Source organism: Pseudomonas sp. 2995-1, assembly GCF_002742505.1.
In the GTDB taxonomy this organism is placed as follows: Bacteria; Pseudomonadota; Gammaproteobacteria; order Pseudomonadales; family Pseudomonadaceae; genus Aquipseudomonas; species Aquipseudomonas sivasensis.
The window spans coordinates 1-48,121 of the sequence record NZ_LJSA01000530.1 but is presented as its reverse complement, the minus strand read 5'-3'; the positions used below and the strand labels follow the sequence as shown (position 1 = coordinate 48,121).

The following is a 48,121-nucleotide window of genomic DNA, read 5'->3' as shown; positions in this document are numbered from 1 at the left end:
CGGTAGTTCAGTCGGTTAGAATACCGGCCTGTCACGCCGGGGGTCGCGGGTTCGAGTCCCGTCCGCTGCGCCATATTTGCTTCCACTAAGGCCCACTGAGCGCCTGGAAGCCACGGAAATAGCGGCCTTGTGCCGCTTTTTTCGTTTCTGGAATCCACTGGATTCCACCTCCAGCCACTTGAAAATTGACCCACGGCCGATTGCTGATCGTTGTCCCAATAATTGTGGATGACCTTAGCAGCAGTGTCTTCGCTGAAAACTCATCTGGCCCCACCGCATGCAGGCCTGCTGAACGCGGTCTACGGTGCAGTTCAAACGGCTCATCGCCCTCGATACTCTCTTCGTCCTTGCGCTTTCGTTCACACGATTTGATCTTTCTCTGGGCGGCCAAGGTGCTGTGTTGCAGGCGGTAGGACTCGTTGTCCATTTCGACGATAGGACAGCTGTGTGTCAGCCGATCCACTTGGTAAGTGGCGATATCGGGCAATGAGCCCAGCGCTTGCAACGTTGCAACCTGAACAAACCGACGTCCCGGTTAAATCTTGAATTGCCTCAACAGGCCTTCAAGGCGATGACCGATGGCGTACAGTTCATCGACTGTGTGTACGCCGCTTTGCGTCTGGTCTGCGACGTTTTCAATCGCGTGGGCTATCTGATGGACGCTCCGATTGATTTCTTCGGCGACCGACGTCTGCTCTTGCGCGGCGCTGGCGATGTGCGCGTTCATCGTATTGATAGTGACGATCAACTCGACCGCTTTGCCCAGCGATTGCCCGGCTTGTTCCGCGTGCAGGCTGGCACCATGACCTGCTGCGCCTGAATGGCTCATCGCAGTGACGACCTTGGTTGTGGCCAGGTTAAGGCGCTCGATCATCGCTTGAATTTCCTGGGTACTAAGTTGCGTCCGGCTTGCCAGCGCGCGTACTTCATCGGCAACCACTGCAAATCCGCGCCCCGCGTCCCCGGCTCGTGCCGCTTCGATCGCGGCATTAAGTGCCAGAAGGTTGGTTTGCTCTGCGATCGAGCGGATGACATCAAGCACCGTGACAATGCCTTCTACATCGCCTTGCAGGCTTTTCAACGAGACGCCTCCCGCGGACAAGTCCTCGGTCAGGGTGCCCAGTCGGGCGATGCTTTCATTGACGACCTGCCTGGCGTGCTGGGCCTGCAAATCGGTTTCGCCTGCTGCATCTGACGCGCTCTGAGCACTGATGGCTACCTCTTGCGCCGCGGATGACATTTGATTAATTGCTGCGGCGACCTGATCGGTTTCCTGGCGTTGCTGTTCCATGACCTGATCGATGCATTTGCTCTGTTCGGCCACTTGGGTGACCGATGTATTCAGCTCTCGGGCCATGCCGACGATCTGGCTGACCAGCCCATGAATCTTATCCGCGAAGGCGTTGAACGACACGGCCACCTGGCCGAACTCGTCGCGGCTGATGGGTAAGCGCCGCGTCAGATCGCCTTCGCCCGCTGCGATCTCATCAAGGTGCTCACGAATCCGTGACAGGGGGCGCAGGCTGCTTTTAACCAATAACAAGGCGAGCACGCCGGTGATTCCGAGCGCAACCAAGGCGATGACGGTTATCCCATAGACAAGGCTGCGCACGCGCTGATGGATTTCCCCTCGTACTTTGGCAACCTGGCTTTCGATACTGTCCAGGTTAATCGCGGTGACCACGACCATGTCCCAAGCAGGCAGGTAAAAGCTGTAAGCAAGCTTGGGAACGACTTTATCCGTATTGATCAGGGCGCCTGAATAATTGACGAAGTGGGTGTCGTTCTTCGCTGCGGCCACCATTTCCCGGTTCAGGTAAATTCCATTCTTGTCTTTGCGGTCGCTCATGTTAGTGCCGACGCCTTCGCGGCTGTCGCCCCGAAACATGCGTACGACCTGACTGTCGTAACCGATGAAATAGCCGTCGTCCCCATACTTCATTTGGGACAGTCGCGCGATCGCCAGCGCACGCGTTGCTTTGTCCCCCGTCTCTGCCTGCGCATACAGTTCCGCTACTGAGGTTCGGGCAAGGTTGGCGTAGTCTTTCAAGCGCTCCCGGCTTTCATCAAGCAGGCGTTCCCGAGTCACCGTGACTTCTTGCTCGGCGCTCGACAGCAGAGTGGTGCTCGTTGTCAGCGCCAGCACCGTGGACAACAGCACCACCGGGGCCAGCACCAGCATCAGTACTTTGTTTTTAAACAGCATGCTTGGGGTTCCTCACCTGAATCTGTATGAACGCGGCCGCAAGGGCCGCGATCGTCGACTTACTAAAGGGCGATGTCATAGGTGAGGTAGAGGCGATTGCTGTCGCGGCCGCGGGAGAACTCAGAACGGTAGACATAGTTGCGCATGCGCACGCCCAGCCCCTTGAACGTGCCGGCTTGCACAACGTAAGCCAGCTCGGTATCACGCTCCCATTCCTTGACCGTGGTCGTGGACTTGCCGTCATTGCCGCTCAGGTAGCGCGTTGAAAAGGTCAAGCCGGGCACGCCGACGGCGGCGAAGTTGTAGCCGTAGTTGAGCATCCAGGTCTTCTCATCCTCCTCAATGAATTTGCCGATGCCGGCATTACTGAACGAGTAGACAGTTGCGCCGCTGATGTAGGGTAAACCGGCATCACCGCGAAGGGTTTGGTAGCCGCCTCCGACGGTATGGCCTGCGATCACGTAGGACAACTGGCCGCTGAGCATGTCATTGTCGATTTTGCCTGCGTAGGCAGAGCCGCTATCAACGCTGTTGAAGTAGCGCAGGTCGCTGGTCAACACGCCACCGGCAAGCGGAAGGTCGTGCTGGATGCCGGCAAAGTTCTGTCGGTAAAAGTTCTCCAGCTCCCCGTAGAAATAGCTCAGGCGAACATTCTTACCCCATTTGTACTCGGCCCCGGCGTAATTGAAATCTCCCGATTTTTCCCCGCTGTAGCCATCAGGCACGATCGGCACGCTGTCGGTGGAGTCCCGTAATTTGAAACGGTCCAGATGCCCTCCGGTGACGGTCAGGTTCTCAATGTCGGTGCTACTGACCTGGGTGCCCTGGTAGGTCTGGGACAATAAGCGTGCATCGTTGTAAATCAGCACCGGTGTCTTGGGCAGCAAGGTGCCGTACTTGACGGTGGTTTTGGCGAACCTGACTTTTGCGGTAGCGCCGGCGCTGGCAAACTCGTCGGCCGCTCGCCCGTCATCATGCACCGGCATAAGCCCGGTACCACTGCGACCGCGCCCTGAATCAAGCTTTACGCCATACAGCCCCAGGGCATCCACGCCGAAGCCGAGGGTGCCGGCGGTAAATCCGGACTGATAGTCCAGCAGAAATCCCTGGGCCCACTCGGTGCGTTCGCTTTTTGCGGTGCGCGCAGCCCGTGCGCTCAAGCCGTGCTCGTCGCGAAAGTTCTCGTTGAAATACACGTTACGCAGTTGCAGCTTGAGTTTGCTGTCATCAATAAAACCTTCGGCGTTGGCCCCTGCGACGGGTACCAGGCCTAACGCGCAAAACAAAGCCCGACGGGTATACACATGGTTCATGGCAAATGACTCGTTGTTGTTATTTGGGGTACAGGGCGACACGCGCCTCGTGAGTGAGGCGCGATGGAAGGCAGCAGAGGTTGTGGGTGAATCAGGTGAACAGGCTGATGGCCCCGGTCAACAAGGCCAGCGCGGTGACGACCAGAGAGGTCAGCACTGCCCATTTGACGGTGGCCTTCTGGAAGTCGCCAATATCGCGATCGACCATGCCCACCAGCAACAGGGTCGAGGCCACCAGCGGACTCATGAGGTGAACGGGCTGCCCCAGGATCGAGGCGCGCGCGATTTCCACCGGGTCGATGCCATAAGCGGCGGCGGCATTGGCCAGGATCGGCACCACACCAAAATAGTAAGCGTCATTGGACAGTACAAAGGTCAGCGGCATGCTGGTGATGGCAACCACCAATGGAAACAGGTGACCCCAGGACGGCGGGATCCAGTCGACGAGGGTCTGTGCCAGGGCATCCACCATCTTTGTGCCGGAGAAGATCCCGGCAAAGATCCCGGCGGCAAATACCAGCAACACCACAGTCATGGCATTGCCCGAGTGCGCCAGGATGCGTTCTTTCTGAATGTCCAATTGCGGGTAGTTGATCATCAGCGCGAGCACGAAGCCGATCAGGAACAGGATCGCGGAATGCATCAGCCCCATCACCAGGGCCGCCATCACCGCTATAACCAGCACCAGATTGACATACGCCAGCTTCGGACGTTTGTGGGGCGTGTCCTCAAGAATCGCGTTGATGTAGCAATCGCCGCCGCCGCTTTGCAGTTGCACGTTGCCGATACGCTTGCGCTCTGCGCGACCCAGTATGAAGGCCGTGAAGATCACCCACAGGGCACCGCCGATCATGGTCGGCAGCAACGGCACGAAGTATTCACCCGCATCCAGGCCCAGCGCGGCAATAGCCCGTGTCGCGGGGCCGCCCCAGGGCGTCATGCCACTCATGATGCTCAGCGACAGCATGGAGATGGTCGCGAGGATCATCGGGTTCATGCCGATACGTTTATACAGCGGCAGCATCGCTGCGCAGGTGATCATGTAGGTCGTTGTGCCGTCGCCATCGAGAGCCACCAACAACGACAGTAAGGCAGTGCCTACCGCGATCTTCATCGGGTCGCCATTGACCCGCTTCAGGATTTTGCGGATCAGCGGGTCGAACAAGCCTGCGTCGATCATCAGGCCGAAGAACAGGATGGCAAACAACAGCAGTGCGGCAGACGGTGCGACCATTTTCAGGCCGTCTAGCATCATCTTGCCGGTGGTGCCGCCAAAGCCACCTATGACCGCGAAGACAATAGGCACCACAGTGAGTGCGACGATCGGCGACAAGCGTTTCGTCATGATGAGGAAGGTGAATACGACCACCATGGCCAAGCCAAGGAAAGCGAGCATAGAACGATTCTCTTGTTGTTATCGTAAAAATGGCTGACGCCGAGGCGCACGAGCCCTGACCCGCCGGGCGGCACAACGGCGCCTGGCGGGGAGGGGGGTCAGTCAAGTCAGGGGGGAGGTGTTATCCGGTTTTCTCTAGGCGCGTTTAGCGACCTTCAAATCTTTCCAGGCGTTTCCTGGTGCCTCGGAAGATTTTGCGTCGAGCATCCGGTTCAGCGTTTCGCGGTGGCAGGCATTTTCAGACATCGAAATCACTACCGTTGCTACAGCGTTACTGGCCAAGCTGGTCAGGGCGCGCGCTTCAGACATGAAGCGGTCAACGCCGATCAGCAATGCCAGGCCGGCCAAGGGGATGTCGTGAATGACCGTCAGGGTCGAGGCAAGCGCCACGAACCCGCTGCCAGTAACGCCGGCGGCACCTTTGGAGGACAACAGCATGATCGCCAGCATGGTGATGATTTGCGTCAGGCTCAGGTCGATGTTGCAGGCCTGGGCAATGAAAATCGCCGCCAACGACAGGTAGATGGCCGTGCCGTCCAGGTTGAATGAGTAGCCGGTGGGCAGTACCAGGCCCACGACGCCTTTTTTGCAACCCAGTGCTTCGAGTTTCTCCAGCATGCGCGGCATCACAGGTTCCGTGGAAGAGGTGCCGAGTACCACCAGGAACTCTTCCCGAAAGTAGCGCAGCAGTTTCCACAGACTGAAGCCGTTGGCTCGGCAAATGCTACCCAGTACCACGAAGACGAAAAAGCCGCAGGCGATGTACAAGGTCATGATCAACTTCGCCAGCGAACCCAGCGAGGTGATGCCGTACTGGCCGACAGTGAACGCCAAGGCTCCAAAAGCGCCGACCGGTGCAAAACGCATCAGGTAAGAAAAGATCTTGAAGACCATTTGCGAGGCGGATTCGAGCACGTCGAGTACCGGTTTGCCACGCTCGCCCAGCGACGACAAGGCAAAGCCGGACAACACCGCAATAAACAGCACCGGCAACACCTCACCTTTACTGAAGGCGCCGATAAAAGTCTCGGGAATGATGTGCATGAAAAACTCCACAACCCCAAGCTTTGCGGCCGACTCCGTGTATTGGGCCAATCCTTTAGTGCTCAACTGGGTGGGATCAATGTTCATGCCGGCGCCCGGCTGGAACACGTACACCGCGACCAGGCCAATCAATAGGCTGATCACCGTCAGGACGAAGAACAGCAGCATGGTTTTGCCGAGCAGGCGTCCGAGCGAGCGTTTGTCGCTCATCCCGGCGATACCGGTGACGATGGTGCAGAACACCACGGGGGCAATCATCATCTTGATAAGTTTGATGAACGCGTCACCCAGCGGTTTGAGTGCAATGGCCTGCTGGGCCCAGAAATGCCCGACCACGATGCCGAGCACCACGGCGCAGAGAATCTGGAAGTAGAGCGATTTAACAACTTTCATGGCATCACCCATTTTTAGAATTGTGCGGATGCAAAAATGCCAACGACCGCCGGAATTATCCGGCGAGGCGCTGAGAGTCAGTGGCGTAGACGTAACCGGAAAAAAGCCTGCGCGCGGTGCGTACGACGGACGCTTGAATTGTCTCACCGTTGACGCCGGTGTAGGACAATACGACATCAATTCCGCCGCTCGGGTGTTCGATACGCACCGCTTCAAGGCGCGGCGTACTGATCCCGCCGAGCATCTGCGCGACGATGCTGCCCTCTATCACGCACGCGGTCGCTAAACCAATCGAGCCCGTAATGGCCAGCGCGCGGTGGCAGCTGTGTGGCATGAAATAGCGAACCTGAATCGTACCGCCGGCTTTCGCAGGCGACACCAGGACCGGCTTGGGAATTACCTTGTTGCTGACATCGCCTAAGCCCATGGCCAAGCCGGCCTGAAGCCGCAGTGTCTCAAGGCGTCGCAGGAAGTCTTTATCAGCGTCCAGTTCCGAAGGGGTCTCATCGCCACGCTTGCCCAGTTGGCTGGCCTCGACGAGCACCATGGGCATCGCCATGTCGATACAGGTCACCGCAATGCCGTCGATGACGTCTTGCGTGTTGCCGGTGGGAAAGAGTTTGCCAGTCTTGCTGCCGGCTGCATCCAGGAAGGTCAATTGCACCGGCGCCGCGGTACCGGGCACGCCATCAATGGCGGTATCACCCTCATAACTGACTTTGCCATTCGGTGTGTACACCTCGGAATGGATGAACGTGCCGGTGTTTACGTTGCGAATACGCACACGAGTGCGCTCTTGGGTAGCTTTGACCAGACCCTGTTCGATGGCGAACGGGCCAACCGCGCACAGCATGTTGCCGCAGTTGGGTGCGCTGTCGACCCGGCGTTGTGAAACCATCACTTGAACGAACAAGTAATCAACGTCCGCATCCGGGTGCAGCGAAGGGCTGACAATCGCAACCTTGCTGGTTTGCGGATTGCCACCGCCAATTCCGTCGATCTCCAGTTCATGGCCGGAGCCCATCAGGTTGAGTAGCAGTTCGTCACGGGCCTCAACGGCTGCGGGCAAGTCCCAGTCGAGAAAAACCGGACCTTTTGAGGTACCACCACGCATCAGCACACAGGGAATTCTTTGCATGACACTGACTCTTGTTGATCAATCGGTGTAATTGATGTTCTTGGAGCAAGAGTCTCAAGCTTTAAAAAATGTTTCAAATGCAAAAATTGAAGCGATTATTGCGTTTTGCGAATGATAAATTTACGCTGAATTTCTTTTTGACGCCTTCTGCTGACGAGATAAGACATGGAATATGAGCTAAACGATATCCGATCATTCGTGAAAATCGCCGAACTTGGGAGCTTTCACGAAGCAGCTGATGCCTTGCACCTGTCTCAACCCGCACTCAGTCGGCGGATAAAAAAGCTGGAAGAGGGGTTGGGCACCGCATTGCTTGATCGCACCACGCGCAAGGTCAGCCTCACGAGCGTCGGCCGTGACTTTCTTCCAAAGGCACGTCGGTTGCTGGACGACTTCGATGAGTCGATTCTCAATATCCGTGAATTGGCCGAACGCCAGATTGGCCGTGTCACCCTGGCGTGCATCCCTACTGCCGCATTCTATTTTTTGCCCTCAGTGATCCGCCTGTATAACGAGCGCTATCCAAAAATACGCATCCGTCTGCTGGATTTGAGTGCCAATGAGGGGCTTGAAGCAGTACTGCGCGGGGAAGCCGACTTCGGTATCAATATGATGAGTGGGCAGCATCCGGACATTGAGTTCGTCCCATTGGTCAGCGAACCTTTTGTATTGGCGTGCCGGCGTGATCATGAATTGGCCGGACGCAGTTCGGTCACCTGGTCTGAATTGAGCGATTACCGTCTTATCGGGGTAGGGCGCCTGAGCGGTAACCGGATGCTGCTCGATCACGCGCTGTCTGGCTTGAGTTGGCGGCCGCAATGGTTCTACGAAGTCCAGCACCTCTCTACTTCGCTGGGGCTGGTGGAGGCTGGACTGGGGGTTTCGGCGATGCCGAGCCTAGCCATGCCGGCGGAAGATCATCCCACTTTGGTCAGCGTCCCGTTGATTGAGCCAGTGGTAAACCGCTCATTGGGCCTGGTCTACCGCCGCGGGGCATCGCTCTCGCCGGCAGCGGAAAAATTCGTCTCGATACTGCTTGAGCAGTGGCCGCAATGAGCCATACGGCGAGTATTTTTTCTCAAACACGACGCGGCTCGCCCTCGGCAATCTTGCGCATCAGGCTCAGGTAGCGACTCGCTGCCAGCCCCAGGGGGCGGTTCTTTACCCAGATGATATCGACCCATAACCGCATCTGACTTGGCATGTAGTCAAACACCACCTCCGTCAATGCACCCGAAGTGATCAAGGGTTGTACCAGCGGCTGTGGAAGATAAGCCCAGCCCAATCCTTGCTGCACCAGGTCCAGCGTTGCCAGGTAATTGTCGCTGTGCCAAATGCGCCGTGACAGCACAACACGTGGATCAGAGTCGGTAGGTCCTCCAGTAGCCACGATGATCTGCCGAACGTTGACCAGTTGCTCTTCACTTAAGGGGCTTTTCTTACCGGCGGCGGCAGGATGATCAGGAGAGGCAACGGCCACCAGCAACTGGCTTCCCGCCTCAAGAAACGTCTCCCGCTCGTCGAGCCCTGGTCGTTCAAATCCAAGCGCCAATTGCACACGTCCCTCATGGAGCATGCGCATCGCCTCCGGATGGGACGCGGAGCGAATCTCGATTTCAAGCGTGGGGAACTCGCTGGCGATAATGGACAGCGGACGATTCCATACGCCTGTTTGCAACTCCGGCGCCATCGCAAGGACCAGGCGCTCCTCCAACCCTTGATGAAGCTGGAGAGCATGGGCGTCCAGCAGGTTTAGCTGGCTGGCGACCTGTCGTGCCTGGGGCTCAAGTGCTTTGGCGGCGGCCGTAGGAATGGCTTTGCGGGTTGATCGGTCAAAAAGCAATAAATCCAGCTCTGCTTCAAGCTGCGACACCGCCATGTTGATGGCCGAGGGTACCCGGCCCAATTTGCGTGCGGCGGCAGAAAAGGAGCCGCTGTCGACAACCGCAAGGAAAACTTTCAGTGACTCACTGGTAAACGCCATGGTGGTTGTCAGATTTTCTGATGATGATCGTCTTTATTTATCAGATTTATTAGCCTAATTTCCACTTCTATTACAAGTTAAGTACGTGGGGAACACCATGTTAAATACTGATTTGAGGGGGCAAGTGGCACTTATCAGTGGTGCCGGAAGTGAAGCGGGTATTGGTATGGCGATCGCACGCAGGCTGGGTGCAGCGGGCGCGAGATTGATCATCACCGCTAGCAGCAACCGCATCGAGGATCGAGTTCAAGAGTTACTCGCAGAAGGGTTTGAAGTTGAAGGCCGGGCAACTGACCTCACCGATGAACGTCAGGTGCGTGAATTCGGCCTATGGGCCGCGTCAGTCTGGGGGCGGGTCGATATTCTGGTGAACAATGCCGGTATGGCCATGCAAGGAAGCCCTGAAGTTTTCTCGGAATTGGCAACGATGGAACTGCATGAGTGGAATCTTTCACTGGCCAGAAACTTAACGACCGCTTTTCTTCTGACACGGGCCGTTTTGCCCGGTATGAGGGCGAGAAGTTACGGGCGCATTGTCAATATCAGTTCCACCACGGGCACCCGAGGGAGCAATCCGGGGGAAGCCGCTTATAGCGCCGCCAAGGCAGCGATGGTGGGCATGAACATGGGGCTTGCGCTTGAAGTCGCCAAGCAGGGGATTACCGTCAACAGCGTGGCCCCCGGCTGGATCACCACGGGCTCAACCACGCCCGCTGAAGCCGAGGCGGGGCGCTTCACCCCGATTGGGCGCGCAGGCAGCCCCCGCGAAGTGGCGGCGGCGGTTGCATTTCTGGCATCGCCTGACGCCAGTTACATCACTGGGGAAGTCCTCGTGGTGGATGGCGGTAACTGTCTGGTCGAGAACAAAGCCCCTCACGGCGATTATTAAGTTTGAATACGCTCCAGCGCGCTCAATCCACGATATTGGGCGGGGGGCTATAACCGAGATTTATAAAAGCGCGATGTATCAAAGAACCGTTGAGTTCTTTGAGCCGTATCCGGCTGTCATTCAGCAACGGACTTTTAATTAAGTTGATAATTAACATAGGGTATTGATCATGTCGAAAAGTGGAATTAGTGAATCAGCGATTGCTGCTTTTACCGCCTCCGAGCGTGCCCGGTTTATAGAAAACAACCCAACTTCACTGGCGCTGGCCGAGCGCGCCAAGGCGAATCTGTTCAACGGTGTGCCCATGCACTGGATGAGCGACTGGTCGATGCCTTCGCCGCTCTTCGTACAGCGTGCAAAAGGTGCGCGCTTCACCGACGTTGACGGGCATGAATACGTAGACTTTTGCCTTGGCGACACCGGCACGATGTTTGGCCATTCACCTGATCCTATTGTCCGCGCCATAACCGAGCAGGCGAATAATGGCTTGACCACGATGCTGCCGGGCGAAGACGCGGTGGTCTGCGGCGAGTTGCTGGCTCGGCGATTCGAGCTGCCTTACTGGCAAGTGACCGCCAATGCGACTGACGCCAACCGGTATGTGCTGCGCTGGGCGCGCGCGATCACCCAGCGCAACGTCTTGCTGGTGTTCGATGGCTGCTACCACGGCACCGTGGATGACGTGATGGTGCGCTACCGCGACGGCAAAACAGTGCACCGTTCAGGTCTTGTCGGCCAAGCCTACGACTTGAGCCAATACAGTCGATCCATCCCCTTCAACGATGTCGCCGCACTGGAGGCGGCGTTAGCCCAGGGCGATGTGTGCGCGCTGATGTGCGAGCCGGCGATGACGAACATTGGCATGGTCCTGCCGGATCCGGGGTTCATGCAAAAGTGCCGTGAGCTGACCCTTAAATATGGCAGCCTGTTGGTCATTGATGAGACCCACACTATTTCCACCGGCCTCGGTGGATGCACTCGCCAGTGGGATTTGAAACCCGACTTTTTCGTGGTGGGTAAACCCATTGCAGGTGGGGTGCCTTGCGCGGTGTTTGGCGTTAGCGAGCCAGTCGCCTCGGCTATGCGCGACGTCCAGAAGACCATCAGCGAGGAGAGCGGCGGGCATGGCCACAGTGGCATGGGAACGACGCTGTCCGCCAATGCCCTGGCGATGCGTTGCATGCGCGTCAGTCTTGAAGAGGTCATGACAGAGTCTGCATACGAGCACATGTTGCCCCTGGCCTCAAGGCTGGCCCAGGGATTTCGAGGGTTGTTCAAGCGGCACCAACTGAACTGGTCTGTCACAGAGTTGGGCGCGCGTTGTGAGTTTCAATTCTGTGCTACCTCGCCAAGAACAGGCGCGCAAGCCGAGGCGGCTTTTCATGACAGCCTTCAAATGGCGCTGCATCTTTATCTCATCAACCGCGGAATCCTGATCACGCCTTTTCACAACATGACCCTGTGCTGTCCGCAAACAAGTGATGCGGATATCGACAGGCTGATCGCTGAGTTGGATAACGCGCTGACCACCCTGCTTGCCCTACCTGGCGCGCGGGTTATCGCTTCATAACTGCACGTCTGAAAACGCCATTGTTCTTAAATACTGCCAGTCGCTTGAATAAGCGCTAAGAGGTTTGACATGCAATTCGCGGATAAAAAAGAGGCCGTAGATTATCTGGCCGCCCACCCTGAAGTGCTGAGCATCGAGTTGTTCCTTATCGACGCGAATGGCGTTCCACGGGGCAAACTGTTGCATCGCGACGAACTGCTGGCGATCTACGAAAATGGTCGGCCATTGCCAAGTTCCATTCTCGCCTTGACCGTGCAGGGTGAAGACGTAGAAGACACAGGCTTGGTCTGGGATGTTGCTGACGCCGATTGTTGGACGTACCCCTTGGCGGGAAGCCTGACCTTGCAACCCTGGCGCACCAACCCCACCGGTCAAGTGCAGGTGAGCATGCACCCGACCCAAGGTATTCCCGCCGCACCAGCGGACCCGCGCCACATACTGGTGAACACCATCGAGCGGCTGAAAGCCGATGGATTCCATCCGGTCATGGCCGTTGAGTTGGAGTTCTACCTGCTGGACCGACAACGCGACGTCAACGGTCGGCCGCAGCCGGCGTTGCAGACCAATGGCGTACGCCCTGTTGCTCCACAGGTCTATGGCGTATACGAGCTGGAGCAGCTTCAACCGTTTCTTGATGACCTCTACGCGGCGTGCGCGCTGCAGGGGTTGCCGGTACGTACGGCGATATCCGAGTACGCGCCAGGCCAGGTCGAGTTGACGCTGGAGCATCGTTTCGACGCACTCCAGGCCATTGATGAAGGCGTACGTTACAAACGCCTGGTCAAGGGGGTGGCCAACAAACATGGGCTGCAAGCGTGCTTCATGGCCAAGCCATTCAGCGATCAGGCCGGCAGCGGTATGCACCTGCACGTCAGCCTGGCCGACGAGCACGGGAATAACCTGTATGCGAGTGAAGACCCACAGGGTACGCCACTGTTGCGGCACTCCATCGGCGGGATGATGGAGACCTTGTTTGACTCGCTGGCGATATTTTGCCCCCATGCCAATTCCTATCGACGCTTCCAGACCGGTAGTTACGCGCCGCTGGCTAAAAGTTGGGGCGTCAACAACCGTACGGTGTCGTTCCGCGTGCCCGGCGGCCCTGCCATCAGTCGGCACATCGAACACCGCATTTGCGGTGCCGATGCCAACCCCTATCTCGCCGCTGCCGCGTTACTGGCGGGTATTCACCACGGCATCACTCATCAAAGCGATCCCGGCGCGGCGATTGTGGGGAATGGCTATGAACAGGCGACCGATTTTCTACCCACCGACTGGCTGACAGCGTTGCAGGCACTGCAACGCTCAACCTGGGCACGTGAGGCGCTGGGCGCTGAATTCCTGAAGGTGTTCCTGGCGATCAAGTGGCGCGAGTTCCGTCAATTCAATGCTGAAGTCGGAGAGCAGGACTGGCGCTGGTACCTCACTCACGCATGAATGTCGACCCGTCGGGACGCCTTGGAACGGACCGCTGAGGCTACCTGACCTTTTTCTTGCGTGGCTGGCGCGTGGCCAAGTGTTCGAAGCAAAAAGAGGCAGTGCCGAACACAGCGATTATGGTCAGCACGATCATGCCTAGGGTTGAGTTTTCCACGATGGGCGTCCTACGTGATGGAGTAGGCGTCCACGGTAGAGTTACGGCGAAAGCGCCTCAATAGACCCGACGCAATCCTTACGACGCCGGGCCCATTATTACGCACTCTTTACGGGGCGTTGCGGCTGTGGCGGTAATCGCTGACGGCCTCGTACACCGCCTTGCGCAAGCGGTTGATACCACCGATAGGGCGGTGTTCTTCCACGCCGAACCACGGGTTGAACGACTGGTTGTCACACGCCAGGTTCTGTTCGGGTGTATCGAAGTCCTGAGCCGGGATTCGCACCTTGGCCACGCTCTCGTAGGGCGCATCGCTTTCTTTCCACTCGATGCTGGTGTCTTCGATCGGCATGAATTTCTGCGGGTTCTGCCGCTGGATCTGCAACACGAAACACGCCGGGACGCGGTCCGTGGACAACTGCTGGCTCAGGGCGCTGCGCAGGAAGTTCGGCAGGTCCTGGTTCTGTTTGGGCAGGACGTATTCCGGGCAGCTCTGCGGGTCTGGCGCCACGCGGAACTTGGCATTCGCCGCGCCGAACTTGTAGGGCGATACCGAGAAATACGTAGTTTGCGTCGGGCTTGCCGGGGCCGGTGCCAGGGTTGCCAGGGCGATAAATAGATGACGCACCTGCCAAGTGCGTGGGTCAGCCTTGGGGAAGAACGCCAAGACTTTTTTGCCATCGGCCTGGGCGCCGATGTTCTGCGCGTATTCCGCCACATCGCTGACAAAGAAGTTCGGATGGCTAAACATCACGAAGTCCTGTTCCGTGCGGGTCTGCTGGTCGGCCAGCAGTTGTTTGCCCGGCACGTCCAACAGCTTGAGCGCCATGCCCCGTGCATCGCGAATGCTGTCGAACTGCGGGTAGGCGTTGCCGTTGGATAACCGCATCATGGCCTGCCAGGTCTTGCCCGGTTCGGCGAATACACCCTGGCGTAATGCCGGGTCGAGATCCGCCAGTACGCTGACTTCGGCCTTCACGCAGCCGTGGGCCTTGGCATGGGCATCGCGCAGGTAGCGCGTGCCTTCGCGGTGCTGGTCAACGATGCGCACTGCCGTCTGGATGATGCCCTGAGTCATCGCGGCTTCACCTGCCGGGACGTGTTCATCCGGCGACACCGGCCCGCTGTGCTGCCAGGCATACCAGGCGGTAGCGGCCAGCCAGCCGAGCAAGCCCAGTCCGACCAGCCACAACAGGGTCTTGCCGAGAAACCTACCAATGCGCAGCCACAGGCGGGCGAGCAGGGACGGTTGGTCGTATCGAGATCGAATCATCATGGCAATTGTTGCTCCAGCGGGCCGCCCAGCACTTTGAGGTATTCCAGCAGCGCCCAGCGTTCCTGCGGCTGCAGGCCACGGCCGATGACGCCTTTGCCACGAGCGCCTGCACGGAATTCGTGGCCGCTGTTGTGGTTGCCGGTAATTTTGGTATCGAACAGAAAAGCATTCTTGAACGCCGCAGTCTCGAAGCCGAGATGGCGAGGGTCGTAGTCGAAGGTGCCTTTATAGAACGTGGTGCTGCGCTCGTCCTGAGGCGAGAGCAATTGGTAGATCGTCGGCACCGAACCGTTATGCAGGAATGGCGGGGTGGCCCACACGCCCGCCAGTGGACGGGCCTTGTAGGCACGCAGCTCGCGCACGCCAATCGGAAGGCCAAAACCATCCAGGCGCGGGCGTTCGGCCGGTGTGACACCGGCGGCGCGGTAAGCGTGGTCTTCGACGAAGGCGGTGACGTACGCCAGGCCCTTGGCCACGGACATTTTTTTCAGGTCCAGGGGTTCGGTTGGCGTCGGGTGTAATTGGACATTCAGCTTGGACAGCTCCGCAGGGTCCCATTGCAGGGCGCTGAGGTCATAGCGCTGGTCTGCGATGTTGGTGGCGGTGCCGGGGTCGGTACCGATGTAGTCCACCGGCAGCATTTTCAGTGTCTGCACAGGGCGGCCACCTTCCTGGCTGACGGTGGGCACGTGGCAGCCGGCGCAGTTCTCGGCGAACAGCGCGCGGCCCTGAGCGGCGAGGGGCTTGTCGATAGGCCCGAACAATTCTTCGGGCCAGGTGGGCGGTTTGAGGCGTTGCAGGGTTTCTTCGATCAGGTGGAGGTCGCGCACTCGTACGCTGGACGGGTAACGCGCATCGCCTTGAAGCGGTTGGCCTGCGCCATCGAAAAACGTCAGGGTCGCCCCCACACCGAGGGCTTCGCCGATATTCCGTGCCATCGGTTGCTGGGCCGAGCCGTTCCATTGCACCCAGTCGAAGGTCCAGATATCCCACAGCTGTGGGTAGTCCACAGGTGCGTTGGCGACGCGATAATTTTCCGGGGATATGGCATCGCCGAAGCTGGCATTGGCAATGCGGCCAAACGCGTCGGTACGGCCCGGCCCTTCTTCGGTGGGGTAGAGGCCGCGGTGTGTATCGTTCCAGGCGACTTTTAGGAACTTGTTCAGCGACTGCTTGAAGTCCTGGCGCAGTTGGCTGTGTTCGGCGTCGTAACGATCACCCAGCACCTGACGGGCGAAGCGTTCGAATTTCCATGGGTTGTAATAAGTCGCTGCAAGGCTGGCGACCAAGGCCTGGCCAAAGCTGCCGCCGCGTAGTGTCGGCACGCTTGAAGGCAGCACATGCTGTGCCGAGCCGCCGTCAATCCGCAGGGCCTGACCCTTGAAGTGCAGCTCGCCGGTGTGGCAGGCGGCGCAGGTGATGTCCAAGTACTCAACGTTGCTGCCCGCGTTTTTATGTCGGGCAAAACCTACCGGCAGGTTGCCGGGGTTTTGCGCGGTGGGCACTTGCTTGGGATCCACAAGGAAACCGAAGCGCGCCAGGTACTCTGGCGTGGCAAAACGTCCCTCGGAGAACGGCAGCTCCAGGGCGGTGAACCAGTCGTAATGCAGGCCTTTTACCTGGGTGCCTTGGGGCGTGAAGTAATAGGTCTGGCGGTCGGCGGCGCTCCATTGATCCTGATAGTGCACCTGCTCCACGGGCACGTAGTTCGGTAGCTTGGGGTTAACGGTGTAATAGAGCACCACGGCCAGTGATAGGACCAGAATGGCGAATATCAGGAGTAAAACACGGGAAAAAATGCGCAAGATAACTATCCTTGTCGAGTTGTAGCGTTGTTATGCCACTACGCCATAAGTGCGGCAAGTGGCCATGAGCCTTATGAGAGGCGGTCCCGCGATCCGTCGCGGACGCCCATCATGAATGAAAATGCTTTTAAACACGTGAACTTATCGGAAGTTTCCTGCTCACATGCCGGTAGCCATTGGTCGTGGCCGCCTGATAAGCTCGCGACTTTATTCGAATGCCCTATTGGCGCATGAACAAGGAAATAGCATGAAACAGCATCGGTTGGCGGCGGCGGTGGCCCTGGTTAGCCTGGTACTTGCGGGTTGTGATTCGCAGACCAGCGTAGAGCTGAAAACCCCGGCGCAAAAAGCTTCCTACGGCATCGGCCTGAACATGGGCAAAAGCCTTGCTCAAGAAGGCATGGATGACCTGGATTCCAAAGCAGTAGCCCAGGGCATCGAAGATGCCGTTGGCAAGAAAGAGCAGAAGCTCAAAGACGACGAACTGGTTGAAGCGTTCGCCGCACTGCAAAAACGTGCTGAAGAACGCATGACCAAAATGAGCGAAGAGTCGGCAACCGCCGGCAAGAAATTCCTCGAAGACAACGCCAAGAAAGACGGCGTCGTCACCACCGCTTCCGGTCTGCAGTATAAGATCATCAAGAAAGCTGACGGCGCACAGCCTAAGCCGACTGACGTGGTGACTGTTCACTACACCGGTAAACTCACCAACGGCACCACCTTTGACAGCTCCGTGGATCGCGGCAGCCCGATTGACCTGCCGGTCAGCGGCGTGATCCCAGGTTGGGTCGAAGGCCTGCAACTGATGCACGTCGGCGAGAAGGTCGAGTTGTACATCCCGTCCGACCTGGCCTACGGCGCCCAGAGCCCAAGCCCGGCGATTCCAGCCAACTCCGTGCTGGTATTCGACCTGGAACTGCTGGCCATCAAGGACCCAGCCAAGGCTGAAGCTCCTGACGCACCAGCCGCCAAGAAGTAATAGGCGCCTGAACACACAACGCCCCGTCTCGACGGGGCGTTGTTGTTTCTGAAGCACTTACATTGCGGTTTGGGCAAATCCAAACGAACATCCCTGGCCAGTGGCAGTCTGATATAAGGCTAAGGCAGCACTAGCCGCACACAACCGCCAAGTCAATGAAATCTTGGGTTTTTTTGATGTGCGCAAAAAACGCCCGATCTGACTGAAAGCCTTTTAAACCGTGGCTTTCAGCCAGTAAAACAGGCTCTGTTCACAAGGTTATCCACAATTTGTGTGGATAACCTTTCTGTTTGATGGAACTGGAGTGACAGATGAAACCACCCTTCAATTTCACCCGTTTCCTACCCATGGCTGCACGCTTGCTGGGCCGTGGGCGCCTGCCGACCCTGCTGTTCGCGGTGGCCGCCAAGGGGTCAAGCCAGGGCAATCGCCTGGGCAAGCTCAAGGATGATTTCAAACTGCTCCAGGCCCTGTGCCTCGCGTACTGGCGGGGAGAGTATCGGGCGATCAGCCCCAAGGCGCTTATCTCGGTGGTAGCGGGGCTGATGTATTTCCTCAGCCCGATTGATGCGATTCCGGACTTTATCCCGATGTTCGGCATGCTCGATGACATCGCCGTACTTGCGTGGGTCATGAAGACCCTAGAGGGCGAACTGAGCGCTTTTCGCGCCTGGCGTGACGCGCAGCGCCCGGAAAAGCTCGCGGTGGTTGAGCGTTTGCCTGCGACCCCGGCCTTGCTGGCCAAGGAAAACCCGCAAAAAAACGGATGAGGCAGCTATCCCCTGCGACCTTTGTGGCTGTTAGGATTACACTCCTAAGGAAAGAGCTTACTCAGTAAGTGCAGTTATCCTACGGGGCAGTCATGGATATTCAGATAATTTCACGCAATGGCGAACCCGAGTACGCGGTGTTGCCATGGGATCAGTACCAGGCGCTGCTAAAAGCTGCCGGTCAGCAACAGCCTTCACCGCCTCATTCTCCTACTGTCCAAGCCGCACCTGACCAGGACTTGCGCCCGCTCGCAGACCTGCGCGGTTTGCGTGAAACCAAGGGCCTGGCGATTGAAGTGCTGGCCCGCACCGTGGGCATCAGCCCGTCGTATCTCGGATTGATCGAAAGTGGTGAACGTCAGCCGGATGCCGCGATACGACGCAGCCTGGCCTGGGAATTAGGCGTTGCAGGTTGGAGGGATGAATCTTGAGCCTACGTATCAGCCGTCAGCATTGGGATGGGTTACTCAACGAACTGGACCAGGCGCGCCGCCAGCGCCATCTGTTGACTTACCGCGCGCTGCTGGAGCGCCTGCAGTTTCCGACGCCAGCAATGCAAACCCTGGCCGCTGCTCTGGAGCACCTAGCGGCACTGGACGCCAAGGCTGAGCAACCGTTGCGCAGTTCCCTGGTGATCAGCCAGGGCGCCAGCCGCCTGCCGCGTACCGGCTTCTTTGAATGCGTGGAGCGCCTCGGGCGCTTCAGCGGGCCCTCCGATGGCGTGGCCGCGGCGTCCTGGCATGCCTCCGAAGTGGTGCGGGTGTTCGAATACGAGTATCCGGAGTCGGCCGAGGCCTAAAGCGTCTGGGGCAACATGTCCATGCTGTCGATCACATGGATGCTGTAACCAGCCACATCCTTGGCATGGTGCTTGGCCTGCGACGCCAATTCCGCCAACTGGCTGGCATCGAGTTGTCCACAGGCCTGTGGATACAAATGCACCACTCCAATCGACAACGATAGCAGCGCAAATTCCTGGCGCACGCCCTGACGGTTCAGTGCCACAAAGCAACCAGCGTCGAGATGCTCGGCGCGGTAGAAACGCCGGCATTGGGTATGGAAGTCATCCAGCAACTGGTTGAGCCGCTTGCGCCATTCCTGAGGCCCCAGCACCAGCAAAAAATCATCGCCGCCGATATGCCCGACGAAGTCGCGGCTGGGGTCGACCCGGTCGTTCAAGCACTGCGCCAGGCACAGCAACACCTCATCCCCACGCCCGTAGCCGTAGATGTCATTGAACGGTTTGAAGCTGTCGATATCCACGTAGCAGATCACTGACTCGCGCTGTTGCTGCAACAGCCGTGTCAGGCACTGCTGGATCGGTACATTGCCGGGCAGCAGCGTCAGCGGGTTGGCGTAGCGGGCTTGTTGGATTTTCAACTCGGTGATCAGCTTAAGCACATCGATCACTCGACCCAGGCCCAGGTAATCGCCATTGAGCGTGATGATGAAGTCTTCCTCGATACGTTGCCTTGCGCGGCTGGTCAGCAAGCGGCTGACCTGCTGCAGTGACTGGCTCAGCTCCACCGCCAGAAAGTCAGCGCTCATCAAGCGGCTGATGGGTTTGCGAGCGAACAGGTCAGTGGCAAACGGCTTGAGCAGCGCGTCGGACAGCGAATGCCGATGGACGATGCCAACGGGGTGCCCACGCTCATCCAGCACCGCCAGGGAGTTGAGGTTGGCCTGGCGGCGGAATGCTTCCAGCACCTTGGCCGTGGCGGTGCCTTGATCCACTGCCGGTTGCTCATTGAGCAGGGCGCTGAGGTCGCTGCCTTCGTCGTTGAGCGTCACCGTGGTCTGGTCCAGCTTGGGCAACATCAGCCGTGCTTCTTGTGGCGGTTGTTCCTGTGGACGGCAGAGCAGGTAACCCTGCACCAGATCGACGCCCATCTCAGTCAACACCGCCAGCTCTTCCGGCAATTCAATACCTTCGGCGATGACCTGGGCACGGGAGGCCCTGGCGATTTGCAGGATCGAACCGACAAACTCGCGCTTGAGTGCATCCTGATGAATGCCGTCGATGAAGTGCCGGTCGATTTTCACGTAGTCCGGACGCAACTCCGACCATAAGCGCAGGCTGGAATAGCCGGCACCCAGATCATCCAAGGCAATTGAAAAGCCCATGTTGCGGTAATGGTGCAGGGCGGTTTGCAACAGGTCGAAATCGTCGGTGGGGGTTTGCTCGGTGAGTTCGATCACCACTTGGCTCGGCGGAATGCCGAAGTCGCGCAGCAGTTGCAGGGTGCGTCCCGGTTGGTGCGCCGTTTCCATCAAGGATTCCGGCGAGATATTCAGGAACAGCTTGCCTGGAAGCTTTTGATCGCTGAAGCGTCGGCACGCGCTTTCGCGGCATGCCATTTCCAATTCGCTGAGGCGCCCGGTTTGCCTGGCCACCGAGAAAAGCGCAACGGGGGAGTGCAGAGGGCTGTTGGACGGGCCACGACTAAGGGCTTCGTATCCGAGGATGCGCCGTTCGGACAGGCAGATGATCGGTTGGAACAGGCTGTGCAAACTGCGTTGAGCCAGGATAGAGCCCAATGCATTCAGCTGTTCGGTCATGGTCATGGTGATCTCGATCGAAAAAAAAGGACCGCAGGCGATGAGCCTGCGGTCCTTCATTTCACGACAGAATGATGTCTATATGATGACACTCTGGGGAGCGATCACGTTAAATCGCCATCATTTACTGCTTGGCTACCTGCTTGGTGATTTTCAGGTAGTCCAGCAGGATCCGGCCTGTCTCGGCCAGGTACGCATCGTCTTCCGGCTTGGTTTTATCCGCTTCGGTCGGCAGCGCGTCTTCGTCTTCTTTCTTCAGCTCCTTGAGTGGTTCTTCGCCCTTGGCCTTGCGGCGGACGTTCTCCAGCACAAGCTGCTTGTTTTCGATATCGCTGTGCTGCGCGCGACGGTCCACTTCATTGAGGCTGACGGTTTTTTCTTCCATCAACTTCTTGGCCAGGGCCAGCTTGTCGCGGATGAACACAAACTCGGCATCCATGGCGGAGCGGGTATCGTGGTCAGCTTTCAACTGTGCCAGGAACGGCTTGAATGGATCCGTAGCAGGCTTGATCGCTGGCCGGATGGTGTCCCACGGCATGGCTTCCGGCAGAGCGCTTTCGCCGATTTCCTTGGTGTCGATGATCGACGGGAAATCGATGTCCGGCAGCACGCCCTGATGCTGGGTGCTCTGCCCGGAAACCCGGTAGAACTTGGCCAACGTCAGCTTGAGCTCGCCATGGTTCAGCGGCTGGATCGTCTGCACGGTGCCTTTGCCGAAGGTCTGGCCGCCGATGATCAACGCGCGGTGATAGTCCTGCATGGCGCCGGCGAAAATTTCCGAGGCAGAGGCTGAGAGGCGGTTGACCAGCAGCGCCATCGGGCCTTTGTAGAAGGCGCCCGGGTTCTCGTCTTCAAGCACGTCCACACGGCCGTCAGCGTTGCGCACCAACACGGTCGGACCTTTGTCGATAAACAGGCTGGTCAGCTCGGTGGCTTCCTGCAGGGAGCCGCCGCCGTTGTTGCGCAGGTCGATGACCACGCCGTCGACTTTTTCCTTCTGCAGTTCAGTCAGGATTTTCTTCACGTCGCGAGTGGTGGACTTGTAGTCCGGGTCGCCAGCGCGGAAGGCCTTGAAGTCCAGGTAGAAGGCCGGGATTTCAATCACGCCCAGTTTGTAGTCCTTGCCATCCTGCTTGAGGTTGAGGACTTTCTTCTGCACCGCCTGGTCTTCGAGCTTCACCGCTTCACGGGTGATGGACACGATCTTGCTGGTCTGGTCGTTTGGCGCATTGGTGTGCGGAATCACCTCCAGGCGCACCACGCTGCCTTTCGGCCCACGGATCAGCTTGACCACTTCGTCCAGGCGCCAGCCGACCACATCGACCATCTCTTTGTCGGCCTGGGCCACACCGATGATCTTGTCCGCCGGAGCGACCTGCTTGGTCTTGTCTGCCGGACCGGCCGGCACCAGACGCACGATCTTCACTTGGTCATTGTCGCTTTGCAGGACGGCACCAATGCCTTCCAACGACAGACTCATATTGATATCGAAATTTTCCGCGTTATCTGGCGACAGATAATTGGTGTGCGGGTCGTAGGACATCGCGAAGGTGTTGATGTAGGCCTGGAAGATATCTTCTGCACGGGTCTGGTCCAGACGCGCCAACTGATTCTTGTAGCGCTTGGTCAACAGCTCCTGAATGGCCTTGGGCTCTTTGCCGGCGATCTTCAGGCGCAGCACTTCGTCCTTGACGCGTTTGCGCCACAGGTCATCGAGGGCGGCGGTGCTGGTCAGCCAAGGGGCGTCCTTGCGATCCACCAGAAGGGTTTCCTTCTGGGTGAAGTCGAGCTTGTCGACGCCTTTGTTCAGCTCAGCCAAGGCGAAATCCAGACGCGCTTTGACGCGGTCCAGGTAGCGCTTGTAGATGGTGAAGCCGGGCTGCAGGTCGCCGCTCTTGAGGAAATCGTCGAACTGGCTCTTCCACTTGTCGAACTCAGCGATATCGCTGGCCAGGAAGTAGCTGCGCGACGGATCCAGCAGCTTGAGGTAGCTGTCGTAGATGATCACCGAGCGAGCGTCGTCCAGCGGCGGCTTGCTGTAGTGATGGCGCTTAAGCAACTCGACCACGTTAAGGCTGGCAATCACCTCATCGCGATCCGGTTGAAGGTTGTCCCAGCTGTTGGCTGCGAACGTATTGGTCGACATCGACGCGAAGCCGAGACCAATGAAAAGAGCGAGGGCGGTGCTGGGGAACAGATGCTTCATGCTGATTCGACGCGGGGGCAATTGATAACGCATATTAGGCCGTCTTTGAAGTTGCCGGTTCCATAGGGGCCGGTCGCATAATGCAAAAAGCCCGCGCTACTGCTACGGGCTCAGTCCCGACTCACTATGGAGGCACTGTGAAAGCATTGCAAGGCGTTGAAGGTCATGTGGAGTGGTTGGACGAACCAAGTCCTACATGTGACGTAGGCCAAGTTCGCATTCGCGTGGCGGCTGCGGGTCTTAATCGCGCCGATTTATTACAGCGTGCCGGGCTCTATCCGCCACCCCCTGGCGCCAGCTCTGTGCTGGGCCTGGAATGTTCCGGGGTGATCAGCGAAGTGGGGCCTGGTTCCTCGTGGCAAGTGGGGGATCGAGTCTGTGCGTTGCTCGCCGGCGGTGGCATGGCCGAAGAGGTGGTGGTAGATGCTCGGCATGTGCTGCCGGTGCCGGAAGGTCTGTCGTTGATTGAAGCGGCGGCCTTGCCTGAGGTGTACAGCACCGCATGGCTCAATCTGTTCCAACTGGCGGGCCTCAAGCCCGGTGAGAAAGTGCTGCTGCATGCCGGTGCCAGTGGCGTGGGCTCGGCGGCGATCCAACTGTGCAAGGCGTTTGGCAGCCCGTGCTGGGTCAGCGTCGGCTCGGCGCAACGCCTGGCCTACTGTGAAGACCTGGGCGCCCAGGGCGGCGTGGTACGTACCGATGGGATCGAAGGGCTGCGGGATTTCGGGCCGTTTGATGTGATCCTTGACCCGGTCGGCGGCAGCTATGCGGCGCTGGATCTGAAGCTGCTGGCGCTGGACGGCCGTTGGGTGTTGATCGGTTTGATGGGCGGTCGCGAGGCGCAGTTGGACCTGGCCCAAGTGCTGGGCAAGCGTATCCAGTTGTTGGGCTCGACCCTGCGCAGCCGTGACGATCAGTTCAAGGCAGACCTGTTCAGTGACTTGAGCCAGCATGTCTGGCCGTTGTTTGCCGAAGGGCGCTTGAGCCCGCAGTTGGCCAAGACCTTCCCAATCAAGGATGCCGAGGCGGCGTTTGCTGAGCTTGCGACTAACCAGATTTCAGGGAAGTTGGTGTTGGTGATCGACGAAAGCGTGACCTGACCTTGAATTGAAATGCGACCAAATGGGGAGGGGGCTTGCTCCCGATAACCGTGTGTCAGTGAAGAATATTTCATCTGACCCACCGGCATCGGGAGCAAGCCCCCTCCACATTCGCCTGATTGGATTTCAATTCAAGATAGGGCGTGTCAGATCCAATGGTGGATTGGCCAACCAGCCTTCTCTGCATGCTCGCGCAGCACCGGATCCGGGTTCACCACCTGCGGGTGATCCACCTTCAGCAGCAACGGCAGATCATTGCGCGAATCCGAATAGAAGTACGCGCCATCCAATGTCTCACGTTCCTGCTCCAGCCAATCCAGCAATCGCGTGATCTTGCCTTCGCGGTAGGTGAGTACACCCACGGTACGGCCGCTGTACACGCCATGGCTCACGTCCAGATCAATCCCCAACACCTCATCAATACCGATTCGCGCCGCAATCGGTTTCACCAAATGCGTTCCCGATGCCGAAATCACCAAAATCCGGTCGCCATTCGCACGATGCCTGGCGATGGTCTTGGTGGCCTCGCTGTAGATCAGCGGTTCAATCACGTCCTCCACCCACGGCTCGACCAGATGATCGATCTCTTCCGGGGTGCGGCCGATCATTGGCTCCAGGCTGAAGTCCATGAAGTCCTCCATGGCCAGTTCGCCGCGGCTGTAGGCGTCCATCAGTTCGTTGTTCCTGCGCATAAACGACTCGGGGTCGACCCATCCCAGGCGGCCCATCTGCTCGCTCCACAGGGTGGCGCAGTCGCCGTGGATCAGGGTGTCGTCCAGATCAAAAATTACCAATGCCATCCGTCACGCTCTCTTTGTAAATCGTTGCATCAGGCTACTTCACACAGCGCACTGGGGTCGATGGAAAGTGCCAGGCGTTGACCATCCGGGTGAAGATCGTCCGCCGAGCGGTTGAGCACATCGACGACCAGTTCCACGCCGCGCGCTTCGATGCGGTAGCGGATCACGTTGCCCAGCAGGCTGTGGCTGCGCACCAGTGCATCCAGTTCGCCGCTGCGGCTCAGTTCGATGGCTTCGGGGCGAATCGCGATGCGCCCACTGATCGGGCGTTGCAGTAATTGGCTGGCCTTGTCGGCGTCGAGCAGGTTGTAGTTGCCGATAAAACCGGCGGCGAACACGTCAACTGGCGCCGTGTAGAGGGTCTCGGCATCGCCGCTTTGAACGATCTTGCCCTGGTTCATCAGGAAGATGCGGTCGGACATGGTCAGGGCTTCTTCCTGATCATGGGTCACGAAAATTGTGGTCAGCCCCAGTTCGCGCTGGATCTGGCGAATCTGCTCACGCAGGTGCTTGCGAATGCGTGCATCCAGCGCCGAGAGCGGCTCATCCAGCAGCAGCAGGCGTGGGCGTGTCACCAGGGAGCGGGCGAGGGCCACGCGCTGGCACTGGCCGCCAGACATCTGGTGCGGGTAGCGCCCGGCCAGGTCTTTGAGCTCTACCAGTTGCAGTACTTCCTGCACGCGCTTGTGGCTGTCGTCGGCGTTGACCTTTTGCATGCGCAGACCAAAGGCGACGTTCTGTTCCACGGTCATGTTGGGGAACAGCGCGTAGCTCTGGAAGACCATGCCGATGTTTCTTTTCTGCGGGCTCAGCGGAACGATGTCCTGGCCATCGAGCAGAATTTTCCCACTGTCCACCGAGGTCAGACCGGCAATGCAGCGCAGCAGCGTGGACTTGCCGCACCCGGACGGGCCGAGCAGGGTGACGAACTCGCCTTTGGCAATTTCGCAGTTGATATCGCTAAACACGGGCGTACCGGAGTAGCCCTTTTGCAAGTGTTGGACGCTGACGAAGCTCATTGGCTTTTGTCCTTGTTCAAGATATTGGCGGCCCAGGTCAGCACCAGCACAAAGAAGAAATAGGAAATGACCACGGCACTGGTGAAGTGTCCGCTGCTGTTGCGCATGTTGTTGAGGTACACCTGCAGGGTCTCGTAGCGGGTGCCCACCAGGATGTTGGCGAACACGAATTCGCCGAACAGGAACGAGAACGACAGCAGCAGCGCCACCATCAAGCCTTTGCGCAGGTTGGGCAGCACGACGAAGATCGCCGCTTGCCAAGTGCTGGCGCCCAGCAGTTGGGAGGCGTCCATCAGGTCGCGCAAGTTGATGGCTTGCAGGTTGTTGGTGATCGCCCGGTACATGAACGGCAGCGCCACGGTGAAGTAGCAGCCGATCAAAATCCATGGCGTGCCCACCATTGCCAACGGCCCGGAACCATAGAGTTGCAGCAGGCCCACCGATGACACCACTGGCGGCACCGCGAAGGGCAGCAGGATCAGGATGTTCATCAGCGCGTCGAGCTTGGGAAAGTGGTAATGCACCACGAACAGCAGCGGCAGAATGAGCACCACCGACAGGATCAACGCGCCCACGCACACTAGCAGCGACTGCCCGAAGGCCATCAGAAAGCGCGGGTCGCTCCAGAGCTGCACGTACCACTTCACGGTGAAGCCCGCCGGCAGGATGGTTGCCGACCAACTACTGGCAATCGAGTAAACGAACGTGCCCACCAACGGCAATACCAGGATTGCAAAGAGCAGGTACACCACCACGCGGTGGTAGAGGGAGGCCGGGCCGGCTTCAGCGCGAGACATGGTAGCTCCTCTTGAGCAGCAGTTGATGGACCACGGTGATCACGGTCATCAGCGCCACCAGCACAACGGCCAAGGCGCTGGCCATGTTCGGATCGAGGGACACATCGCCGGAGACCAGGCCCGCGATACGGATTGGCAGCACGTTGAAGTTGCCGGTGGTCAAGGCGTAGACCGTGGCGTAGGCGCCCAAGGCATTGGCGAGCAGGATCACGAAGGTGCCCAGCAGCGCAGGCGTCAGCACCGGTAAACCGATGTGCCGCCAGAACTGCCAGCCATTCGCGCCGAGCAACGACGCGGACTCACGCCAGTCTTCACGCAGCGCATCGAAGGCCGGGTACAGCAGCAACACGCCGAGGGGGATCTGGAAGTAGGTGTAGAGGATGATCAGCCCGGTCTTGGAATACAGGTTGAAGTCCTGAATGATCCCGGCCTGCTTGAGCATGAGAGTGATGCTGCCGTTGAACCCCAGCAAAATGATGAACGCGAACGCCAGGGGGACGCCGGCGAAGTTGCTCGTCATGTTGGCGAAGGCGGTAACGAAGTTGCGCAGCGGCCCATCGACGCGGCGTAGCGAATAACTGCCGAGAGTGGCGATGATGATGCCGAAAATGCTGGAGTAAAAACTGATCTCCAGGCTGAACTGGATCGCTTGCCGGTAGAACTTCGAGCTGAAGATCCGGGTGAAGTTTTCCAGGCCCCAGCCGGCCTCTTCGGTTTGCAGGCTGTTGATCAGCACCCACACCAGCGGGGCGATCTCGAACACGATAAAGAACAGCGTGAAAGGCACCAGGCACAGCAATGCCAGCCATTTGCCGCGAGTCATGGCATTCACTTCAATAGCTCCCGGCATACAGGTTTGTCGTGGGGCACGCCCAGCAGTTCGCAGACGGTGCCGCACAGGTCGGTCTGTTTCGGCGTGGCGTTGGCATCCAGGCTGAAGGCATCGCCGAGGACGAACAGCGGCACTTCACGTTCTTCCGGCAGCAGGCCGTTGTGGGAGCGGTCGTTGTTCATGCCGTGGTCGGCGGTCACCAGCACTTGGCAGCCTGCGTCGAGCCAGCCTTGCAGGTAGTCAGCCAGGATGATGTCGGCCGAGCGTGCGCTGTTGCGGTATTGCGCGCTGTCGAGGCCGTGCTTGTGGCCGGCGTCGTCGATGTTCATCGGGTGCACCAGCAGAAAGTCCGGCGCGTGCTTGAGTCGCAGGTTTTCGGCGTCGGCGAACAGGTGGGAATCGGGGTAATGGTCATTCCAGTAGAAATGTCCGTGCTGGATCGCCAGCGTCGTGTCGTCGGTATGGCGATCACGGGCGGCGAGAAAGGGCGAGCGGTTATACAACTCGCTGACCCAATGGTAAGCCGCAGCCGCAGTGCTAAGACCTGCGTCGGTGGCGTAATGGAAAATGCTGCGCTGGTTGGACAGGCGCGCGACCTGGTTGTGCACGATACCGCTCTGGATCGGTGGCACGCCGGTTAGGATGCATTCATAGAGCGGGCGGGACAGCGAGGGCAGTTCACATTCCAGCTTGTAGAGGGCTGCGCGTCCTGCGCCGACATAGGCCTGCAAGTGCCCCATGGCGTGTCGGGCAACCTCGAAGTTCAGGCCGTCGAGCACGACAAGGATGACAGTGTGCTTCATGGGGGAGAGCGCTCCGCAACGATTGACTTGGCTCAATTCCTCTGGAGGAACGGGGTCAGAAATGTGGGAGGGGGCTTGCCCCCGATAGCGGTGTGTCATTCAACGGATTTGTTAGCTGATCCACCGTCATCGGGGGCAAGCCCCCTCCCACATTGGATCTCCACTGGAGCTCCAATGTGGGATAAAACCCTTACTTCATCTCTACGATGACTTGCTCATTCCACAGCTGCGGCAGCTTCTTGGAAGTCGCTTCCCAGGCATCGGCATCCTTGATCGGTTGCGGGTTGGCCTTGGTGTACTGCTCGCCCGGAATCAGGTTCTTGGCGATTTCAGCTGGCAGTTTCAGGTCGGTTTCCGCACGGATCGGACGCGCATTGCCCTTGGCCAGGTTGAGTTGGCCGGCATCGCTGAAGATGTACTCGCGGGTCAGCTTGGCGGCGTTCGGGTGCTTGGCGTATTTATTGATGATGGTGGTGTAGCCGGATTTCACCGAGCCGTCCGAGGGGATCAGCACCACGTAGTCATCCGGGTTGGCCATCTTGGCTTTGTAGCTCAGGCCGTTGAAGTCCCAGACGATGCCTACTTCGACTTCACCTTTTTCCATGGTGGCGATGGTCGGGTTGGACAGGCCGAGCCGGCCTTGCTGGGCGATCTTGGTGAAGAACTGCAGGCCTGGCGCGATGTTCTTTTCATCGCCTTTGTTGGCGATGGCCGCCGCCAGCACGGCGTTGGAGGCCTGGGCTGCGGTGCTCACGTCACCCACCGAGACTTTGTATTTGCCGGTTTGCAGGTCGGCCCAACTGGTTGGGACTTCGGAACCGTGCAGCAGCTTCTTGTTGACGATAAACGCGATGGTGCCGGTGTAGGCGAGGGCCCAGTGACCGTCTTTGTCTTTCGCCCAGTCCGGCACCGAAGCCCAGGTGGACGGTTTGTACGGCTGGGTGACTTCCTGCTTCACCGCAATCGGACCGAACGCTGCGCCGACGTCGCCGATGTCGGCGCTGGCGTTGTCTTTCTCGGCCTTGAACTTGGCAATCTCCTGGGCCGAGCTCATGTCGGTGTCGATGTGCTTGAGGCCGTAGGTCTTGGCCAGGTCTTCCCAGGTGCCTTTCCAGTTGGCCCAGTCATCGGGCATGCCGACGCTGTTGACGGCGCCTTCCGCTTTCGCGGCGGCTTCCAAGGTTTTTAGATCGGTATCAGCGGCCATGGCGGCGGTGCACATGGCAATGGTCGAGCCTAACAGTGATGCCAGGAAAAGCTGTTTCATCCGAAGCTCCTTTGGGCGTTTTCAACGCTGCGTTTTTATGAACGTTTGCGGTGGTGTTGGTCTAGGTCAGAGCAATACCTGAGCCAATTTAGGCTCGATGGATGACAGTTTCATGTCGTTGTCGTTTTTAACGCGCCGATGTCGCTCGGCACAGGCTGAGCGTAGACCATGCCCAAGTGCCCGTAGGCTCTGGACTTGGCCGGTGTATTGCAAGAGGTGCGGCATGCACTTGAGGCGGGCTGTCATCTGTCGGTCATCTGCAATGCCTACGCTTGTACGCAGTCGCAAGGGCCCGATTGCGGAGCTTTTATGCACCTGAACGGTGCTGGTCTAGTCCAGATAGGTAACGTTGATGCGTGATGAGGCAATCAAGGCGGTGACATCCATCGGCCTGGCGCTGCAAGAGCAGATCGACCATGGACTTTTGCCGCCTGCAAGCAAACTGCCCGCCGAGCGCAAGCTCAGCGAGTTGTTCGGTACCACCCGAATTACCGTGCGGGAAGCCTTGTTACAACTTGAGGCCCAAGGGCAGATTTATCGCGAGGAACGCCGGGGTTGGTTCGTATCGCCGCCACGATTGGCCTACAACCTGATGCAGCGCAGCCACTTTCACGCGATGGTCAACGACCAGGGCCGTGTGGCGTCCACCGAAGTGATTTCGGCACGCCTGCAACCTGCATCGGCGGCGGTGTGTGCATGGCTACAACTGCCGGCATTGTCCAGCGTGATCCAGATCTGCCGAAGCCGGCGGATCGATGGGCGACTGGTGTTGTATGTGGAGCACTACCTGAACCCGCAATATTTCCCGGGGATTCTTGAGTGCGACCTGAATCAGTCGATGACCGAGTTGTACGTGCGCAAATACGACTTGCACTACGGACGGGTGCGCTTCGAGATTGTGCCGACGTCACTGCCGGTGGAAGCCGCCGCCGCATTGCGCGTGTCGGTGGGCAGCCCGGGTTTGCGGATTGCTCGGGTTAATTATGACCAGCACCAGCGCTTGATCGACTGCGACCTGGAGTTCTGGCGGCATGATGCGATTCATGTGGGCGTGGATGTGGTTTAACCACCGCTCTCCCGGCGCTGAGCTTGCTTCTGTAGTGAGCAGGCTTGCCCTGCCCTGGGCTGCAAAGCAGCCCTAAAACAGGATGCTGGTCACCCCCATATCAGTGACTGAGCGTCTTGATCACCTGATCCACATTGGTTTCCAACTCCGTCACCGGGTCTGCACCGTCGACATTCAGCACCAGCAATGTCGAGCCGCCTGCCGTGATGGCGGCTTTCACCGCTTCACTCGGCTGGCGATGGTGCAGCACCACGGCCACATCGTTGTCCTTCAATTCAGTACTGAGTGTGTGCAACGCCTCAGGCGTCCACTCGGCATCAGGTCGCGCATCGGTGCTGATCAGTTCCAGGTTCAGGCTGCTGACCAAATACCCAAAGTGATCGCTCAAACTGACCACACTCAGGTTGTCCGCCTTGGCCAGCCGGGCTTCGCTGTCGGCGGTGAGCTTGAGCAGGCGTTGCTTGAGTGCAGCCAGATTGGCGTCGATTTTCACCTTGGCGCCCGGTGCCAGGCGGCTCAGGTCGGTGGACAAGACATCGGCCATGCGCCCCAGGTTATTGCTCGATTGCCATGGTTGGCTGTTCAAACCGTCAGCGACGCCCGGCTGCACGGCGATCCCCGGCAACCCGCCGTCCACGGGGCGTGCGGCATCGACTTCGACAATGCGGATGTTGCTGCGCCGTGCCACGGGGTACAGCGGATCATCTGCCCACAGCGAGCGCAGGCCGATGGCGGCGTCGGCGTCCTGGGCCAGCGCGCTCAGTGCGGAGGCGCCACGGCCGGTGAAGTACGACACCTGGCGCGAGCCCGGCAGGTTGGCCGGGGCTGCGCGCTCAAGCTGCACGTCGGTGCCTTTGAGCAGCACCTCGGCCAGGCCATAAGTGATTGGCAGCGACGCCAGCACCTTGACCGGTTTGGCGGGGTGGGCAGCCGATTTGACTGCCTCGGCGGCGATCAGCGGCGGAGTGATTAAACAGGCGATGGCCAAGGCGAGAGGCTGAAGAACAGAGCGCATTATCCAAGGTTCCCTTTGAGGCTGGGCACGGTGCCGCGTGCGATGGCGGCAAAAGCGAAAGCGATACCGGCCATCAGGATGATCGCGGCACCGGAAGGAATCGGCAGGTCGAAGATGATCGGCAGCAGGATCCCGCACAGGGTACTGACAGTGGCGATCACCACCGAGACCCAGAAGAAGCCTTTGAGCGACTGGCTCAACAGGCGCGCCGCCGCCGCTGGAATCACCAGCAGGGCGCCGACCAGAATCGCGCCGATGACCTTGACTGCCGCGACGGTGATCAGCGTCACCAGAATTACGAACAGATAATCGAGGGTCTTCACCGCCACTCCGCGCACTGCCGCCAGTTGCGGGTTGAAACTGGCGAGCATGATGCGGTTGTACAGCGGCAGCGCCAGAGCCATCACCAGCGAGCCGACAATCGCCAGCACCAGCAGATCGTTACCGTTGACCGTCAACACCGAACCAAACAGCACGTTCTCCAGGATGTGCACGTTGATCTTGCCCGCCAGGATCAGCAGCAGGCTTGCGCCCAGCGCCAGGGACACCGACAGGAACACGCCGATCAAAGTGTCCGGCGCCAGGCCGGTGCGGTTACGCAGGTAATTGAGCAGGATGCCAAACAGCAGGCAGTAACCGAACAGACTGCCGTAGGGGCCGGTGTAGGGTTCGCCGAGCAAAATGCCCACGGCGACGCCGGTCAGCGCAGCATGGCCGACGGCTTCGGAGAAAAACGCGAAGCGCTTGACCACTACCAGCGTGCCCAAGCCGCCGAGCACTGGGCCGATCAGCAAACCGGCGAGCAGGGCATTGACTACAAAACCATAGGCCAGTGCCTCCGGCAGGTAACCGGCAGAGGCCCAGCCCTGGACCATCAGGCGAAACGCTTCATAACTCATTGCGCCGGGCTCCGAGGGTGGGTGGAGAACAGGGTCAGCAGGCGATCCGGGGTGAGCGCCTCCTGTGGTGTGGCGTCGAACAGCACGCGGCGGTTAAGGCCGGTAACGCGGTCGGCCAGACGGCCTACGGCTTCGAGGTCGTGCTCGATCCACAGCACGGTCATCCCGGCGAGGCGCCAGTCACTGAGCAGGCGTTCGAACACCTGGATGCCCGCTTCATCGAGGGCCGACATCGGCTCATCCAGCACCAGCAATTGCGGCGCAGGGATCAAGCCCTGGGCCAGCAGCACGCGTTGGCGTTCACCTCCGGACAATGCACCCATGCGCCGCTTGCGTTTGTCCTGCATGCCGACCCGTTCCAGAGCCTCGCCAATCGCCGCGGCGTAATGCTTGGACAAGCCCAGAAACGCCGGGCGCCGCTGGCACATGGCGGCCATGAAATCGTCCACGGTCATCGGCAAACCCCGGTCGAATTCCAGCGCCTGGGGCACATAGCCGATTGTGCCCGGCGTGGTCGGCCACTGCAGGCTCAAGCGACCCTGATGCGGCGTTTGTCCCAGCAGGGTTTTGATCAGCGAGCTCTTGCCGCCGCCGTTGGGGCCGACCAGCGCGTGGATGCTGCCCGGCTGCACCTGGAAACTCACGCCGTCGAGGATCACGGTGCGGCCCAGGGTCAGGGACACCGTGTCGAAGTCGAGTGTCGGGCCGACGCTGGCGACCTTCAGGGATTGTGCCGCCGTCATGCGCCCGACTCCTGAATCGCCCGGACCACCGTGTTGAGGTTGCCGGTCATTTCCACTTCGTACTTTTCAGCGCTGTATTCGCCATAGGAAATATGCGACAGCGGGTACAGCTTGACCCCGGATTCACGCTGGATGGTGTCGACGTAGGTGGAGGGGAAATCCATCTCCGAGAAGATCACCTTCACGTCCAGGGCGCGCAGTTCGTCGATGGTCTTTTTCAACTGGCTGGGGCTGGGCTCAATGCCGTGGGCCGGCTCGACCACGGCGGTGACTTCCAGGCCGAATTCACGCAGCAGGTAGTCGTAGGCCGCATGCACAGTGGCGACGCGCAGGTCCGGGTTAGGCGCGCTGGTCAACTTGGCGAGGGCGTCGGCGCGCATCTGGCGCAGGCGTTTGCCATAGGCACGCGCGTTCTGGGTGTAGGTCTTGGCGTTGTCCGGGTCGAGCTTGCCCAGCTCACGGGCGATGTTGTTGACCTGGGCAATCGATGCACTGATCGACAGGAAGGTGTGCGGGTTGACCACCTTGCCCGCACCGCGCGCGGCATTGCCGGTGGCGGCCAGCAACGGCAGGTTGGCGTTGGCTTCGATCACCGGGATGTCCGGGCGCTCGCTGGTGGCGATCATACGGTCGGCGAAGTCGTCGTGGCCGACGCCATTGAGCACGATCACGTCCAGGGTGCCGATGCGCTTGATGTCTTCGGCGCGCGGCTCGTAGGCGTGTGGGTTGAAACCTGCTGGAATCAGCGGCACCACGTCGGCCTTGTCGCCGACGATATTGGCCACGTAGCTGTAATAAGGGTGCAGGGTGATGCCGATACGCAGGCGTTTAGCCGCTTCGGCGTTGGCCAGCGGGGCGAGTATCAGGCTGAGCAGGCTGACCAGCAACAGGCGCAACAGGGGAGATGAAATAGACATGGGCAATCGGTCTTCTCGTTCAGTGACGGTGCTGGCGGGTAACGCCGGCATCGAATTGCGCGACCACTTGCTGCCAGCCGGCCGCGATCAGCGCCTGGTCAGTGAGGTCGGAGGGGGCGGCCAGGTCTTTGCGGCGGTTGAGCCAGATATCCGGCTCGGTGCCTTGTACGCGCATCAGCAGTGAACCGCTGGTGGTCGGCGCCTGGCTCAACCCGAAGTAGGCCGCAGGCGCCAGTAACTGCCAGCGGTGATCGCCACGGCTGACCGAACTCGCATCCTGGGCGAACGGCGCGAAGCCTTCTTCGGCCAATTGCCCAGGCGTCGGCAGGGCGCTTTGCTCTTGCTGCAGCAAGTGGATTTCATCCAGGGTCACCCGCAAGTCGGCGTAGATACCTTGCTCGGCGGCGCTCAGGTCGCGGCGGGCGTCCAACTGGTGGCTGGGCACGGCGGCCACTTCCTGGGATTCGCCGTGCAGCGCCACCACCGTGCCGGCGACCGCGAGGATGATCAGGCACAGCAGCAGGACGTAGAGGGTTTCGTGGCCAGCGCCCGCGGGACGTACAACGTGTGTCGTACTCATTGGGACTGGATATCCGCTTGGTCGATTTCAACGACGTGGCCAGGGCCGGCGTCAAACAGCACGTAGAACTCGGCGGATGGCTTCTTGAAGGTCAGGGTCGAATCCTGGCCGAGCTTGCCGGGCACCAGGATGGTTTCGTCGTAGCCGATCACATCCAGGGTCACGCCGGGCGCACCGCTGCCGTCGGAGAAGCCGCCCTTGCACTGGATCTGCTCGCCGGGGATTTCCTTGCATTCGCACATAGGGTTGTGGGCCAGGGCCACGGTACTTAAACCCGCGCACAGCAACAGCGCGGCGCGGGACAGGTGCTTGATCATCATGGTTTGACTCCTTGCTTGTTCAGCCAGGCAATGGTGGCAGGCGAGGCCTGGCTCAGCGGGATGGAACCCTGGTGCATCGTGCCGTCCCAGCCTTCCATGGTGACCCACAGTTCGGCGTCGGCAGGTGTGCGTTCAGGGACGGGCAGGGCAGCGCCCATGCGGTACGGTGTGCCAAAGAAGATCACCCCGGCCGCGCGCAGGCTGCGTGGCTTGCCGATGCGCAGGTAAGTAGCCTTGACCTGGTCGGCACAGGTGTCGCACAGGGCGGCGTTGAAGAACTTCATCGGGCCGGCTGGGTCCGGGCTTGGGCCCTCATTGCGGAACTCGGCGAGGGTCAGGCTCCAGGGGCCAACCTGTACTTCTCCGGCCACCCGCTCGCCGATACCCGCGTCACCGCGAAACAGTGCGGCATCGGCAAAATACTTGGGCATGAAGCCCAGAGGCACCAGCAGTAGCAGAACATTGATATGGAATCGCCATTTCAGCCAGAAAGCCCGCAGGGGAGTCGGCGGTGTCGCTGCGACCTTGCTCATCAGTGGCTCTCCGAAGTTTCAGCCTGCAAGGCCGGGGTGGAAACAGGCTTGCGCTGGGTCTTGGCCTCGCGCTTGAGGGCATTGAGGGTGGCCAAGGCGGTGCGCTTGGTCCATATCAGCAAGCCGCTCAAGACCATCATGCTCAGCACCAGGCCGAAGAACGCCCAGATCAGCTTGATCCACAGTCCGCCAAAATCGCCGGTGTGCAGCGGGCGCATGGATTCGGTGACGAACTCAAGTGCGGTGCGGTCGGACAGGAGGTGCGAGACAGCGATTTCGCCGCTATAGGGGTTGAGTTGGGCGGTTTGGTACATCAGTGGGTACCAGCCGCGGCCGCCGATTTGCAGGTGGCTGTAGGCGTTGAAGGGCATGCGCACGAAGCTCGCTTCCAGGCCAGGGATGCGCTGGGTCGCAATGGTGATGGCTTCATCCAGGGGAATCATCGGTGCCGGCACACCTGCTGCCGAGGACGGTACTTTTTCACGGGCGATCACCGGGACGATGGGCTCGCTGGAAATTGAAATCTGGTTGTCCCCCAGGATCGCCTGGATCAGGAACCAGGTGCCGGTGATGGAAATGACTGCGATAAACCAGATAGACCAAATACCGCTCAGGCGGTGGAAGTCACCCCAGAAGATTCGCGCACCGTGGCGAAACCGCAGGGTTGGTTTGAAAAAACCTTTCCAGAAGCGCTTGTAGACCACCAGCCCGGTAACCAGCGAGGCCAGCAGCGGCAGACCAAGCAACGACACCAGGTACCAGCCCCAGCTATAGCCATTGGTGAACGGCACCAGCCACCAGCCGTGCAGCGCACGGGTGAACTGACGGAAATTGAACGACGGGCTGATGCCCTGGATCGCGCCGGTGTAAGGGTTGACGTAGACCTCAAGCGAGCGCCCGTCGGGGTAGCTGAGGTCGACACTCAGGGCGAAGTGCGACTCATCTGGGCGGCTGAGCGATTGGACAATCACCTCGGGCTCGGCACGCTTGATGGCGCTGATCACTTGGTCGTAGCTCAACAGTTCGGCGTCATCCGACGGTTTGCTCGCGCGGATATCCGGGTTGGCCAGCCAGACGATTTCCTGGCTGACCACCGCCAGGGTGCCGGTGACGCAGACGATCAGTACAAAGAACCAGATGGGCAACGCCAGCCAGCTATGTACGAGAAACCAGAGTTTGGAGCGTGACTTCTTCGACATGTAAATGAGGGGCTTGATCGGAGGGGGGCGAGGGAGGCCCGGAAAAGGCCAGTCGTAGCTTTTGCTGACGCGACAGGCTGTATCTAAATAAGACGGATGAGAATGAGAAATCCCTAACCCGGATATGAAAGAAAATGTTTCAGATTCACATTCGGTGGTTTTTTACCCGTTTATCGAACACGAAACATGTTCCGAGCTATCACCGAGCAGGCGTTGATAGGGCCGGCGCGCTGCGTAGGATGGGCTTGGCCGTTGAACGGCCCGCCCAAAATGACTGCCAGAACCCTTTACGACACATACGCGTGGGTGGCGCCGAAGGCTTTCTTGTAGCGCTCGATGCCCTCGGTGGCATTGTCGATGCGCAGGTCCGGCCTTTCACGATAGGCCACGCCAATCAAGGGCTCCGGCGGTTACAACGAGAAAGCTCAACTGGGCTCGAGCAATTGCGCACCAGGCCCGCGCTCACCCAGCAGGTCATCCTGATTGCGCAGCGGGCATGCTTCCAACGACAAGCATCCGCAGCCGATGCAGCCGTTGAGCTTGTCGCGCAGCAGCATCATTTTGTTGATGCGCTCGTCCAGGTCTTCGCGCCACAGTGCCGACAAACGTTCCCAGTCTTTGGCTGTCGGGGTGCGGCCATTTGGCAGCGTCTGTAATGCCTCGCCAATCGTCGCCAGGGGAATCCCCAAGCGCTGGGCGATCTTAATCACCACCACGCGGCGTAATACATCCCGCGGATAGCGCCGCTGATTGCCCGCGTTGCGATTGCTCTGAATCAGCCCCTTGGTTTCGTAGAAGTGCAGGGCCGTGACGGCCACGCCGCTACGGGCGGCCAGTTGGCCGACGGTGAGTTCCTTGGTAATCATGAAAACTCCGATTAAGCGCTTGACCTTGACTTAACTGGAGGTTTTACCCTGCGTGGCATCGAATCGCAAGATTCTGCCTACAGTGGAAGGGGAGTATTCATGCAGGTATCAGAGAAGAATCTCGGCTTCACTCAGCTGATCGAGTTCCATATCGAGCCTCAGCAGCAAGTTGCCCTGGTGGCGGCCTTGTCCACCCAAAGCGAGCGTTTGGCCCAGGGCCATGACGGATTTCTCAGTGCGAGCGTGCAGGTCAGCGATGACGGCCGGCGGGTGCTTAATTACCTGCAATGGACGTCCCGAGCGCACGGTGAGGCAGCGTTCAAGCGTTTTGAGCAGGGTGAGGAAGACTTCTGGACACTGATTCGCGCCCATCAGGCCACGGCGGTGACCTTTGGTTCGTTCCAGGTGCTGCGCAGTTTTGAGCGCAGCCATGACAATGCATTGCACTGCCGTCTATATGGATAAATGCAGCATCCGTTCACCTTGCACGTTCTCCCCCGGCCGACGCTTATTCACCGCCAATTCGCCAATCTTGATCAGGCGTGTGCGCGTGACGTTACGGCTCAGGCCCAGCAGGTTGGCGGTATGCACCTGGTTGTAATGGCTGAAACGGTAAGCGGCCCGAAGCAGGGCGTCTTCGACCTTTTCATGCAGGGCGCCAGCCTGTTCTTCAAAGAGCTTTTGGAAGGCGCGCTCCAACAAGGCTTCGGCGCTGTTGTCGGTGCCGTGCTGACTGTCGTCCTGGCGCTCAATGCGCATGTTCGACAGGCGTAAATCATCCCGTTCGATCACGCCGTTACGGCAGATCAGCAGGGTGTGGTGGATGACGTTTTCCAGTTCGCGGATATTGCCTGGCCAGCTGTAGCTCTTGAGTTTTTGTTCGGCTTCGCGACTGATCGTGATCGGGCCGTAGCCCAGGCGTCGGCTGTAAGCCTCGATAAAGTGCCGGGTCAACGGCAGGATATCGCCGGGGCGCTCGCGCAGCGGGCTGAGTTCCAGGCTCACCACGTCGAGTCGGTAGTAGAGGTCTTCGCGGAAATGCCCGGCGTTGATGGCTTTTTCCAACTGCACGTTGGTTGCAGCCAGTACGCGCACATCAATCGGAATGCTCTTGCGCGAACCTAAGCGTACGACTTCGCGTTCCTGTAGGACACGCAGCAATTTGACTTGGATGGCCATCGGTAAATCGCCGATTTCATCAAGGAACAACGTGCCGCCATCGGCTTCTTCGAACCAGCCAGCCTTGGCGCTGAGGGCGCCGGTAAAGGCGCCTTTTTCATGGCCGAACAGTTCGGCCTCCACCAGGGATTCAGAGAAGGCGCCGCAGTTCACTGCCACGAACGGGCGGTTGCGCCGCGCGCTGAGGTTATGAATGTGGCGCGCCACCAGCTCTTTACCGGTCCCGGTTTCGCCGATGATCAGCACGCTGGCTTCGCTGGGCGCCACTTGCTGGATATGGTCGAGCAGCGCCTGGGATTTCGGGTCTTCGAAGACCTGGGCCGTGGCGCGAATCGAGGTCGCAAGGGCGGGCGAGGGCGGTAGGGTTAGAAGCTGCACGGGCACCTCTTTTTTATGAGTAGAACGTAGGAATCGGCAGGGATTGGTTCAACGCCCAGTCCCCCAGTTCATGGAGCTTGTAGTCCACCGGGTCGTGCAGGGTTTGCGTGCGCAGGTTGCGCCAGTGGCGATCCAGGCGCAGGGAGGCATGGGTTGAACGCGCGCCGGTGACTTCAAACAGACGGCTGCACAGATCCAGGCCTTGGCGGGTGGCGGCGACCTTGGCGGTGGCGATGGCAATTGCCAGTTGGCCGCGCTCGTGTTCGCTGAGGTTTGGCCCTTTGGCCCAGGCTTGGTCCAGTAGCTCGGCGGCTCGCTCCACCAGCAGGCGCACGCCTTGGAGGGCCACCCAGAACTCGCCGTAGTGGTGGAGCACGTAAGGATCCTGGCGCACGTCCTCGGCCGAGGATTTGTGCCAGGCACGGGTTTCGGTGAGGGTGTAGGTGCGTGCTTCTTCGAATGCGCCTTCGGCAATGCCGAGAAACATATGGGTAAAGGTCAACTGTGCGATCAGCGGGCGCAGGCAGGCGAACGGTGTGCTCAGCGGGCCTGGGTCGAGCAGCAATTCCGACTCTTCGACGCGCACCCGTTCGAAGCTGGCGCTGCCGCTGTCGGTCTGGCGTTGGCCGATATTGTTCCAGTCATTGTGCAGAGTGATGCCGCTGCGCCCACTGGGGATGGCGGCAATCAGCAGTTTGCCGCCGGCATTTTCATCCACCGCCGAGGCGATCAGCATTTCCGAGTCGCTGGCGCCGGAGCAGAAGCTCTTTTTGCCGGAGAATTCGCGCCAGCCGCCGAAGTCCTTGACCACGGTGCGCGTGTCCAATGGATTGAGGGCGTTGCCCCAGAACCAGTTCTTGCGGGCGGTTTGTTCGAACCAGGGTTGCCATTGGTCCGGGCGTGAAAACAGGCGCACGGTGGCCAGCATCAGATGATGAAAGCCGAAGACGTGGGCGATGGAGCTGTCGACCTTGGCGAATTCGCGCACGATGCCCAAGGTGTCGCTCCAGCGGGCGCCGAGGCCGCCGTATTGGGTGGGAATGCTCAGGGCCAGCAGGCCGCTGTGGCGCAGGGCGTCACGCTCGGTTTTGGGTGTGCCGCCGCGCTCGTCGCGTTCGACGGCGCTGAGGGCGAATTCGGCGGCCAGCAGTTTGGCGGTCTGCAGGGGAGATGGCAGGACGCTGTGGGGTTTGGCTGTCACGGGTATTCCTCTTTATTGGCAGCAGCGGCCCGGGCCGGTGCCGCCGCTGCGCCGATCAGGCCTTGGCCGGCAGTACATCGTTGGCAATCATTTCGCCGAACGGGCCGGTGAGGTTGGTGATACCGCGTCCAGCGAGGCTGGCGTAGGGTTCCGGCAGCAGCGGGAACACCAGTTCGGCGAAGCGATAGGCCTCTTCCAAATGCGGATAGCCGGAGAAGATGAAGCTCTCGATGCCCAGGTCGGCGTATTCCTTAATGCGTTCGGCCACTTGTTGCGGGTTGCCCACCAACGCGGTACCGGCACCGCCGCGCACCAGGCCGACACCGGCCCACAGGTTGGGTGCGATTTCCAGGTTGTCGCGGCGCCCGTCGTGGAGGGCGGCCATGCGGCGCTGACCTTCGGAGTCAAAGCGTGAGAAGGATTTTTGCGCGGCGGCGATGGTGTCGTCGCTGATGTGCTCGATCAGTTTGTCGGCGGCTTTCCAGGCGTCTTCTTCGGTTTCGCGCACGATCACATGCAGACGAATGCCAAACTTCACCGTACGCCCGTGGCGCGCGGCGCGCTCACGCACATCGGCGAGTTTTTCCGCGACGGCGGCAGGCGGCTCGCCCCACGTCAGATACACATCCACCTGTTCGGCGGCGAGGTCGTGGGCGGCGTCGGAGGATCCACCGAAGTACAACGGTGGGTAAGGCTTCTGCACCGGTGGGTACAGCGCCTTGGCGTTTTGCACGCGCAGGTGTTTGCCTTCGAAATCCACCGATTCACCCTGCAATACGCGGCGCCATATCCGTAGGAATTCGTCGGAGACTTCGTAACGTTCAGCGTGGTCGAGGAAGCTGCCGTCGCCACGGTTTTCGTCGGGGTCGCCACCGGTCACTACGTTGATCAGCAGGCGGCCGTTGGACAGGCGATCCAGGGTGGCGGCCATGCGTGCAGATACAGTCGGTGAAATGATGCCGGGACGAATGGCCACCAGGTAACGCAGGCGTTCTGTCAGCGGTACCAGCGCCGAGGCGATGACCCAGGAGTCTTCACACGAGCGGCCGGTAGGAATCAACACACCGTAGTAACCCAGGTTGTCAGCCGCCTGGGCGACTTGCTTCAGATAATTGAGCGTGACGGGCCGGGCACCTTGGGTGGTGCCCAGGTAATGACCGTCGCCATGTGTCGGCAGAAACCAGAAAACATCCATAACCAATCCTTAAGCGATTTTCAGCAGAGAAGGGGAGTGCGCTGCAAACAAGGGTGCAGCACGTTCTGCCGCAAGGCGTATCCGCCCCTTCAGGGGCTCACTGGTTATTTGGTAGTCGGTGAAGTCGGCTTCGGTGGCGTACACACCGATCGGCAGGGTCAGGGCCTGGAAGAAGGCGAACAGCGGGCGCAGTTGATGATCGAGGACCAGCGCGTGGCGTTCGCTACCGCCGGTGGCGGCGAGCAGCACCGGGGTGTTGATCAGGGCGTTGAGACCGACTAGATCGAACAGGTGCTTGAGCAGGCCAGGGTAGGAACCGCGATAGACCGGCGCGGCGACGATCAGCAGGTCGGCCTGTTCGATGGCCAACAGTTGGGCTTCGACTTCGGCAGGCAATTCATCGCGCGACAGTGCACCGCCCAGTGGCCGGGCAATGTCGCCCAGTTCGATCAGTGTGGTCTGGATTGGCAGCAGGGTGGCCAATTCGGCCAGCACAGCTTGGGTCAACACTAGGGTGCGCGACGGGCGCCAGGTTCCGCCGGAGAGGGCAACGACATTCAGTGGACGGGTCATGAACAGTTCCTTTTTCAACAGTGGTTCATAGCAAGTGAGGTGCAAGGTGTTGAGCAAGAGCTGTACCAACGGCTGCAGGCCTTGATTGGCTTGGGCTGTGGCTCACTGCTGAAAAATGTTGCTGTTGCCTGCCTGGTGATTTGTTGAATGGCTGTTGCCTGGGCAACAGTTGCTTGGCGAACAGTGCCTGGCAGAATTGGAGCTAGTTATAGAGGGTTACTGTTATTCCGTAAATGAACGTATTTCCATATTTATAGATCATAAAGAAATATATGAGGGGGGCTATTGGAGGGGGCTTCGGCGGTTGATAGCGACTATCACGGACGGTGATTTTTCACCGAATGACGTCGGGAGTAGCCTGTGTTCATTGACTCGAAACCTCCTTTGCAGAGCCGCCGCCATGAACCGATTCCTCTCCGTTTGCTTATTGATTGTCAGCGCCGTACTCGCCGGCTGTGCGAGCCATCCATCGCCAGAATTACGTCCCTACTCTGCCGAAGAGACCAAGCAATTGGCTCTTGAAGCGCTGAGTCGTCGAGGCTTGTCGTTCGATGAATATCAACAGCAGCGTGCGGCACTGACCGGTCAGCCACAGAAGTCCTTCGGCTTTGATCGCCAAGGTGAAATGAATGCCGAGCGCGACGTCGTACTTCATGGTCGTCCCAGTTGATCGCGTTCTGCGCAGCAAAAAGCCCGAGGCGCCCTTTAAGGACCTCGGGCTTTTTGTTTTCCATGGCGCGACTTCAGCCTGTTAAGCTGAATTTCAGGAGCGTTCCTACGCACATTTACTTAAAGTTGTCCTTCTTTAATGGCATTCGATCCGGTAGACATGACGACCTCTGTTCCGGCCGATGCTCCTGAGACGCCGCTCTCGGGAACCTGCTTTGCGAGTCTTAACTGTCATGAATAAACGTCCTTTGTATTTCGACTACGCCGCCACCACCCCGGTGGACGAGCGGGTCATCCAGGTGATGGTCGAGTGCCTGGGCTTCAACGCCAATTTCGGTAACCCCGCGTCCAGTTCCCACGCTTACGGCCAGGCGGCCCGGCAAACGGTTGAACAGGCGCGTCGCCAGGTGGCCGAGTTGGTGGGCGCACAGCCTGAGCAGATCGTCTGGACCTCCGGCGCCACTGAATCCAACAACCTCGCCATCAAAGGCGTGTTCCAGGCGCGGGGTGTGGCCGGTGGGCATATCATCACCAGCCAGATCGAGCACAAGGCCACGCTGGACACCGCGCGACAGTTGCAGGAAGCCGGCGTAGCCGTGACCTATCTGGTACCCGACGCCGACGGTTTGATCAGCGTCGACGCGGTCAGTGAGGCGTTGCGCGAAGACACCTTCCTGGTTTCGCTGATGCTGGTGAATAACGAACTTGGCACCCTGAATGACATCCCCGGCATCGGCGCGCGGGTGCGTGAACACGGCGCGCTGCTGCATGTGGACGCGGCTCAGGGAGCAGGCAAGGTGGCGATCGATCTGGCGCAATGGCCGGTGGATTTGATGTCGTTTTCTGCGCACAAGTTGTACGGCCCCAAGGGTATCGGCGCGCTGTACGTCGGGCCTCGGGCGCAACAGAAGGTGTTGGCGCAGATTCATGGCGGCGGACACGAGGGCGGCTTGCGCTCCGGCACGTTGGCGACCCACCAGATTGCAGGGATGGGCACGGCATTTGCGCTGGCGGCGCAGTCGTTCACCGAAGAGAAAGCGGTGATCGTTGCGTTGCGGCAACGCCTGCTGGATCAGTTGGTTTCGATCGCCGGTGTACGCCTCAATGGCAGTGCCACGCAACGTATTCCCCACACCCTGAGCCTTACGTTCGGCGAAGGTGAGTTCAATGCCGCGGCATTGAGCGCCGGTATCGCTTTTTCCGCGACGTCGGCCTGCAATTCTGCGAGCAATGCACCGTCCCACGTGTTGCTTGCCCTTGGCCATGACGCCCGCTCGGCCGGCCGCACCATTCGCTTGAGTCTGGGGCGGTTCACTACCGAGCAGGATATTGACCAAGCGGTGCTATTGATTAAGGCCGCACTGGCCAGCGCGCCGGCCTTCTGGGCCGTCTGATTTTCACATAACAATTATTAGTGGTTAGCAGGAGACACAATGAGCACGCAGCCTTTGACCCATGGAACGGTTCCCCAGCGCCTGGCGCGCACCCGCGAACTGATGAGCCGCGAGGGCATCCACGCCCTGCTGGTGCCGTCGGCTGACCCGCATTTGTCCGAATACTTGCCGGGTTACTGGCAGGGCCGCCAATGGTTATCGGGTTTCCATGGCTCGGTGGGGACGCTGATTGTCACCGCAGATTTCGCCGGCGTGTGGGCCGACAGCCGTTACTGGGAACAAGCGACCAAGGAGCTCAAGGGCAGCGGCATCGAGCTAGTAAAACTGCAGCCGGGCCAACCTGGACCACTGGAGTGGCTGGCCGAGCAAACTCCGGAAGGCGGTGTGGTGGCGGTGGACGGTGCAGTGATGGCGGTCGCTTCGGCGCGCACCTTGAGCGCCAAGCTGGCAGAACGCGGCGCGCGCTTGCGTACCGATATCGACGTGCTCGATACGGTTTGGACAGACCGTCCAAGCCTGCCGAACCAGCCGATTTATGCGCATCTGCCACCGCAAGCGACCGTTAGTCGTGGCGAGAAGCTCGCTGCACTGCGCGCCAGTTTGAAAGAGAAGGGCGCCGACTGGCACTTTATCGCGACCCTGGACGACATCGCCTGGTTGTTCAACCTGCGTGGCGGCGACGTTTCATTTAACCCGGTGTTTGTATCGTTTGCGCTGATCAGTCAACAGCAGGCCACGTTGTTCGTGGCGCTGAGTAAAGTCGACGCGGATCTGCGTGCTGTGCTTGAACAGGATGGCGTGGCGTTGCGCGATTACAGCGAGGTCGCGGATGCCTTGCGTGCAGTGCCGTCGGGTGCAGGTTTGCACGTCGACCCTGCCCGCGTAACCGCCGGCTTGCTGGAAAACCTGGATGCTGGCGTCAAGTTGATCGAAGGGCTGAATCCGACCACATTGGCCAAATCACGCAAGAGTCTGGCAGACGCCGAGCACATCCGCCGGGCCATGGAGCAGGATGGCGCCGCTCTGTGCGAATTCTTCGCCTGGCTGGACAGTGCGCTGGGCCGTGAGCGCATCACGGAGTTGACCATTGATGAACACCTGACCGCAGCCCGTACCCGTCGCCCCGACTATGTGTCGCTGAGTTTCAACACTATTGCCGCCTTTAACGCCAATGGCGCAATGCCCCATTACCACGCCACCGAGGAAGAGCATGCGGTGATCGAAGGTGATGGCTTGCTGCTGATCGACTCGGGTGGCCAGTACTTGGGCGGCACAACGGATATCACACGCATGGTGCCTATCGGTACGCCGAGTGAGGAGCAGAAACGAGACTGCACCCGGGTGCTGAAGGGCGTTATTGCGCTGTCCCGTGCGCATTTCCCGAGGGGGATTCTATCGCCTTTGCTGGATTCCATTGCCCGTGCGCCGATATGGGCTGAAGGTGTGGACTACGGCCACGGTACTGGGCACGGCGTAGGTTATTTCCTCAATGTGCATGAAGGTCCACAAGTGATTGCTTATCAGGCCGCCGCCGCTCCGCAAACGGCGATGCAGCCGGGGATGATCACTTCCATTGAGCCGGGTACGTACCGGCCGGGGCGTTGGGGTGTGCGTATCGAGAACCTGGTGCTGAACCGCGAAGCGGGCAAGACCGAGTTTGGTGAGTTTCTGTCGTTTGAAACCCTGACGCTTTGCCCGATCGACACGCGTTGTCTTGAGCCGTCGCTGCTCACCACGGATGAGCGCGCGTGGCTCAACGCGTATCACGCGCAGGTGCGTGAGCGCTTGAGCTCGTTGCTGAGCGGCGCGGGGCTAGAGTGGTTGCAACTGCGTACGGCAGCTATCTGATCTGAAGCAAACGCCGCCTGCGATCTGCTTGCAAGCGGCGTTCAAGGATGAGTGTTAATCGAGAGCTGATTGGGCACGATGAGCAGTCGAGGATGACTGCTCGGGGGCGATTACTTACAGATAACGATCATGCTGCGGCTGGTGTACCCGGCAGGATTGATGCCAAAGGGATAGTCCCCGGGTTCCTCGGAATTGTCACCGGACTTGGCGATGACCCGATATCCCTTGGTACCGCAAGAGTTGGTTGCACTGGTGTAGCACTGGTCCCAAGAGGAGGACAGGCCGGAACAGTTGATATGCAGTCCTCTTTTTCCCCGTTTTACTTCTGTCTTGGTAGTCGCGGCACAGCCAGCAATGGCTACGACCATTAACACTATCAAAATTCGCTTCATTCCCATCCTTAATAGCCACTTCCCAATACTTGAAGCCGGCTCTACTCGCTCTCGAGTGTAGTGTTCGCGCTGTCCTTGTCGAAAAACTCCATGAATGACATTCGTTTAGCGCTTAAACATGGCCTAAATGAGCGGCAAATGCCAGAGGTACATTCAAAGATGATTCAATCCGCTGGAACCAGTGGTTTCGAGTCATTGCGCATCGTCAGCGTCGCGCCTACCGAGGCCAGGATAATGCAGGTAATGGCCAGCCATTGTGCCAGTGATAAGTACTCTTGCAGAAAGAGTAGGCCTGAGAGCGCGCCGAATACGGGTTCGATGCTCATGAGGGTGCCAAAAGTTCGTGCAGGGAGGCGCGTCAGCGCTACCATCTCCAGGGTGTAGGGCAGGGCAGTGGACAGAATGGCGACGGCGATGGCTATTGGAATCAGCGCAGGCGTCAACAAGGCACTGCCAGCGTGGACGATGCCTATGGGCGCGACAAACAGTGCTGCGATCATCACCCCAAGAGCCGCGGTCTGGACGCCGTTGTCGTTACCTGCTTTCTGTCCGAACAGAATGTAGAGTGCCCAGCAGACTCCCGCTCCTAAAGCATAGGCTGCGCCAACTAAGTCGATACCATTGCTCGCTTCTCCCATGGGGATCAATAGAAGCAGGCCGACGATTGCGAGGGCAATCCACAGGAAGTCCACCGCCCGGCGCGACGCGTAGATGGCCACTGCAAGAGGTCCCGTGAATTCTAGGGCTACGGCGATGCCCAGGGGCACGCTGCGCAGTGACATATAGAAGAGGAAATTCATGCCGCCCAGGGCCATTCCGTAGATGACCACGGTGCGCAGGGACTTGGCGGTCAGCTTGGCGCGCCATGGTCGCAATATGAGCAGCATAATCACACTGGCGAAAATTAGGCGCAGGGTTGTAGTGCCTTGTGCGCCTACAATCGGGAACATGCTCTTGGCCAACGAGGCTCCTGACTGGATGGAAGCCATGGCGATCAGCAGGAGGCCGACAGGAAACAATGCCGAGGCCAGGCTGCGGGGAGAGGTGGTCATTGGGATGTACGTCCGATGTCATATTTGAGTAGCAGAAGCTGCTATGATGCTTAACTACTTGGAGTTGAGCAATATATTGCTCAGTGTTGTGCGGGTGGCTGTCTATATATAGAAGGACATGAAGGTTGGTGGGGGACTTGATAGAAAAACCAAATTAAAGGTTGACGTAAAATTCTGGGAGCCTATAATTCGCCCCACTTCCGGCGCAGTCGAAACGTAAAACTCCTTGGTAAACAATGAGTTACGCAGTTTTCGGCAGTAAGTTGCTTCAGTTCATCGAAGCCAAAAGGAAGTTGAAAAAGAGGTGTTGACAGCAGCGTGTAACGCTGTAGAATTCGCCTCCCGCTGATGAGAGATCAGAA

Annotated in this window: 45 protein-coding genes and 1 pseudogene; 14 read left to right on the top strand and 32 right to left on the bottom strand. The window is 59.3% G+C overall.

Translation table 11 applies throughout. From position 1 onward, the window contains the following. Positions 1–313: 313 nt before the first annotated feature. From AOA61_RS27695 to AOA61_RS27670, 6 genes and pseudogenes are all read right to left on the bottom strand, one after another. Positions 314–463 (bottom strand): annotated as a pseudogene (locus AOA61_RS27695) (AAA family ATPase); the annotation flags it as partial. Between the two features lie 72 nt (positions 464–535). Continuing rightward, positions 536–2,206, bottom strand: coding sequence for a methyl-accepting chemotaxis protein (locus AOA61_RS27690; protein ID WP_099603158.1), 1,671 nt, complete (start codon positions 2,204–2,206; stop codon positions 536–538). 62 nt (positions 2,207–2,268) lie between these two features. Further along, on the bottom strand, positions 2,269–3,519 hold the full coding sequence (locus AOA61_RS27685; protein ID WP_099603157.1) for an OprD family porin: 1,251 nt from the start codon (positions 3,517–3,519) through the stop codon (positions 2,269–2,271). A 91-nt stretch (positions 3,520–3,610) separates the two neighbouring features. After that, positions 3,611–4,915 (bottom strand): CitMHS family transporter, encoded by a 1,305-nt coding sequence (locus AOA61_RS27680; RefSeq protein ID WP_032885984.1) that lies wholly within the window; start codon positions 4,913–4,915, stop codon positions 3,611–3,613. Positions 4,916–5,050: 135 nt separating this feature from the next. Next, the gene (locus AOA61_RS27675; RefSeq protein ID WP_032885986.1) at positions 5,051–6,364 is read right to left on the bottom strand and encodes a dicarboxylate/amino acid:cation symporter; all 1,314 of its coding nucleotides are present in this window, start codon (positions 6,362–6,364) and stop codon (positions 5,051–5,053) included. Between the two features lie 43 nt (positions 6,365–6,407). Beyond that, positions 6,408–7,490: a 4-oxalomesaconate tautomerase gene (locus AOA61_RS27670; protein WP_099603156.1), complete on the bottom strand. Its 1,083-nt coding sequence runs from the start codon at positions 7,488–7,490 to the stop codon at positions 6,408–6,410. Positions 7,491–7,655: 165 nt separating this feature from the next. Here AOA61_RS27670 and AOA61_RS27665 point away from each other — a divergent pair, with 165 nt between their 5' ends. Continuing rightward, a complete protein-coding gene (locus AOA61_RS27665; RefSeq protein WP_032885988.1) occupies positions 7,656–8,546 on the top strand; it encodes a LysR family transcriptional regulator in 891 nt (296 codons plus the stop codon). Positions 8,547–8,568: 22 nt separating this feature from the next. Here AOA61_RS27665 and AOA61_RS27660 read toward each other — a convergent pair whose 3' ends face one another. Then, positions 8,569–9,474 (bottom strand): LysR family transcriptional regulator, encoded by a 906-nt coding sequence (locus AOA61_RS27660; RefSeq protein WP_032885989.1) that lies wholly within the window; start codon positions 9,472–9,474, stop codon positions 8,569–8,571. 97 nt (positions 9,475–9,571) lie between these two features. Here AOA61_RS27660 and AOA61_RS27655 point away from each other — a divergent pair, with 97 nt between their 5' ends. From AOA61_RS27655 to AOA61_RS27645, 3 genes are all read left to right on the top strand, one after another. Next, positions 9,572–10,363, top strand: a complete 792-nt coding sequence (locus AOA61_RS27655) for an SDR family NAD(P)-dependent oxidoreductase (RefSeq protein WP_099603155.1) — start codon at positions 9,572–9,574, stop codon at positions 10,361–10,363. A gap of 169 nt (positions 10,364–10,532) precedes the next feature. After that, positions 10,533–11,933, top strand: coding sequence for an aspartate aminotransferase family protein (locus AOA61_RS27650; protein ID WP_099603154.1), 1,401 nt, complete (start codon positions 10,533–10,535; stop codon positions 11,931–11,933). Positions 11,934–12,002: 69 nt separating this feature from the next. Continuing rightward, the gene (locus tag AOA61_RS27645; RefSeq protein WP_099603153.1) at positions 12,003–13,370 is read left to right on the top strand and encodes a glutamine synthetase family protein; all 1,368 of its coding nucleotides are present in this window, start codon (positions 12,003–12,005) and stop codon (positions 13,368–13,370) included. 266 nt (positions 13,371–13,636) lie between these two features. Here the strand turns inward: AOA61_RS27645 and AOA61_RS27640 are convergent, their stop codons facing one another. Next, positions 13,637–14,803, bottom strand: coding sequence for a catalase family protein (locus AOA61_RS27640; protein ID WP_032885993.1), 1,167 nt, complete (start codon positions 14,801–14,803; stop codon positions 13,637–13,639). Next, a complete protein-coding gene (locus AOA61_RS27635; RefSeq protein ID WP_032885994.1) occupies positions 14,800–16,608 on the bottom strand; it encodes a di-heme-cytochrome C peroxidase in 1,809 nt (602 codons plus the stop codon). Before AOA61_RS27635 ends, AOA61_RS27640 begins: the two co-directional genes overlap by 4 nt. Positions 16,609–16,855: 247 nt before the next feature. Here AOA61_RS27635 and AOA61_RS27630 point away from each other — a divergent pair, with 247 nt between their 5' ends. The 4 genes from AOA61_RS27630 (at position 16,856) to AOA61_RS27615 (ending at position 19,156) form a co-directional block, all read left to right on the top strand. Next, on the top strand, positions 16,856–17,587 hold the full coding sequence (locus tag AOA61_RS27630) for an FKBP-type peptidyl-prolyl cis-trans isomerase (RefSeq protein ID WP_032885995.1): 732 nt from the start codon (positions 16,856–16,858) through the stop codon (positions 17,585–17,587). A 311-nt stretch (positions 17,588–17,898) separates the two neighbouring features. Beyond that, positions 17,899–18,357 (top strand): YkvA family protein, encoded by a 459-nt coding sequence (locus tag AOA61_RS27625; RefSeq protein ID WP_010211619.1) that lies wholly within the window; start codon positions 17,899–17,901, stop codon positions 18,355–18,357. A gap of 92 nt (positions 18,358–18,449) precedes the next feature. Beyond that, positions 18,450–18,788, top strand: a complete 339-nt coding sequence (locus AOA61_RS27620) for a helix-turn-helix transcriptional regulator (protein ID WP_099603161.1) — start codon at positions 18,450–18,452, stop codon at positions 18,786–18,788. Further along, complete coding sequence (locus tag AOA61_RS27615) at positions 18,785–19,156, top strand: hypothetical protein (RefSeq protein WP_005786715.1); 372 nt, start codon at positions 18,785–18,787, stop codon at positions 19,154–19,156. The genes AOA61_RS27620 and AOA61_RS27615 overlap by 4 nt, the downstream gene beginning before the upstream one ends. Here AOA61_RS27615 and AOA61_RS27610 read toward each other — a convergent pair. Then, complete coding sequence (locus tag AOA61_RS27610) at positions 19,153–20,922, bottom strand: bifunctional diguanylate cyclase/phosphodiesterase (RefSeq protein ID WP_099603160.1); 1,770 nt, start codon at positions 20,920–20,922, stop codon at positions 19,153–19,155. The two genes, AOA61_RS27615 and AOA61_RS27610, sit on opposite strands and share 4 nt — an antisense overlap. Before the next feature lie 118 nt (positions 20,923–21,040). Continuing rightward, the gene (locus AOA61_RS27605; RefSeq protein WP_177326425.1) at positions 21,041–23,122 is read right to left on the bottom strand and encodes a carboxy terminal-processing peptidase; all 2,082 of its coding nucleotides are present in this window, start codon (positions 23,120–23,122) and stop codon (positions 21,041–21,043) included. A 137-nt stretch (positions 23,123–23,259) separates the two neighbouring features. On the opposite strand from AOA61_RS27605, the gene AOA61_RS27600 reads away from it, so the two are divergent. Further along, positions 23,260–24,222 (top strand): zinc-binding dehydrogenase, encoded by a 963-nt coding sequence (locus AOA61_RS27600; protein ID WP_099603152.1) that lies wholly within the window; start codon positions 23,260–23,262, stop codon positions 24,220–24,222. A gap of 146 nt (positions 24,223–24,368) precedes the next feature. Here the strand turns inward: AOA61_RS27600 and AOA61_RS27595 are convergent, their stop codons facing one another. The 6 genes from AOA61_RS27595 to AOA61_RS27570 all read right to left on the bottom strand — a co-directional run bounded on the left by AOA61_RS27595 (position 24,369) and on the right by AOA61_RS27570 (position 29,740). After that, positions 24,369–25,022: an HAD family phosphatase gene (locus tag AOA61_RS27595; protein WP_032886000.1), complete on the bottom strand. Its 654-nt coding sequence runs from the start codon at positions 25,020–25,022 to the stop codon at positions 24,369–24,371. 29 nt (positions 25,023–25,051) lie between these two features. Continuing rightward, the gene (locus tag AOA61_RS27590; RefSeq protein WP_032886002.1) at positions 25,052–26,041 is read right to left on the bottom strand and encodes an ABC transporter ATP-binding protein; all 990 of its coding nucleotides are present in this window, start codon (positions 26,039–26,041) and stop codon (positions 25,052–25,054) included. Continuing rightward, positions 26,038–26,838, bottom strand: a complete 801-nt coding sequence (locus tag AOA61_RS27585; RefSeq protein WP_032886004.1) for an ABC transporter permease — start codon at positions 26,836–26,838, stop codon at positions 26,038–26,040. Before AOA61_RS27585 ends, AOA61_RS27590 begins: the two co-directional genes overlap by 4 nt. Further along, positions 26,825–27,661, bottom strand: coding sequence for an ABC transporter permease subunit (locus AOA61_RS27580; protein ID WP_164444784.1), 837 nt, complete (start codon positions 27,659–27,661; stop codon positions 26,825–26,827). Before AOA61_RS27580 ends, AOA61_RS27585 begins: the two co-directional genes overlap by 14 nt. 5 nt (positions 27,662–27,666) lie before the next feature. Next, positions 27,667–28,473, bottom strand: a complete 807-nt coding sequence (locus AOA61_RS27575; RefSeq protein WP_095184297.1) for an alkaline phosphatase family protein — start codon at positions 28,471–28,473, stop codon at positions 27,667–27,669. Between the two features lie 190 nt (positions 28,474–28,663). Continuing rightward, a complete protein-coding gene (locus AOA61_RS27570; protein WP_032886007.1) occupies positions 28,664–29,740 on the bottom strand; it encodes an ABC transporter substrate-binding protein in 1,077 nt (358 codons plus the stop codon). A 352-nt stretch (positions 29,741–30,092) separates the two neighbouring features. On the opposite strand from AOA61_RS27570, the gene AOA61_RS27565 reads away from it, so the two are divergent. After that, positions 30,093–30,806, top strand: coding sequence for a UTRA domain-containing protein (locus AOA61_RS27565; protein WP_032886008.1), 714 nt, complete (start codon positions 30,093–30,095; stop codon positions 30,804–30,806). 100 nt (positions 30,807–30,906) lie between these two features. Here AOA61_RS27565 and AOA61_RS27560 read toward each other — a convergent pair whose 3' ends face one another. The 9 genes from AOA61_RS27560 to soxR form a co-directional block, all read right to left on the bottom strand. Beyond that, positions 30,907–31,821, bottom strand: coding sequence for a metal ABC transporter solute-binding protein, Zn/Mn family (locus tag AOA61_RS27560; RefSeq protein ID WP_099603151.1), 915 nt, complete (start codon positions 31,819–31,821; stop codon positions 30,907–30,909). Then, positions 31,821–32,720 carry a metal ABC transporter permease gene (locus AOA61_RS27555; RefSeq protein WP_099603150.1) on the bottom strand — a complete coding sequence of 300 codons (900 nt, stop codon included), beginning with the start codon at positions 32,718–32,720 and terminating at the stop codon, positions 31,821–31,823. Before AOA61_RS27555 ends, AOA61_RS27560 begins: the two co-directional genes overlap by 1 nt. Next, the gene (locus tag AOA61_RS27550; RefSeq protein WP_032886012.1) at positions 32,717–33,463 is read right to left on the bottom strand and encodes a metal ABC transporter ATP-binding protein; all 747 of its coding nucleotides are present in this window, start codon (positions 33,461–33,463) and stop codon (positions 32,717–32,719) included. The genes AOA61_RS27555 and AOA61_RS27550 overlap by 4 nt, the downstream gene beginning before the upstream one ends. Continuing rightward, positions 33,460–34,380: a metal ABC transporter substrate-binding protein gene (locus tag AOA61_RS27545; protein ID WP_099603149.1), complete on the bottom strand. Its 921-nt coding sequence runs from the start codon at positions 34,378–34,380 to the stop codon at positions 33,460–33,462. The genes AOA61_RS27550 and AOA61_RS27545 overlap by 4 nt, the downstream gene beginning before the upstream one ends. Before the next feature lie 19 nt (positions 34,381–34,399). Continuing rightward, a complete protein-coding gene (locus AOA61_RS27540) occupies positions 34,400–34,960 on the bottom strand; it encodes a DUF6162 family protein (RefSeq protein WP_032886014.1) in 561 nt (186 codons plus the stop codon). Beyond that, positions 34,957–35,280, bottom strand: a complete 324-nt coding sequence (locus tag AOA61_RS27535) for a hypothetical protein (RefSeq protein ID WP_032886016.1) — start codon at positions 35,278–35,280, stop codon at positions 34,957–34,959. Before AOA61_RS27535 ends, AOA61_RS27540 begins: the two co-directional genes overlap by 4 nt. Beyond that, positions 35,277–35,813: a thiamine pyrophosphate-binding protein gene (locus AOA61_RS27530; RefSeq protein ID WP_099603148.1), complete on the bottom strand. Its 537-nt coding sequence runs from the start codon at positions 35,811–35,813 to the stop codon at positions 35,277–35,279. The genes AOA61_RS27535 and AOA61_RS27530 overlap by 4 nt, the downstream gene beginning before the upstream one ends. Continuing rightward, positions 35,813–37,012 carry a PepSY domain-containing protein gene (locus AOA61_RS27525; RefSeq protein ID WP_099603147.1) on the bottom strand — a complete coding sequence of 400 codons (1,200 nt, stop codon included), beginning with the start codon at positions 37,010–37,012 and terminating at the stop codon, positions 35,813–35,815. Before AOA61_RS27525 ends, AOA61_RS27530 begins: the two co-directional genes overlap by 1 nt. 425 nt (positions 37,013–37,437) lie before the next feature. Further along, positions 37,438–37,878, bottom strand: a complete 441-nt coding sequence (gene soxR / locus AOA61_RS27520) for a redox-sensitive transcriptional activator SoxR (RefSeq protein WP_032886019.1) — start codon at positions 37,876–37,878, stop codon at positions 37,438–37,440. A gap of 99 nt (positions 37,879–37,977) precedes the next feature. On the opposite strand from soxR, the gene AOA61_RS27515 reads away from it, so the two are divergent. Further along, the gene (locus AOA61_RS27515) at positions 37,978–38,343 is read left to right on the top strand and encodes an antibiotic biosynthesis monooxygenase (RefSeq protein ID WP_032886020.1); all 366 of its coding nucleotides are present in this window, start codon (positions 37,978–37,980) and stop codon (positions 38,341–38,343) included. Here AOA61_RS27515 and AOA61_RS27510 read toward each other — a convergent pair. The 4 genes from AOA61_RS27510 to msuE are packed head-to-tail and all read right to left on the bottom strand — an operon-like array spanning position 38,332 to position 42,404. Then, positions 38,332–39,435: a sigma-54-dependent Fis family transcriptional regulator gene (locus AOA61_RS27510; RefSeq protein ID WP_032886021.1), complete on the bottom strand. Its 1,104-nt coding sequence runs from the start codon at positions 39,433–39,435 to the stop codon at positions 38,332–38,334. The two genes, AOA61_RS27515 and AOA61_RS27510, sit on opposite strands and share 12 nt — an antisense overlap. Before the next feature lie 13 nt (positions 39,436–39,448). Further along, positions 39,449–40,636: an acyl-CoA dehydrogenase family protein gene (locus AOA61_RS27505; protein WP_032886022.1), complete on the bottom strand. Its 1,188-nt coding sequence runs from the start codon at positions 40,634–40,636 to the stop codon at positions 39,449–39,451. Positions 40,637–40,691: 55 nt separating this feature from the next. After that, positions 40,692–41,831, bottom strand: a complete 1,140-nt coding sequence (gene ssuD, locus AOA61_RS27500) for an FMNH2-dependent alkanesulfonate monooxygenase (RefSeq protein ID WP_032886023.1) — start codon at positions 41,829–41,831, stop codon at positions 40,692–40,694. A gap of 9 nt (positions 41,832–41,840) precedes the next feature. Continuing rightward, positions 41,841–42,404 (bottom strand): FMN reductase, encoded by a 564-nt coding sequence (msuE, locus tag AOA61_RS27495; protein WP_099603159.1) that lies wholly within the window; start codon positions 42,402–42,404, stop codon positions 41,841–41,843. A gap of 400 nt (positions 42,405–42,804) precedes the next feature. On the opposite strand from msuE, the gene AOA61_RS27490 reads away from it, so the two are divergent. From AOA61_RS27490 to AOA61_RS27480, 3 genes are all read left to right on the top strand, one after another. After that, the gene (locus AOA61_RS27490) at positions 42,805–43,074 is read left to right on the top strand and encodes a hypothetical protein (RefSeq protein ID WP_081797672.1); all 270 of its coding nucleotides are present in this window, start codon (positions 42,805–42,807) and stop codon (positions 43,072–43,074) included. A gap of 232 nt (positions 43,075–43,306) precedes the next feature. Beyond that, on the top strand, positions 43,307–44,467 hold the full coding sequence (locus AOA61_RS27485) for a cysteine desulfurase family protein (protein ID WP_099603146.1): 1,161 nt from the start codon (positions 43,307–43,309) through the stop codon (positions 44,465–44,467). A 39-nt stretch (positions 44,468–44,506) separates the two neighbouring features. Beyond that, the gene (locus tag AOA61_RS27480) at positions 44,507–46,315 is read left to right on the top strand and encodes an aminopeptidase P family protein (protein WP_099603145.1); all 1,809 of its coding nucleotides are present in this window, start codon (positions 44,507–44,509) and stop codon (positions 46,313–46,315) included. Positions 46,316–46,425: 110 nt separating this feature from the next. Here the strand turns inward: AOA61_RS27480 and AOA61_RS27475 are convergent, their stop codons facing one another. Both AOA61_RS27475 and rhtA read right to left on the bottom strand, forming a co-directional pair. Further along, positions 46,426–46,707 carry a hypothetical protein gene (locus tag AOA61_RS27475; protein WP_032886026.1) on the bottom strand — a complete coding sequence of 94 codons (282 nt, stop codon included), beginning with the start codon at positions 46,705–46,707 and terminating at the stop codon, positions 46,426–46,428. Between the two features lie 164 nt (positions 46,708–46,871). Beyond that, positions 46,872–47,759 carry a threonine/homoserine exporter RhtA gene (gene rhtA, locus AOA61_RS27470; RefSeq protein WP_099603144.1) on the bottom strand — a complete coding sequence of 296 codons (888 nt, stop codon included), beginning with the start codon at positions 47,757–47,759 and terminating at the stop codon, positions 46,872–46,874. Positions 47,760–48,121: the final 362 nt, after the last annotated feature.

Coding starts and splice junctions, on each gene's coding strand:
- AOA61_RS27690 (WP_099603158.1), bottom strand. CDS start 2,206: ATGCTGTTTAAAAACAAAGTACTGATGCTGGTGCTGGCCCCGGTGGTG.
- AOA61_RS27685 (WP_099603157.1), bottom strand. CDS start 3,519: ATGAACCATGTGTATACCCGTCGGGCTTTGTTTTGCGCGTTAGGCCTG.
- AOA61_RS27680 (WP_032885984.1), bottom strand. CDS start 4,915: ATGCTCGCTTTCCTTGGCTTGGCCATGGTGGTCGTATTCACCTTCCTC.
- AOA61_RS27675 (WP_032885986.1), bottom strand. CDS start 6,364: ATGGGTGATGCCATGAAAGTTGTTAAATCGCTCTACTTCCAGATTCTC.
- AOA61_RS27670 (WP_099603156.1), bottom strand. CDS start 7,490: ATGCAAAGAATTCCCTGTGTGCTGATGCGTGGTGGTACCTCAAAAGGT.
- AOA61_RS27665 (WP_032885988.1), top strand. CDS start 7,656: ATGGAATATGAGCTAAACGATATCCGATCATTCGTGAAAATCGCCGAA.
- AOA61_RS27660 (WP_032885989.1), bottom strand. CDS start 9,474: ATGGCGTTTACCAGTGAGTCACTGAAAGTTTTCCTTGCGGTTGTCGAC.
- AOA61_RS27655 (WP_099603155.1), top strand. CDS start 9,572: ATGTTAAATACTGATTTGAGGGGGCAAGTGGCACTTATCAGTGGTGCC.
- AOA61_RS27650 (WP_099603154.1), top strand. CDS start 10,533: ATGTCGAAAAGTGGAATTAGTGAATCAGCGATTGCTGCTTTTACCGCC.
- AOA61_RS27645 (WP_099603153.1), top strand. CDS start 12,003: ATGCAATTCGCGGATAAAAAAGAGGCCGTAGATTATCTGGCCGCCCAC.
- AOA61_RS27640 (WP_032885993.1), bottom strand. CDS start 14,803: ATGATGATTCGATCTCGATACGACCAACCGTCCCTGCTCGCCCGCCTG.
- AOA61_RS27630 (WP_032885995.1), top strand. CDS start 16,856: ATGAAACAGCATCGGTTGGCGGCGGCGGTGGCCCTGGTTAGCCTGGTA.
- AOA61_RS27625 (WP_010211619.1), top strand. CDS start 17,899: ATGAAACCACCCTTCAATTTCACCCGTTTCCTACCCATGGCTGCACGC.
- AOA61_RS27620 (WP_099603161.1), top strand. CDS start 18,450: ATGGATATTCAGATAATTTCACGCAATGGCGAACCCGAGTACGCGGTG.
- AOA61_RS27610 (WP_099603160.1), bottom strand. CDS start 20,922: ATGACCATGACCGAACAGCTGAATGCATTGGGCTCTATCCTGGCTCAA.
- AOA61_RS27605 (WP_177326425.1), bottom strand. CDS start 23,122: ATGAAGCATCTGTTCCCCAGCACCGCCCTCGCTCTTTTCATTGGTCTC.
- AOA61_RS27595 (WP_032886000.1), bottom strand. CDS start 25,022: ATGGCATTGGTAATTTTTGATCTGGACGACACCCTGATCCACGGCGAC.
- AOA61_RS27590 (WP_032886002.1), bottom strand. CDS start 26,041: ATGAGCTTCGTCAGCGTCCAACACTTGCAAAAGGGCTACTCCGGTACG.
- AOA61_RS27585 (WP_032886004.1), bottom strand. CDS start 26,838: ATGTCTCGCGCTGAAGCCGGCCCGGCCTCCCTCTACCACCGCGTGGTG.
- AOA61_RS27580 (WP_164444784.1), bottom strand. CDS start 27,661: ATGACTCGCGGCAAATGGCTGGCATTGCTGTGCCTGGTGCCTTTCACG.
- AOA61_RS27575 (WP_095184297.1), bottom strand. CDS start 28,473: ATGAAGCACACTGTCATCCTTGTCGTGCTCGACGGCCTGAACTTCGAG.
- AOA61_RS27570 (WP_032886007.1), bottom strand. CDS start 29,740: ATGAAACAGCTTTTCCTGGCATCACTGTTAGGCTCGACCATTGCCATG.
- AOA61_RS27565 (WP_032886008.1), top strand. CDS start 30,093: ATGCGTGATGAGGCAATCAAGGCGGTGACATCCATCGGCCTGGCGCTG.
- AOA61_RS27560 (WP_099603151.1), bottom strand. CDS start 31,821: ATGCGCTCTGTTCTTCAGCCTCTCGCCTTGGCCATCGCCTGTTTAATC.
- AOA61_RS27555 (WP_099603150.1), bottom strand. CDS start 32,720: ATGAGTTATGAAGCGTTTCGCCTGATGGTCCAGGGCTGGGCCTCTGCC.
- AOA61_RS27550 (WP_032886012.1), bottom strand. CDS start 33,463: ATGACGGCGGCACAATCCCTGAAGGTCGCCAGCGTCGGCCCGACACTC.
- AOA61_RS27545 (WP_099603149.1), bottom strand. CDS start 34,380: ATGTCTATTTCATCTCCCCTGTTGCGCCTGTTGCTGGTCAGCCTGCTC.
- AOA61_RS27540 (WP_032886014.1), bottom strand. CDS start 34,960: ATGAGTACGACACACGTTGTACGTCCCGCGGGCGCTGGCCACGAAACC.
- AOA61_RS27535 (WP_032886016.1), bottom strand. CDS start 35,280: ATGATGATCAAGCACCTGTCCCGCGCCGCGCTGTTGCTGTGCGCGGGT.
- AOA61_RS27530 (WP_099603148.1), bottom strand. CDS start 35,813: ATGAGCAAGGTCGCAGCGACACCGCCGACTCCCCTGCGGGCTTTCTGG.
- AOA61_RS27525 (WP_099603147.1), bottom strand. CDS start 37,012: ATGTCGAAGAAGTCACGCTCCAAACTCTGGTTTCTCGTACATAGCTGG.
- soxR (WP_032886019.1), bottom strand. CDS start 37,878: ATGATTACCAAGGAACTCACCGTCGGCCAACTGGCCGCCCGTAGCGGC.
- AOA61_RS27515 (WP_032886020.1), top strand. CDS start 37,978: ATGCAGGTATCAGAGAAGAATCTCGGCTTCACTCAGCTGATCGAGTTC.
- ssuD (WP_032886023.1), bottom strand. CDS start 41,831: ATGGATGTTTTCTGGTTTCTGCCGACACATGGCGACGGTCATTACCTG.
- msuE (WP_099603159.1), bottom strand. CDS start 42,404: ATGACCCGTCCACTGAATGTCGTTGCCCTCTCCGGCGGAACCTGGCGC.
- AOA61_RS27490 (WP_081797672.1), top strand. CDS start 42,805: ATGAACCGATTCCTCTCCGTTTGCTTATTGATTGTCAGCGCCGTACTC.
- AOA61_RS27485 (WP_099603146.1), top strand. CDS start 43,307: ATGAATAAACGTCCTTTGTATTTCGACTACGCCGCCACCACCCCGGTG.
- AOA61_RS27480 (WP_099603145.1), top strand. CDS start 44,507: ATGAGCACGCAGCCTTTGACCCATGGAACGGTTCCCCAGCGCCTGGCG.
- AOA61_RS27475 (WP_032886026.1), bottom strand. CDS start 46,707: ATGAAGCGAATTTTGATAGTGTTAATGGTCGTAGCCATTGCTGGCTGT.
- rhtA (WP_099603144.1), bottom strand. CDS start 47,759: ATGACCACCTCTCCCCGCAGCCTGGCCTCGGCATTGTTTCCTGTCGGC.